The organism is Lysinibacillus sp. CNPSo 3705 (genome assembly GCF_028674935.1).
Taxonomy (GTDB): Bacteria; Bacillota; Bacilli; order Bacillales_A; family Planococcaceae; genus Lysinibacillus.
This window is the reverse complement of the sequence record NZ_JAQZSD010000009.1, coordinates 1-57671: the sequence shown is the minus strand read 5'-3', so window position 1 is coordinate 57671 and position 57671 is coordinate 1. Positions and strand designations below refer to the sequence as shown.

Annotated in this window: 52 protein-coding genes and 8 tRNA genes; 50 read left to right on the top strand and 10 right to left on the bottom strand. The window is 37.1% G+C overall.

Going from position 1 to position 57671, the window contains the following annotated elements; all coding sequences use genetic code 11:
- The first annotated feature begins 522 nt into the window (after nucleotides 1-522).
- On the top strand, nucleotides 523-1449 hold the full coding sequence (locus PVA17_RS05970) for a manganese-dependent inorganic pyrophosphatase (RefSeq protein ID WP_274067150.1): 927 nt from the start codon (nucleotides 523-525) through the stop codon (nucleotides 1447-1449).
- Between the two features lie 37 nt (nucleotides 1450-1486).
- Here the strand turns inward: PVA17_RS05970 and PVA17_RS05965 are convergent, their stop codons facing one another.
- The gene (locus tag PVA17_RS05965) at nucleotides 1487-2866 is read right to left on the bottom strand and encodes an FAD-dependent oxidoreductase (protein ID WP_274067149.1); all 1380 of its coding nucleotides are present in this window, start codon (nucleotides 2864-2866) and stop codon (nucleotides 1487-1489) included.
- Between the two features lie 126 nt (nucleotides 2867-2992).
- Between PVA17_RS05965 and PVA17_RS05960 the strand changes: the two genes are divergently transcribed.
- From PVA17_RS05960 to PVA17_RS05950, 3 genes are all read left to right on the top strand, one after another.
- A complete protein-coding gene (locus PVA17_RS05960; protein ID WP_132361558.1) occupies nucleotides 2993-3700 on the top strand; it encodes a DsbA family oxidoreductase in 708 nt (235 codons plus the stop codon).
- A gap of 544 nt (nucleotides 3701-4244) precedes the next feature.
- Complete coding sequence (locus PVA17_RS05955; protein WP_132361560.1) at nucleotides 4245-4868, top strand: FMN-dependent NADH-azoreductase; 624 nt, start codon at nucleotides 4245-4247, stop codon at nucleotides 4866-4868.
- A gap of 305 nt (nucleotides 4869-5173) precedes the next feature.
- Nucleotides 5174-7534 carry a bifunctional 2',3'-cyclic-nucleotide 2'-phosphodiesterase/3'-nucleotidase gene (locus PVA17_RS05950; RefSeq protein ID WP_132361562.1) on the top strand — a complete coding sequence of 787 codons (2361 nt, stop codon included), beginning with the start codon at nucleotides 5174-5176 and terminating at the stop codon, nucleotides 7532-7534.
- A gap of 29 nt (nucleotides 7535-7563) precedes the next feature.
- On the opposite strand, the gene PVA17_RS05945 is transcribed toward PVA17_RS05950, so the two are convergent.
- Entirely contained in the window at nucleotides 7564-7932 is a 369-nt protein-coding gene (locus tag PVA17_RS05945; RefSeq protein WP_274067148.1) for a DUF2500 domain-containing protein, read from the bottom strand.
- Between the two features lie 805 nt (nucleotides 7933-8737).
- Between PVA17_RS05945 and PVA17_RS05940 the strand changes: the two genes are divergently transcribed.
- From PVA17_RS05940 to PVA17_RS05885, 12 genes are all read left to right on the top strand, one after another.
- Nucleotides 8738-9043 (top strand): winged helix-turn-helix transcriptional regulator, encoded by a 306-nt coding sequence (locus PVA17_RS05940; RefSeq protein ID WP_142508525.1) that lies wholly within the window; start codon nucleotides 8738-8740, stop codon nucleotides 9041-9043.
- 212 nt (nucleotides 9044-9255) lie between these two features.
- On the top strand, nucleotides 9256-10170 hold the full coding sequence (gene murB / locus PVA17_RS05935; protein WP_132361568.1) for a UDP-N-acetylmuramate dehydrogenase: 915 nt from the start codon (nucleotides 9256-9258) through the stop codon (nucleotides 10168-10170).
- A gap of 56 nt (nucleotides 10171-10226) precedes the next feature.
- The gene (locus PVA17_RS05930) at nucleotides 10227-10982 is read left to right on the top strand and encodes an exodeoxyribonuclease III (RefSeq protein WP_132361570.1); all 756 of its coding nucleotides are present in this window, start codon (nucleotides 10227-10229) and stop codon (nucleotides 10980-10982) included.
- 151 nt (nucleotides 10983-11133) lie between these two features.
- Nucleotides 11134-13497 carry a penicillin acylase family protein gene (locus PVA17_RS05925; protein WP_274067147.1) on the top strand — a complete coding sequence of 788 codons (2364 nt, stop codon included), beginning with the start codon at nucleotides 11134-11136 and terminating at the stop codon, nucleotides 13495-13497.
- A gap of 256 nt (nucleotides 13498-13753) precedes the next feature.
- The gene (locus tag PVA17_RS05920) at nucleotides 13754-14125 is read left to right on the top strand and encodes an ArsR/SmtB family transcription factor (protein WP_132361574.1); all 372 of its coding nucleotides are present in this window, start codon (nucleotides 13754-13756) and stop codon (nucleotides 14123-14125) included.
- Nucleotides 14106-16232, top strand: coding sequence for a heavy metal translocating P-type ATPase (locus PVA17_RS05915; RefSeq protein WP_274067146.1), 2127 nt, complete (start codon nucleotides 14106-14108; stop codon nucleotides 16230-16232). Before PVA17_RS05920 ends, PVA17_RS05915 begins: the two co-directional genes overlap by 20 nt.
- Before the next feature lie 169 nt (nucleotides 16233-16401).
- Complete coding sequence (locus PVA17_RS05910) at nucleotides 16402-16701, top strand: late competence development ComFB family protein (protein ID WP_371873368.1); 300 nt, start codon at nucleotides 16402-16404, stop codon at nucleotides 16699-16701.
- 866 nt (nucleotides 16702-17567) lie between these two features.
- The gene (gene mntR, locus PVA17_RS05905; RefSeq protein ID WP_132361580.1) at nucleotides 17568-17987 is read left to right on the top strand and encodes a transcriptional regulator MntR; all 420 of its coding nucleotides are present in this window, start codon (nucleotides 17568-17570) and stop codon (nucleotides 17985-17987) included.
- A 41-nt stretch (nucleotides 17988-18028) separates the two neighbouring features.
- Nucleotides 18029-18886, top strand: a complete 858-nt coding sequence (locus PVA17_RS05900; RefSeq protein WP_132361582.1) for a CvfB family protein — start codon at nucleotides 18029-18031, stop codon at nucleotides 18884-18886.
- A 474-nt stretch (nucleotides 18887-19360) separates the two neighbouring features.
- The gene (locus PVA17_RS05895) at nucleotides 19361-20275 is read left to right on the top strand and encodes a DUF1002 domain-containing protein (protein WP_132361584.1); all 915 of its coding nucleotides are present in this window, start codon (nucleotides 19361-19363) and stop codon (nucleotides 20273-20275) included.
- Between the two features lie 133 nt (nucleotides 20276-20408).
- The gene (locus PVA17_RS05890; protein ID WP_132361586.1) at nucleotides 20409-20690 is read left to right on the top strand and encodes a GNAT family N-acetyltransferase; all 282 of its coding nucleotides are present in this window, start codon (nucleotides 20409-20411) and stop codon (nucleotides 20688-20690) included.
- A 768-nt stretch (nucleotides 20691-21458) separates the two neighbouring features.
- A complete protein-coding gene (locus PVA17_RS05885; RefSeq protein ID WP_132361588.1) occupies nucleotides 21459-21764 on the top strand; it encodes a hypothetical protein in 306 nt (101 codons plus the stop codon).
- Nucleotides 21765-21778: 14 nt separating this feature from the next.
- Here PVA17_RS05885 and PVA17_RS05880 read toward each other — a convergent pair whose 3' ends face one another.
- From PVA17_RS05880 to PVA17_RS05870, 3 genes are all read right to left on the bottom strand, one after another.
- Nucleotides 21779-22924: an MFS transporter gene (locus PVA17_RS05880; protein WP_132361590.1), complete on the bottom strand. Its 1146-nt coding sequence runs from the start codon at nucleotides 22922-22924 to the stop codon at nucleotides 21779-21781.
- Nucleotides 22925-23044: 120 nt separating this feature from the next.
- Nucleotides 23045-24565 carry a succinyl-CoA:acetate CoA-transferase ScpC gene (locus PVA17_RS05875; protein ID WP_132361592.1) on the bottom strand — a complete coding sequence of 507 codons (1521 nt, stop codon included), beginning with the start codon at nucleotides 24563-24565 and terminating at the stop codon, nucleotides 23045-23047.
- A gap of 437 nt (nucleotides 24566-25002) precedes the next feature.
- The gene (locus PVA17_RS05870) at nucleotides 25003-25653 is read right to left on the bottom strand and encodes a LytTR family DNA-binding domain-containing protein (protein ID WP_132361594.1); all 651 of its coding nucleotides are present in this window, start codon (nucleotides 25651-25653) and stop codon (nucleotides 25003-25005) included.
- Between the two features lie 503 nt (nucleotides 25654-26156).
- Between PVA17_RS05870 and PVA17_RS05865 the strand changes: the two genes are divergently transcribed.
- The 4 genes from PVA17_RS05865 (at nucleotide 26157) to PVA17_RS05850 (ending at nucleotide 29249) form a co-directional block, all read left to right on the top strand.
- Nucleotides 26157-26951: a helix-turn-helix transcriptional regulator gene (locus PVA17_RS05865; RefSeq protein WP_132361596.1), complete on the top strand. Its 795-nt coding sequence runs from the start codon at nucleotides 26157-26159 to the stop codon at nucleotides 26949-26951.
- 176 nt (nucleotides 26952-27127) lie between these two features.
- Nucleotides 27128-27883, top strand: a complete 756-nt coding sequence (gene yidC, locus PVA17_RS05860; protein WP_132361598.1) for a membrane protein insertase YidC — start codon at nucleotides 27128-27130, stop codon at nucleotides 27881-27883.
- A 58-nt stretch (nucleotides 27884-27941) separates the two neighbouring features.
- Nucleotides 27942-28190: a hypothetical protein gene (locus PVA17_RS05855; protein ID WP_132361600.1), complete on the top strand. Its 249-nt coding sequence runs from the start codon at nucleotides 27942-27944 to the stop codon at nucleotides 28188-28190.
- 282 nt (nucleotides 28191-28472) lie between these two features.
- Nucleotides 28473-29249, top strand: coding sequence for a M15 family metallopeptidase (locus tag PVA17_RS05850; RefSeq protein WP_132361602.1), 777 nt, complete (start codon nucleotides 28473-28475; stop codon nucleotides 29247-29249).
- 56 nt (nucleotides 29250-29305) lie between these two features.
- Here the strand turns inward: PVA17_RS05850 and cls are convergent, their stop codons facing one another.
- The 3 genes from cls to PVA17_RS05835 all read right to left on the bottom strand — a co-directional run bounded on the left by cls (nucleotide 29306) and on the right by PVA17_RS05835 (nucleotide 33209).
- Nucleotides 29306-30763, bottom strand: coding sequence for a cardiolipin synthase (gene cls, locus PVA17_RS05845; RefSeq protein WP_132361604.1), 1458 nt, complete (start codon nucleotides 30761-30763; stop codon nucleotides 29306-29308).
- A gap of 187 nt (nucleotides 30764-30950) precedes the next feature.
- Nucleotides 30951-31742: a YwqG family protein gene (locus PVA17_RS05840; RefSeq protein ID WP_132361606.1), complete on the bottom strand. Its 792-nt coding sequence runs from the start codon at nucleotides 31740-31742 to the stop codon at nucleotides 30951-30953.
- 306 nt (nucleotides 31743-32048) lie between these two features.
- Nucleotides 32049-33209: an MFS transporter gene (locus PVA17_RS05835; RefSeq protein ID WP_274067145.1), complete on the bottom strand. Its 1161-nt coding sequence runs from the start codon at nucleotides 33207-33209 to the stop codon at nucleotides 32049-32051.
- Between the two features lie 619 nt (nucleotides 33210-33828).
- Here PVA17_RS05835 and PVA17_RS05830 point away from each other — a divergent pair.
- Entirely contained in the window at nucleotides 33829-33966 is a 138-nt protein-coding gene (locus PVA17_RS05830) for an Lmo0850 family protein (protein ID WP_166672133.1), read from the top strand.
- Between the two features lie 61 nt (nucleotides 33967-34027).
- Here the strand turns inward: PVA17_RS05830 and PVA17_RS05825 are convergent, their stop codons facing one another.
- On the bottom strand, nucleotides 34028-35215 hold the full coding sequence (locus tag PVA17_RS05825; RefSeq protein ID WP_132361610.1) for an FtsW/RodA/SpoVE family cell cycle protein: 1188 nt from the start codon (nucleotides 35213-35215) through the stop codon (nucleotides 34028-34030).
- 549 nt (nucleotides 35216-35764) lie between these two features.
- Between PVA17_RS05825 and PVA17_RS05820 the strand changes: the two genes are divergently transcribed.
- From PVA17_RS05820 to PVA17_RS05780, 9 genes are all read left to right on the top strand, one after another.
- Nucleotides 35765-36517, top strand: coding sequence for a hypothetical protein (locus PVA17_RS05820; protein ID WP_274067144.1), 753 nt, complete (start codon nucleotides 35765-35767; stop codon nucleotides 36515-36517).
- 579 nt (nucleotides 36518-37096) lie between these two features.
- Nucleotides 37097-38176, top strand: coding sequence for a D-alanine--D-alanine ligase (locus PVA17_RS05815; protein WP_274067143.1), 1080 nt, complete (start codon nucleotides 37097-37099; stop codon nucleotides 38174-38176).
- Nucleotides 38177-38187: 11 nt separating this feature from the next.
- Nucleotides 38188-39555 (top strand): UDP-N-acetylmuramoyl-tripeptide--D-alanyl-D-alanine ligase, encoded by a 1368-nt coding sequence (locus tag PVA17_RS05810; protein ID WP_132361616.1) that lies wholly within the window; start codon nucleotides 38188-38190, stop codon nucleotides 39553-39555.
- A gap of 85 nt (nucleotides 39556-39640) precedes the next feature.
- Nucleotides 39641-40333 carry an alpha/beta hydrolase gene (locus PVA17_RS05805; protein WP_132361618.1) on the top strand — a complete coding sequence of 231 codons (693 nt, stop codon included), beginning with the start codon at nucleotides 39641-39643 and terminating at the stop codon, nucleotides 40331-40333.
- Nucleotides 40334-40684: 351 nt separating this feature from the next.
- Nucleotides 40685-42205 (top strand): degradosome RNA helicase CshA, encoded by a 1521-nt coding sequence (cshA, locus tag PVA17_RS05800; RefSeq protein ID WP_274067142.1) that lies wholly within the window; start codon nucleotides 40685-40687, stop codon nucleotides 42203-42205.
- A gap of 212 nt (nucleotides 42206-42417) precedes the next feature.
- On the top strand, nucleotides 42418-42897 hold the full coding sequence (locus PVA17_RS05795) for a PH domain-containing protein (RefSeq protein ID WP_132361622.1): 480 nt from the start codon (nucleotides 42418-42420) through the stop codon (nucleotides 42895-42897).
- The gene (locus PVA17_RS05790) at nucleotides 42890-44356 is read left to right on the top strand and encodes a PH domain-containing protein (protein WP_274067188.1); all 1467 of its coding nucleotides are present in this window, start codon (nucleotides 42890-42892) and stop codon (nucleotides 44354-44356) included. Before PVA17_RS05795 ends, PVA17_RS05790 begins: the two co-directional genes overlap by 8 nt.
- Before the next feature lie 246 nt (nucleotides 44357-44602).
- Complete coding sequence (locus PVA17_RS05785) at nucleotides 44603-44740, top strand: hypothetical protein (protein WP_274067141.1); 138 nt, start codon at nucleotides 44603-44605, stop codon at nucleotides 44738-44740.
- A gap of 70 nt (nucleotides 44741-44810) precedes the next feature.
- On the top strand, nucleotides 44811-45386 hold the full coding sequence (locus PVA17_RS05780; RefSeq protein WP_132361624.1) for a GNAT family N-acetyltransferase: 576 nt from the start codon (nucleotides 44811-44813) through the stop codon (nucleotides 45384-45386).
- Between the two features lie 96 nt (nucleotides 45387-45482).
- Here PVA17_RS05780 and PVA17_RS05775 read toward each other — a convergent pair whose 3' ends face one another.
- The gene (locus PVA17_RS05775; protein ID WP_132361626.1) at nucleotides 45483-46103 is read right to left on the bottom strand and encodes a rhomboid family intramembrane serine protease; all 621 of its coding nucleotides are present in this window, start codon (nucleotides 46101-46103) and stop codon (nucleotides 45483-45485) included.
- A 64-nt stretch (nucleotides 46104-46167) separates the two neighbouring features.
- Here PVA17_RS05775 and acpS point away from each other — a divergent pair, with 64 nt between their 5' ends.
- The 20 genes from acpS (at nucleotide 46168) to PVA17_RS05675 (ending at nucleotide 57497) form a co-directional block, all read left to right on the top strand.
- A complete protein-coding gene (gene acpS / locus PVA17_RS05770) occupies nucleotides 46168-46521 on the top strand; it encodes a holo-ACP synthase (protein ID WP_132361628.1) in 354 nt (117 codons plus the stop codon).
- Between the two features lie 216 nt (nucleotides 46522-46737).
- Nucleotides 46738-47838 (top strand): LolA family protein, encoded by a 1101-nt coding sequence (locus tag PVA17_RS05765; RefSeq protein ID WP_274067140.1) that lies wholly within the window; start codon nucleotides 46738-46740, stop codon nucleotides 47836-47838.
- Between the two features lie 219 nt (nucleotides 47839-48057).
- On the top strand, nucleotides 48058-49179 hold the full coding sequence (gene alr / locus PVA17_RS05760) for an alanine racemase (RefSeq protein WP_274067139.1): 1122 nt from the start codon (nucleotides 48058-48060) through the stop codon (nucleotides 49177-49179).
- Nucleotides 49180-49491: 312 nt separating this feature from the next.
- The gene (locus tag PVA17_RS05755; RefSeq protein WP_049663444.1) at nucleotides 49492-49755 is read left to right on the top strand and encodes a hypothetical protein; all 264 of its coding nucleotides are present in this window, start codon (nucleotides 49492-49494) and stop codon (nucleotides 49753-49755) included.
- A gap of 4 nt (nucleotides 49756-49759) precedes the next feature.
- On the top strand, nucleotides 49760-50110 hold the full coding sequence (locus PVA17_RS05750; RefSeq protein ID WP_049663446.1) for a type II toxin-antitoxin system PemK/MazF family toxin: 351 nt from the start codon (nucleotides 49760-49762) through the stop codon (nucleotides 50108-50110).
- 567 nt (nucleotides 50111-50677) lie between these two features.
- The gene (locus tag PVA17_RS05745) at nucleotides 50678-51079 is read left to right on the top strand and encodes an anti-sigma regulatory factor (protein ID WP_132361634.1); all 402 of its coding nucleotides are present in this window, start codon (nucleotides 50678-50680) and stop codon (nucleotides 51077-51079) included.
- A gap of 12 nt (nucleotides 51080-51091) precedes the next feature.
- Complete coding sequence (locus PVA17_RS05740; protein WP_132361636.1) at nucleotides 51092-52087, top strand: PP2C family protein-serine/threonine phosphatase; 996 nt, start codon at nucleotides 51092-51094, stop codon at nucleotides 52085-52087.
- Between the two features lie 59 nt (nucleotides 52088-52146).
- Nucleotides 52147-52482, top strand: a complete 336-nt coding sequence (locus PVA17_RS05735) for an STAS domain-containing protein (RefSeq protein WP_274067138.1) — start codon at nucleotides 52147-52149, stop codon at nucleotides 52480-52482.
- The gene (gene rsbW / locus PVA17_RS05730; protein WP_132361640.1) at nucleotides 52479-52949 is read left to right on the top strand and encodes an anti-sigma B factor RsbW; all 471 of its coding nucleotides are present in this window, start codon (nucleotides 52479-52481) and stop codon (nucleotides 52947-52949) included. Before PVA17_RS05735 ends, rsbW begins: the two co-directional genes overlap by 4 nt.
- On the top strand, nucleotides 52927-53712 hold the full coding sequence (sigB, locus tag PVA17_RS05725; RefSeq protein ID WP_274067137.1) for an RNA polymerase sigma factor SigB: 786 nt from the start codon (nucleotides 52927-52929) through the stop codon (nucleotides 53710-53712). Before rsbW ends, sigB begins: the two co-directional genes overlap by 23 nt.
- 147 nt (nucleotides 53713-53859) lie before the next feature.
- The gene (locus tag PVA17_RS05720) at nucleotides 53860-56028 is read left to right on the top strand and encodes a Tex family protein (protein WP_274067136.1); all 2169 of its coding nucleotides are present in this window, start codon (nucleotides 53860-53862) and stop codon (nucleotides 56026-56028) included.
- Nucleotides 56029-56163: 135 nt separating this feature from the next.
- Complete coding sequence (locus PVA17_RS05715) at nucleotides 56164-56625, top strand: SprT family protein (protein WP_132361646.1); 462 nt, start codon at nucleotides 56164-56166, stop codon at nucleotides 56623-56625.
- 89 nt (nucleotides 56626-56714) lie between these two features.
- Nucleotides 56715-56791, top strand: a tRNA-Asn gene (locus tag PVA17_RS05710).
- Between the two features lies 1 nt (nucleotide 56792).
- A tRNA-Glu gene (locus tag PVA17_RS05705) sits at nucleotides 56793-56864 on the top strand.
- 36 nt (nucleotides 56865-56900) lie between these two features.
- Nucleotides 56901-56976, top strand: a tRNA-Asp gene (locus tag PVA17_RS05700).
- A 5-nt stretch (nucleotides 56977-56981) separates the two neighbouring features.
- Nucleotides 56982-57056 (top strand) — tRNA-Gln (locus PVA17_RS05695).
- Between the two features lie 15 nt (nucleotides 57057-57071).
- Nucleotides 57072-57144, top strand: a tRNA-Lys gene (locus PVA17_RS05690).
- A 66-nt stretch (nucleotides 57145-57210) separates the two neighbouring features.
- Nucleotides 57211-57296, top strand: a tRNA-Leu gene (locus PVA17_RS05685).
- 26 nt (nucleotides 57297-57322) lie between these two features.
- Nucleotides 57323-57399 (top strand) — tRNA-Arg (locus PVA17_RS05680).
- A 24-nt stretch (nucleotides 57400-57423) separates the two neighbouring features.
- Nucleotides 57424-57497: transfer RNA gene (locus PVA17_RS05675), tRNA-Gly, on the top strand.
- The last annotated feature ends 174 nt before the right edge of the window (nucleotides 57498-57671 follow it).

Genomic DNA, 57671 nt, shown 5'->3' with positions numbered 1-57671 from the left:
TTATTATCATTAAGTGTTATAAATAGGATGTTATTAACAGATAAATATATTAAATTCAATAATATACCATAGTTGGTTTTAATGGGTGATTTTTGTGGATTCCCCACCGTGAAGTGAGGTTGATTTCCGTTCATGCTGTGCGCTTTCCTCTGGGCGTCCATTCTTCACCTAAATCTACTAATTCACATGACATAGATTTCTACACAAGTAGTCTCTTTGTAGCTTCTTTTATGGTAGGGAAGGTAAGCAAGAGATCAACTATTTTATAATAGTAAATTTTAACTTCTTTCAGCGGTTGTCCAAAACATCCGCTACTGCTGCTACACTTTCGCACAATAAACATTTGTTGACCTAAAGGCTCTAACGGTTGTCACTCCTTGCTGGTTCCGAACGCAATTATGCCGAGGCTTAATATTGGTAGTAGATCCTTTATAGATAAACTTTCACTTTATATCATGTTTGCTCATAAGGTATGGTAAAATAAAATATAAATGTTATTGCCATTTAGGAGGAATAATTTCAATGAGTAAAGTTTTAGTTTTTGGTCATAAAAATCCAGATACAGACACAATTACATCTGCAATTGTATATGCATATTTAAAACAGCAAATTGGCGTTGATGCTGAAGCGGTACGCCTTGGAGAAGTAAATAACGAAACTCAATTTGCTTTAGATAAATTCGGCTTTGAGGCACCTCGTTTAATTTCATCAGTAGTTGGAGAAGCAGAAAAAGTAATCCTTGTAGACCACAATGAATTCCAGCAATCTGCTGATGGCATTGAAGAGGTACAAATTACGGAGGTTATTGATCATCACCGTATTGCCAACTTCCAAACGGCTGATCCACTATACTACCGTGCAGCACCTGTGGGCTGTACTGCAACGATTTTAAATAAAATCTTCAAAGAGCATGGCGTAGCAATTCCTGCAAACATTGCTGGATTAATGCTTTCTGCTATCGTTTCTGATACATTATTATTCAAATCACCAACTTGCACTGAGCAAGATGTAAAAGCTGGTGAGGAGCTAGCGAAAATTGCAGGTGTTGATGCCGCTGAATACGGTTTAGCAATGCTTAAAGCAGGCGCTGACCTTTCAGATAAATCATTAGAAGATCTTTTATCATTAGATGCAAAAGAATTCCAATTCGGTGAATATAAATCTGTAGTAGCTCAAGTAAACGCTGTCGATATTAACGATGTACTTGGTCGCCAAGAGGAATTAGAAATTTTATTAAATAAAAATGTTGCGGAAAATGGTTTAGATTTATTTTTCTTTGTTGTAACAGATATTTTAAACAATGATTCAACAGCAGTTGCAGTTGGACAAGTAGCAGAGGCTGCAGCAAAAGGATTTGGCGCGGAGCTTGTGAATAATCGCGTTCTTTTACCAGGTGTTGTATCTCGTAAAAAACAAATCGTTCCAGTTTTAACGGATGCATTGAAATAATGAGGAAAGGTTGCCTTGAAAAAGGCAACCTCTTTTTTTAATCTAGTTTTAATGAGTGTACAGCAGGACCTTCAAGAACTTCTCCTTTGGCATTATAACGAGAGCCGTGACACGGGCAATCCCATGTTTCGTCGGCTTCATTCCATTTTGTTTTACAACCTAAATGCGTGCAAGTTGGTGAATTTGCGTGTTTTACATAACCCGCTACGAACTCCTTTGCTACAAAGCCTCCTACCTTTAGCATTTGCATAAACTGAGCTCCAAATTTTGTGCGTGCTGGAGAATAAAGAGGTATGGCACCATCTTCATTCCTTGCTCCTGTTATTAGGGATGATAAAATATCCCCCGCTACAAAAGAATTGGAAATTCCCCATTTTCGATAGCCAGTTGCAATGAAAACATTAGGCAATGATGGTGTAATTTTGCCAACATAAGGGACCATATCAGGTGTTTCAATGTCCTGTGCGGACCAGCGATAGATTGCCTCTTGATCGAAATGTGCCTTCATTTCATTTTGAATGGCCTCATAATAGGGTTCCGTATTAGTCGTTTCACCTGCAATATGATTAGCGCCGCCTAACACTAGATAGTGCTCGTCGTTAATAGTAGCTGTCCGAATAGAGCGAGTTGGATTATCTACGCATAAATATTGACCTTGTAGTGTATCGGTAATTTTACTAGCAACCATATAGGAACGACTATTAGAAAGTTTAAAAAGGTGAAGTCCTCTAAAGGCTTCGATTGGATAGTGTGTGCACAAAATAAGCTTGTTGTATTGAACCGACATATTGTTTGCGGTATGTAAGCTATTCTGAGGTATATTTAATTGCTGAACACGGGTATTTGTGTAGATTTTTGCGCCCATTGATAATGCTTCTTTTACAAGGAAATTACAAGCTTCTACAGGGTGTATTTGAGCCTGCTGGGACATACTAAGTGCTTTTGTAACTGGGAAGGGAAGCTCTGTATCAGAAGTGATTTTTGCCTTAATATTTAATACTTTATAGGCATTCCATTCTTTTAATAATTGGGCATAGCCTTCTTTTGTTTGGCAATAAAGCAAGGAATCTACTTGTTGAATACTTTCTTTAGGGAGTAATTGTAATGCATTCTCTACAGCTATTTGGTTGAGCTGATAATAGAGTCGTGCCTCATCTACAGAAAGTTTTTCAATAAGGTTAGCATAAACTAAGCTATGCTGTGCAGTTAATTTTCCTGTTGAATTACCAGTTGTACCATGGCCGATATGGGAATTTGCTTCAAGTAAGACCACATCTACTCCTGATTTTGCTAAGACATATGCTGTATATAGTCCAGTCAATCCTCCACCGATTATACATACATCACAAGTTGTTGATGCAGGCAGTGATGGTAGCGAAATGGGATTAATTGTTCCGAGCCAAAGAGATTGTGTCATACATAACCCTCACATTGTTTTTACGTACAGTATGTAGATTGATTTGAAAATTTATGCAATGAAGCTTAAAAATTGCCTTGCTATATTTACTATCGCTACAATGTAGTAAAGGGAGCGTGACTACTTATGAAAATTGAAATTTGGTCAGATTATGTATGTCCATTTTGTTATATCGGTAAAAAGCAACTAGAGCAGGCGATTCAGGATACGGGTTATGCGGGGCAGGTAGAGCTCGTTTATAAAAGCTATCAACTTGACCCAACAACACCCGTGGATACGAATGTGTCTACGTATGAGGCATTGGCGAAAAAGTATGGAATGTCGCTAGAAAAAGCGAAGGAAATGACGCAAGGTGTTGCTGCTCGCGCTAAAGAAGTTGGTCTAGATTTTAACTTTGATAATTCAATGGAGGAAAATACATTAAAAGCGCATCGTCTAGTAAAATGGGCACAACAACAAGGCGATATTACAGCACTTGTCGAAGCACTATTATCCAGTTATTTTATTGAAGCAAAGCGCATTGGTCAAGATGATGTATTAATCGATATTGCTGAGCAAGTAGGTCTGAACCGTGAAGAAGTTGCAAAGGTTCTATCTAACGATGATTTTAAAATAGACGTAGAGACTGATATACAAGAAGGGCTACAACTTGGCGTAAGGGGGGTACCGTTCTTTGTGTTAAATCGTAAGTATGGTATTTCTGGGGCACAACCTCAAGAAGTATTTGAAGAAACTTTACGTAAAGTGGCTGAGGAAGAGGGCTTACTACCAGGATTAAAGATGGCAGGCTCAGAAGATGGAGGAGTTTGTACTGATGATAGTTGTAAATTTTAATTCTGAAGGTAAGTTTTAATAGAATCTGGTCACTTTGAGAATGAAGGCGATCTGACTATAACAACATTTAGGTTAGGACCTCGAAAATGTTGGGTTACCTTAAAAGAATATTCTCGAAACACGGTACGCATATCGTGTGGCAAAGATGATTGGAATGGAGATTGGGCGACTCCTTGGGGTGATAAGAGCCTAAAGCGGCTCATCGGACGCCCCCGGGAAGCTTTGCTCTGTGCGAAAGCGAATTGACAGCAATAAATGTTTTTATCTGTGCGAAAGCGAAGCGACAGCAACAAATGTTTTTATCTGTGCGAAAGCGAAGCGACAGCAACAAATGTTTTTATCTGTGCGAAAGCGAAGCGACAGCAACAAAGCGTTCAGTTGGAATGGAAAACAACCTTACGTTATGGTGTAAATATTAAATCAACTATATTTCGGTCAAAAGTCTGAGTCTACTAACGTTGACTTTTTTCGTAAATTTTTTTAATATACTTATATATCTTGAATTCGAGATATTAAACTTTGGTTTTAAGGGAGAATTTATATAATGAATGTATTAGTAGTAAAAGCTAACAACCGACCAGATGGTATTTCAACAAAAATGTATGACACATTTATGGAAAATGTACAAGGTGTAGATGTAACGACTTTTGACGTATTTGCAGAAGATATGCCTTATTTCGGTCAAGATCTTTTCAATGCTTTTGGTAAAGTTCAAAGCGGCGAAGCGTTAACTGACATTGAATCACGTCTTTTAGCAGCAAAACAAAAAGCTATGGATGCTTTAACTGCAGCTGATGTTGTTGTATTTGCTTTCCCGCTTTGGAACTTAACAATCCCAGCGAAATTACAAACTTTCATTGACTATGTATTCCAAGCTGGTTATACATTTAAATATAATGAAAACGGTCAATTAGAAGGCTTAATGACTGACAAAAAAGTAGTTATTTTAAATGCTCGTGGTGGCTACTATTCTGCACCTGAAGCACAACCAATGGAAATGTCAGTTAACTACATTAAAAATGTTGTTGGCATGTTCGGTATGGAAATTATCGAAGAGGTTATCATTGAAGGTCATAACGCGTCACAAGATAAAGCACAAGAAATTATTGCAAATGGCCTAGAAGCGGTTAAAAAAGTAGCTCAATCTTTACAAACTGTAAATGCATAATAAAGTATTTTTTAATAAAAGTTCTCTCTAATCTGAGAGAACTTTTTTTATGGCTTTCTTAGAGGTATGGTAATGATGAAGAGGTCTAAAATATTGATATTATGGGCTTATTGTTAATTTACATTTAATAACATCACATTGTGTGAATAACTATGAAATGATATTAATCTATCGTTTTTGAGTAAAGTGTTTTGTTATTTGGTTAAAAATACATACAATTAGGACTATTCGTTCAGTTAATAAAGCGATTAGTATAATATAATAGGAATCGTAGGAAAATATTAGAGTTTTAAGGAGGGTATTTCATGAACAAGAAATTAATGACTAAATTCTTGGCTATGTTACTTGTTCTATTCACGGTCTTACCATTTGGACTATCCGCCAATGCTGCATCAAACGATGTAACACGCGGGGACTATGTGAAAGAATTAGTAGAAAGCTTGAATGTAGAGCTAGGTGATGGTTCCAAAATTGCCTTTACTGACGTCTCAAAGGATTTAGCCCCGTATGTAGAAAAAGCAGTAGAATTGAAGCTTATTAAAGGTAAAACTGCGACATTGTTTGACCCAAATGATAAATTGACACGTCAACAAGCATTTGTTATTTCTGCTCGTGGATTAGTCAATGAAAACGCTCCGCTTTCTGTATTAGATCAGTTTAAAGATGCAGCTCAAATTGCAACAACACATAAGCAAGATATAGCAAATGCTGTTGCTGCAAACATATTACAAGGCTTTGAAGATAACACAATTCGTCCTGATGATTATGTAACAACTGAGCAAATGCAAAGTATTATTGAACGCTTTGTAGCCGAATACAAATTACCTACAACTACAACTAAAGTAGATCTTCAAATTTTAGGAACAACAGATATTCATACAAACCTTGCAAATTATAATTATTTCTTAGATACTGAATCAGCTGATTTAGGTTTAGCAAACACAGCAACATTAATTGAACAAGCCCGTGCTGAGAATCCAAACACATTATTATTTGATAATGGTGATTTAATTCAAGGAACGCCACTTGGATCTTATAAAGCGTTGGAGAGCGTTTTAAAGCCAGGTGAAGTTCATCCAGCGATTGCAGCACTAAATGCGCTGAAATATGATGGTGGAACTTTAGGGAACCATGAGTTCAACTATGGTTTAGAGTTTTTAGATGAAGTATTAAATGATGCAAAATATCCAGTCGTAAATGCAAACACCTACGACGCTAAAACAAAAGAGCGTATGTATACACCTTATGTAATTCTTGATAAAGAGGTTGTCGACAATAAAGGTAAAAAGCACACACTTAAAGTTGGCGTTACAGGTATCGTACCTACGAAAATTGTTGAATGGGATGCTATTCATTTAGCAGGCAAAGTAGAAATGCAAGAACCAGTTGAAGCGGTGAAAGAGGTTGTACCAGAAATGCAAAAAGCAGGTGCAGACGTAATTGTGGTACTTTCACACTCAGGTATTGGTGAGGATACTTACGTAAAAGGTAACGAGAACGTAGGATACCAAATTTCTGAGATTGAAGGGGTAGACGCTTTAATTACAGGTCACTCTCATTTAACATTCCCTGGTGACTATAAAAATCTTAAAAATGTTGATCAAGAAAAAGGGACAATAAACGGAGTACCTACTGTAATGGCAGGAAGCTATGGTAGCTATCTTGGAGTCATTGATTTAAAGCTAGAACAACAAGGCTCTAAATGGGTTGTAGTGAATGGGCAAGGCTCTATCCGTTCTATTAAACAAGAAGGCTTACAACCATCTAAAACTGTTTTAAATGTAATTAAAGAAGCGCATGAAGGTACGCTAAAGTATATACGTCAGCCTGTTGGTGAGACAACGGCACCAATTCAAAGCTACTTCTCGATGGTTCAAGATGATCCTTCTATTCAAATTGTGACACAAGCTCAAAAATGGTTTATTGAAAAAGAGTTAAAAGGTACTGCTGATGAAAACACACCAATACTTTCTGCCGGTGCTCCTTTCAAGGCAGGCTCCCGCAATAACCCTACAGATTACACAAACATTCCTGTAGGTCCGCTTGCGATTAAAAATATGGCAGACATCTATTATTACGATAATACTGTTGCAACGATTAAAGTAACAGGTGCACAAGCAGTTGAATGGTTAGAAATGGCTGCTGGTATTTTTGCAACAATTGATCCAAATAAAACGGAAGAACAAAATATTATTGACCCAGAAGCACGTTCTTATAATTTTGATGTATTAGATGGTTTAACATATCAAATCGATGTAACATCTCCGGCGAAATATGATAGTCGAGGTATTCTGAAAGATAAAAAAGCAAATCGTATTAAAAACGTACAATACAACGGTAAACCAATCGATTTAAATCAGGAATTTATCATCATTACGAATAATTACCGCGTGGGTGGTTCTTATGGTACCACATTTAAAAATACAGATGGCTCTAACATAACAAACTATGCTTATGAAAATCGCCAAGCTGTCATTGATTACGTTATGGAAAATAAAACAATTAATCCTGCTGCGGATAACAACTGGTCATTTGTACCGTTCCCAGCCAATACAAAAATAATTTACAACTCTGCTAAGGATGCACAAAAGGCCATTCCTGTAGGTAGTAATATCGAATATTTAGGAGATACTGAAGGCGGCTTTGCTAAATATTTAATTAAGTAATAATGAAATGTTAAAAGGAGAGTGCGTTGTTAAACGCTACTCTCCTTTTTGTGTCGCTCAAATGCATGATAACGTGTGCCTTGAAATGACAATAGGCCAAAATCATCTTCTGCAAGCTGTCCATAATTTCGACCATTCATTTTTAATTCTAGACGATCGCCACTTTGTACTTCGAACGTTACATAGTACGATGTATGGGCACTAGAGTTACCAGAACCTCCACTAGTATTCGAACGTTTTGTTACGACTTTAGCGGGTACTGTTAATAATGGTTCATTGTTGTTTTTCGCCCATTGTAAGATATTTTTAATAATAGTAAATGCTATAATACCGAACACGATAATAAACATTATTGAAATAAAACTAGGTACAAAAGAGAATTCATCAAACCCAACCATAAAATGGCCTCCAATCTAAGAAATATTGTGCCTAAAGTCGTTATAAAGGCGGATGTTACAGAATTCAGAAGTTGTTTATCGGTAGCGACAGCTACAATTATGCCGAGGCATAAGTGATTAGTTAAATCTCTATATATAGCAAACTTCTTATCTACTAGTTTTTCAATATATGTAGACGTAAATATAGTTTTTGGATTAATGTCAGTGATCAGGGAGATACAGATTCATCACGAACAAAGTCTTTTGGCGAAACCCTAGCAACAGCGACCATTGTTTAATGTTTGAAAATATCCTCATATGTCGTACAGAAAAACCAATAGTTGAATGACTGAAATCATCATTGGAAAAGAACCAATATCTTACAAGAATAATAAAATAAACAATTCAGATATTCAATGAGTTTTTAGAAAAAATGAGAGAATATTACATTGAAAAAAGTTCATTTTGTGAATGTTTAAAATGAAACCTTAAACCGTAAGACAGTTTTGTTAAGATACACAATGGAAGGAGTCATAATAATAAAATCATGCGCATCTATATAGAAGTAAGTTGCCATTTTCATTGCAGATATTAAATGACCCTTACTCACCTCTCATCGAACGGCCACGGCTAATCTCTATGGCATAAGGACAAAGTTAGATAAGGTACTTTAACGTTGAATCTAAATTAAATCCAAAAATGTCCATAGGTTACAATTAGTAATTAAATTAATAAAAGTAAACAAATTATCGTTAGTAAATAAGTTACTTCAAATTTACTTTTTTAAAAATAATCGTTACAATAGAGTACATAAGAGGTGAAAAAAATGAATGAGTCAAATTTATGTCCTCGTTTAGCTAAAGCAATGGATTTAATTGGGAAACGCTGGACAGGGCTAATTTTATATCAATTATTAGATGGACCACAGCGCTTCAATGAAATAGAATCTTCATTACCTGTAAGCGGTCGTTTATTATCCGAACGTTTAAAAGAGCTAGAAAAAGAAGGGCTTGTTGAACGAAAAGTATATTCAGAGGTACCGGTACGTGTTGAGTATTCTTTGACGGATAAAGGTTGGGCACTAGAAGGAGCAATTCGTAATATCGAATCATGGGCATCGAGTTGGCTTTAATTTTGTGAAGGCTATCTCGAAATTTCTGATGGATAGATAAACATTGCACATATGTAATACTAATGACTATGAATTTCCTATTCATCATCTCTGCTGGGACTCTCGCTACCCGTTAAGGCAAGAAAAAAGAACCTTCATTTTACTTGTCAAATTGGGGTTCTAAATCCATACTAGTGTAGAGTAAGAAGGACGTTAGAAAGGAATTAGCTCTTATGACAAAAGAACAATGGGCAGCGGATTTAGCGCAGAGCGTTAATCCGGCCAATATTAAGTTAAATGAATCATTACAGCAATATACTATGACAAAATTAGGCGGTAAAGCGGATGTTTTCGTTCTCGTTGAAACTGAGGAAGAGGCAGCAACAGTTATTCGCTATGCCCATAAGAATAATATACCTTTATTAATGTTAGGTAATGGATCTAATATGGTCGTTCGTGATGGCGGTCATCGAGGGATCGTTGTTACATTTTCATTTTTAGATGAGATTCGCATTAATGGTGACCATGTTTACGCGCAAAGTGGTGCGCTTATTAAGGATGTATCAAAACTGGCTGCGGCAGCATCTTTAACAGGTTTTGAATTTGCATGTGGTATCCCTGGTTCAGTTGGGGGAGCTATGGCAATGAATGCAGGTGCTTATGGCGGTGAAATTAAGGATATTATTATTTCTTCGAAAGTATTAACAAAAGAAGGCGAAATTTTAATATTATCGAAAGATGAACTTGAACTTAGTTATCGTCATAGTATCATTGCGAAGAAGGGGTATTATGTATTATCATCCGAGTTTCAATTAGCAAAAGGTGTACAGGAAGAAATTGATGCAAAAATTGCTGATTTAACGTTTCAGCGAGAATCTAAGCAACCGTTAGAATACCCATCTGCAGGAAGTGTTTTTAAGCGCCCACCAGGTCACTTTGCTGGCAAGCTTATTCAAGATAGCGGCTTACAAGGAAAAGGCGTAGGTGATGCAGAAGTATCAACGAAGCATGCAGGCTTTATTGTTAATAAAGGTAATGCAACGGCTACTGACTATATTGCAACAATCCAAATGGTACAACGAGTAGTGAAAGAAAAGTTTGGCATCGACTTAGAAACAGAAGTAAAAATCGTTGGAGACGACCTATAGGATACTACGCCCTTCGTTAATAGTGAAGGGCGTTTTTTTGAGGAGTGAAACAGAAAATGAAGTTTATATCATGGAATGTTAATGGAATTAGAGCCTGCCTAGGTAAAGGGTTTTTAGATTTCTTCAATCATGTAGATGCAGATTTTTTCTGTATACAAGAAACAAAGTGTCAGGCTAATCAAGTGGAGATTTCTCTTGAGGGATATGAGCAATATTGGAATTATGCAGAGAAGAAAGGTTATTCAGGTACAGCGATCTTTACAAAACATACTCCACTTGCAGTACGTTATGGTGTTGGTGATGATGAATCGCAGGGAGAGGGCAGAATTATTACACTAGAGTATGAAGATTTTTACTTAGTGAATGTTTATACCCCGAATTCACAGCGTGATTTAGCTAGACTACCTCTTCGTTTAGAGTGGGAGGATCGATTAGCGTTATATTTAAAAGAGTTAGATTGTAAGAAGCCTATTGTCTACTGCGGTGATTTAAACGTTGCACATATGGACATTGATTTAAAAAATGCGAAGTCTAATGTTGGTAATTCAGGTTTTACATATGAAGAACGTGAAAAAATGACGGAGCTATTGGCAAGTGGTTTTGTAGATTCATTCCGCTACATGTATCCAGATACAACAGATCACTATACATGGTGGTCTTATATGAATAAAGTACGCGAGCGTAATATCGGATGGCGTATTGACTACTTTATTGTTTCTGAGAGACTAAAGAACAACATAAATGAGGCTAGCATTCATTCACATATTATGGGCAGTGATCATTGTCCGATTGAATTACAGCTAAATAACTAGTTTTTAAGAATCGTATTTTCTAAAAGGAGATACGATTTTTTTTATACTGCAACGCAATTAATGACACCCGCTATAAAGAAGTTAAATTTCAAAACTTTTTAAAGGATTTGAAAGCGGGTAAAAGAATATATTGCAAAAAGGGGGGCGGGATATGAGAAAGTTTACGTGGAAAAAGTGGCTACTGGCTATAGCGGGATTTTTAGCTGTAGTAGCTATTGTCGCATTTATTGGATTTACATGGTTTATGAATAAATCAAAGCCAGAAATTGATGGAGAGCTTTCGTTGAACGTGCTAGATGAAGATGTAACTGTCACAAGGGATGACAAGGGAATCCCTCATATTTTTGCAAAAACAGATGCAGATTTATATCGTGCGCAAGGCTATGTTCAAGCGCAAGATCGACTGTTTCAAATGGATTTAGCGCGAAGACAAGCTAGTGGTCGTTTGTCGGAAATAATCGGTGAGGCAACTATTGATACGGACAAACATTTCCGAACGTTTAGCTTGCGTGAGGCAGCTGAAAAGTCATTATCTATCTATGATACAGAAAGTAGACAGGTACTTGAGTGGTTTGCAGATGGCGTCAATGCTTTTATTACACAGGCTAAGGAAAATAATACATTAAGCTATGAATTTGCATTACTAGGCTACGAACCGGAGGAATGGTCCGTTGTAGATTCTCTTACTATTGGTAAATATATGGCCTATGATTTAGGGGGTAATTGGAATACGCTGGCGTTCCGTCATTGGGCTTTGCAAAACTTTGGTGAAGAAAAAGCTAAAGAATTATTTATAAAGTATCCTGAAAACGCCTCATCTATTATTAAGGCAAATAAAGACAATCCCGTAGCAGTGGCAGGGCATTTTAAGACAGAGCTGTTGCCAAATGAATTTAACGGCAGTAATAACTGGGTTGTATCGGGGAAGAAAACAAAAAACGGAACGCCAATTTTAGCAGATGATCCACATTTAGGGCTGAGTACACCATCTATTTGGTATCAAATGCATCTGCAATCTCCTGAGCAAAATGTGAGTGGCGTAATTTTTGCGGGTGTCCCGGGCATTATTTTAGGTCACAACGATAACATTGCATGGGGTGTAACAAATGTTGGACCTGATGTACAGGATTTATATATTGAAATACCTAATCCGAATAATCCGACACAGTTCCGCTATGATGGTAAGTGGGAGCAAGCAGAGGTGCGTAATGAACCGATAAAGGTAAAGGACGGAGAAACGGTAGATTTTAATGTCGTTGTCACACGTCACGGCCCAATCATGACAGATTTAGCTTTTAAAGATACGGAGCCTACAGCACAGTTTTCGATGCAGTGGACGGCACTACAACCAACGACAGAACTTCGTGCGGTGTTAGGCTTTAATAAGTCAAAATCCTGGGGTGAATTTGAAAAAGCATTAGAGGATTTTAAGGCACCAGCTCAAAATTTCGTTTTTGCATCAAAGGATGGCACAATTGCGTATAAAGCGAATGGTCAAATTCCGATTCGAAAACAAGGGGACGGGCAATTGCCGGTACCAGGTGATTCTAGTGACTATGGGTGGAAGGGCTTTATCCCGTGGGATGAGCTTCCGACTGTAGTAAACCCAGATGAAGGCTTTATTGCAACAGCGAATAATGAAGTTATTGGGGAAGAATATCCTTATCATATAACAGATTTCTGGGCACAGCCTTATCGTTTTGAACGGATTAAGGAAGTTTTAGCGGCGAATGACTCTTTAACGGTGGAAGACATAAAGAAATTACAAATGGATCAGCATAACTTATATGCTCGTGAGTTTTTACCCTATTTATTAACATCAATAAAAGCACAAGATCAGAATGGGAAATATAAAGATGTAATTAAATTATTAGAGAATTGGGACATGGTAGATGCAAAGGATTCAGGGGCGCCATTAGTGTTCCATACATTAATGGAAAAGTTACAGGAAGTGTTATTTAAGGATCAGATGCCAGAAGATATGTATGAATTAATGTATGGGAAATTTAATATTACAGACCAGCTTTTACGTACAGCTTATGCTGGTAAGAATAGCATATGGATTGAGGAGCAAGGTGGAGTGGATGCAACAGTTTACAAGGCGTTAGAGCTCACTGTCGCACAAATAGAAGATCAATTCGGCAAAAACGTATCGAAATGGAAATGGGGTAACTTCCATCAGCTTACCTTTGACCATACATTAGGTAAAGCTTCACCGATTCTTGCAGCATATTTTAATGCTAAAAAGGTTCCTATTGGTGGTTCAAAGGTTACTGTTCAAGCTGCTGATAATGACTTAGCTGGAAATGTTAATCATGGCGCATCATGGCGCTTTGTTGTTGATGTTGGAGATTTAAGTTCAGCCTATCATATTGTTGGTCCTGGACAGAGTGGACATGTAAAATCAGCATGGTATCAAGATCAAGTAATGGATTGGGCTAATGGAGATTATCATCAAACGTTTGTGAGAAAAGAAGATATTAAAGGTAAGACGTTGCGTTTAAAAGCCAAATAGGATGAAAGGCTATAAGAATTAAATGCGTTTTTATATTATGACAATAAAAAATTCCTTTCTATTTTCGAGTAGAAAGGATTTTTTTTGTATTTGAAACAATTTATTTTACACATTTCTAGATTTTTTACTTGTATATAAAGATATTTTTTAAAGCGGTGATATAAATCATTTACATTCAAATATTCATTTGAATATGATGGAATATTATGTTATATTGAAAACAATCAAACAAACATTTGAATGAGGTGATGAAAAAATGTCAAAAGAAGTATGTGAAATAACACATGTTGATGAAGAAGCTGTCATCAAGGTACAACAGCAAATGCCAGATCTATCAAGAGTAGCAAAATTTTTAAAGGCATTATCTGATGAAACAAGACTTAAAATTGCGTATGCCTTAACGGTCAAAGCTGAATTATGTGTTTGCGATGTTGCTTCCATTATCGGCTCTTCAGTAGCAACAGCATCGCATCATTTACGATATTTGAAAGATAATAATTTAGCGAAATCATATCGGAAAGGAAAGCAAGTGTACTACTCTTTAGCTGATGAGCATGTGTATCAAATTGTAACGATTGCCTATGAACATGTGAAAGAGGGGATTGTAAATGACAGCGACACCAACTAAACAAGAATACAGGCTACAAAACTTATCCTGCGCAAGCTGTGCAGCCAAATTCGAAAAAAATGTGAAGGCTATTCCCGAAGTCCAGGATGCTCAAGTGAATTTTGGTGCTTCTAAAATAATGGTTATTGGTAATATTGAGGTTGATCAGCTTGAAGAAGCAGGTGCCTTCGATGGCATAAAAGTTTCCCAATCAACAGTAAGAACAATTGAAAAATCAACACCTTTTTATCGAAAAACAGAAAATATATTAGCTGGAATCTCCTTGCTATTCATAGTGCTTGGATATGTGTTTGGAGCAATGCGAAGTGAAACTGAGCCACTCACTATTGGGATGTTTATTATCGCAATTCTAGTTGGGGGAATTGGCATTTTCAAAACAGGTTTCCGCAATCTAGCGCGCTTTGAATTTGATATGAAGACGCTGATGACCATTGCGGTAATCGGTGCAGCCATTATAGGAGAATGGGAAGAAGCCGCTGTAGTTGTCTTTTTATTTGCTGTAAGTGAAGCACTTGAAGCGTATTCAATGGATAAGGCGCGTCAATCAATTCGTCAGCTAATGGATATAGCTCCACCAACAGCAACGATTAAGCGAGCACATGGCGAACATTTCCATGAGATGGAGTTACCAACGGAGGAGATTGAGATTGGTGACATTTTAATCGTTAAACCTGGTCAGAAGATTGCTATGGACGGAATTGTAGTTAGTGGATTGTCAGCAGTGAATCAGGCAGCGATTACAGGTGAATCTATTCCGGTCAGTAAAACAGTCGATGACGAAGTATTTGCAGGAACATTAAATGAAGAAGGTGCCCTAGAGGTTCGTGTGACAAAGCGAGTAGAGGACACAACAATTGCCAAAATCATTCATCTTGTTGAAGAAGCCCAGGCAGAAAAAGCACCTTCGCAGCAATTCGTTGATCGCTTTGCGAAATACTACACGCCTGCAATTATGATTGTAGCTTTACTTGTAGCGGTTATCCCTCCTTTATTTATAGGTGATTGGCAACATTGGATTTACCAAGGATTAGCTGTCCTTGTTGTAGGCTGTCCATGTGCATTAGTCGTTTCTACACCAGTTGCTATTGTTACGGCAATCGGGAATGCAGCTAGACAAGGTGTTCTTATTAAAGGCGGAATTCATTTAGAGCAACTTGGTCATATAGAAGCAATAGCATTTGATAAGACAGGAACACTTACAAAAGGTCAACCTGCTGTAACGGATATTTTTACATCGCAAAATATGTCTAAGGATTATGTTTTACAGCTAGTAGCGGCCGTTGAAAAGCAATCACAGCATCCATTAGCTAAAGCAATTTTACAGGCATTGCATGAGGAAAATTTAACAGAGCTTAAACCAACAGACTTTCAATCCGTAACAGGAAAGGGTGCCTACGCAACAGTAGACGGTCAAATAATCTATGTAGGAAGCTTAAAATGGATTGCTACATTAACGACTGTTGATGAAATGATAAAAGAACAGGTTGAAAAACTTCAACAACAGGGGAAAACAGTTGTAGCAGCTGTTAGTAATAATCAGTTTATAGGAATGATTGGTATTGCTGATCAATTACGACAAGAAAGTAAAGAAGTGTTGAATAAATTAAATGGTTTAAAAGTGAAACATAAAGTTATGCTAACAGGTGATGCAAAGCCAACAGCACAGGCAATTGCAACTTCCTTAAATATGACAGATGTGCGAGCGAGTTTATTACCAGCAGAAAAATTAATGGCCATTAAAGATTTACGTGCCCAGTATGGTGCAGTAGCGATGGTAGGAGATGGTGTTAATGATGCACCTGCACTTGCCTCAGCCGATGTCGGTATTGCAATGGGAGGTGCTGGTACTGATGCAGCACTAGAAACTGCGGATATCGCATTAATGGGTGATGATTTAACGAAGCTACCTTATACGATTGGCTTAAGTAGGAAAACATTACGCATCATAAAAGAGAACATTATATTTGCCTTAGCCCTAAAATTAGTTGCTTTGTTACTCGTTATCCCGGGATGGCTAACATTATGGATTGCGATCTTTGCAGATATGGGTGCTACGTTACTAGTTGTGTTTAACTCATTGCGATTAATCAAAACAAAGAAATGGTGAATAAGATATAACCTGAAGGAAGGGTGTAGGAAATAAAATCATTCTAAGGAGCTAGTAATTTGTTTTGATATAGATGCTACTAGCGATTCTTGAAAAAAAGCTTCGTTAACGTTATTATGGTTTCAGGAATAATGTAACAATTAAATAAAAATGAGGCGAAGGTTTGAATATGTCAGATCCTATTTTAGTAAATGTTACAGAGGAAATTGTACGTGGTTTAGTAAGTTTTCTACTACGAGGACCGGAATATCAAACATTTTGTAAATGTGAAATCTGTGAACTTGACACAGTGGCACTTACACTAAATGCATTGCCTAGCAAGTATGTTACATCTATGGAAACCCGAGATGAAGCATTTAGAATGATGAATACTCCTGAAAATATTGAACGAATCAATAAAGAGATTATTCATGCATTACATGTGGTAAATAAGCATCCTCGACATAAGGAAGAGCCAACTTCTATATGAAGTTGGCTCTTCATGTTTTTTGAAAAACTATTGGGTCAATAGAGTATGCTTATCGGCAAAGCGAGGGTTGATTGCCGTTCCACGCTATTTGCTTTCCATTGGGAAAGTGACTGACCGGTTCCTCCGCTATTATTGCCGCTGCCACTTCATTCACACTCCGCTTTCGCGCAAATAACTAAATTGTTGCTGTCACTGCACTTTCGCGCATATAAAATCCAATTGTAGCAGTCGCTGCGCTTTTGCACAGATAAAACCAATTGCTAATGTTTTATTTTATCTCAATAAATTAGAGTAAAATGCCAGAAAATAAACGCTATGAGAATAGTTGATTGTAGTGGAGACTGGGCGCTTTGTTGCTGCCGCTGCGCTTTCGCACAGAAAACATTTGTAGCTGCCGCTTCGCTTTTGCGCAGAGCAGAGCTTCCAGGGGGCGTCCGATGAGCCGCTTTACTCGCGATTTTCGAAAATGATGAGTAGCCAAAGTGTTCACTTTTGAAATGCAAAAAATTTATAATAGCGCTACACTATTGTTGGTTGGAGTGGAAGGCTACTCGACTCCCGTGGGAAAGCGAGACAGGCGAGACCCTGCACGGAGCGCAGCGGAGGAAGCGGCTCGACGCTCGCCCACAGGAAAGCGAGTAGCCTGGAACGGAAATCACCCCCTTGCTTTGCATAAAGCATATTTTAAAACGATACCTTAATATTCATCGCCACAAATTTTCCAACTAAACGGAAGCCAACATATGAAGTTGGTTCTTTTTAGGTTGCACAAGTATTGTTTTTCTGGCATATGTATTTTCAGTTAACTTTTAAGGCAAGCTTGTAGTAAACTAGAGAGTAAGAAAAGGAAAGAGAGGGAAAAGGATATGCCAACACCTAGTATGGAGGACCATATCGAACAAATATACTTATTAATCACAAATAAAGGGTATGCTCGTGTGTCTGACATTGCTGAAGCATTATCTGTTCTTCCTTCTTCTGTTACAAAAATGGTTCAAAAATTAGATAAAGATGGTTATTTAGTTTATGAAAAATACCGTGGCCTTACATTGACGCCTAAAGGAGAAAAGCTTGGAAAACGTCTTGTACTGCGCCATGAGCTTCTAGAGCAATTTTTGCGAATCATTGGTGTGGATGAAGAGCGAATTTACGATGATGTTGAAGGAATTGAACATCATTTAAGTTGGAATTCAATCGATCGAATTGCGGATCTTGTGCAAGTAATGGAAGAAAATCCGGACATCGTTAAAAAACTAGAGGCATCTAGAACACATCATAATTTCTAAAGGTTTTGTGAAAATGATGGTAAGAGGGAAAGGAAGACAATATGAACGAATTAAAATCAGGTGAAGTTGTTACGTTAACTGTTTTAGAACAACAAGCATCGAAATGGATCTTAACAAATGGAGTTGACGAACTACCCTTAAATGCTTCAGAGGTAACAGAGCCACTTGCAATAGGTGACCGCCTTGAAGTATTTTTATTTGCGGATCGTCGTGGCGATTTAGCAGCTACAACAGCTATTCCGGCTTTCGTACAAGGGGAATATGGCTGGGCTCGAGTGCTAAAAGTAGTCGAGCGCGAAGGGGCCTTTGTAGATATCGGTACTTCACGCGAGGTGCTAGTAAAAGCTGAAGATTTACCTGCAATAAAAGAGCTTTGGCCAGCACCAGGCGACCATTTATTTATGACCTTACGCACAGATCGCAATGGTGATTTATTTGGACGTTTAGCAACTGAAGAAAAAATTTCGGAATTATATGAAGGTGCATTTGAAGAAATGCACAATAAAAACATTAAGGCGCGTCCATATCGTTTATTACCAGTGGGCTCATTTTTATTAGGTGTGGAGATCCCGTACCGTATTTTTGTTCATGAGTCAGAGCGTAATGCAGAACCTCGTCTAGGACAAGACGTAGAAGTTCGTATTATTGATGTGAAAGATGATGGTTCAATGAATGGATCACTTTTACCACGTAAACATGAGCGTCTGTCAGATGATGCACAAAGAATTTTAAATTATCTACAAGAGGTAGGGGGCAAAATGCCATTTGGCGATAAATCCTCACCTGATGAAGTGCAAGAAATGTTTAAAATGAGCAAAGGTGCATTTAAACGAGCGTTAGGTACGCTTATGAAAGCTGGTAAGGTAAAACAGCAGGACGGTTGGACAGAGGAAATTTAATTTCTTTCAGCAATTATTATGTAGCGAAAGCAAAGCGTCAACTATAGTTGTTTTATGTAACGGCAGTTACAAATGTTTTTGTTACAAGATAAAATTAAAGAAAATGACGAGAGCTGCTGAAACCTTCTCGTCTTTTTTTCGTACTAATTATTGCCTACCTTCTTTTAGTGGGAGATCAACCATCTGCTCCAAAGAAGGTCAAGCCTCTGGCAGATGTCGCGAAATCGGAAAGAAATTCTTTTTGCAGGCATAAAGCTGAATCCGGACGCATTGTTTATCTGTAGCGACAGCGGCAAATGTTTACTGCGCGAAAGCGAAGCGACAGCAGCAAATGTTTACTGCGCGAAAGCGAAGCGACAGCAGCAAATGTTTACTGCGCGAAAGCGAAGCGACAGCAGCAAGGATGCCGAGGCAGAATTGATTGGCAAATAATATACAGGCCAATGAGTTTTCTAACGAAAGGGGTCACACAATTTGAAAAACACGTGGATAAAAATACTAACGGCAACTATGTTAGTATTTGGCGTGATGGCGCCATCAACAAGTTTTGCAGCTGATAATACGCCACCTAAAGCAATTGATGAAAAACTAGGAGCACCAATCGTCGTATACGGTGCAAACTTATCAGAGACTGAAAAAGAGTCTGTTAAAAAGTCATTAAAAGTCAATGAAGAGCCTGAAGTTGAAGAAATAACAGTTTCAGGTCAAGACTTAGCCAAATATATTAAAGATAGTAATTCTAGCTCTCGTATGTATTCTTCTGCCAAAATTACGCGCAAAAATGCAGGAGAAGGCTTAGTTATTGAAATTGTTACACCGTCAAATATTACACAGGTTACTTCTGAAATGTATGCAAATGCCATGCTAACTGCAGGTATTGAAGATGCAACAGTACAGGTTGCTGCGCCTAAGGCAGTAACAGGCCATTCAGCGCTAGTGGGAATATATAAAGCTTACGAAGTAACAACAGGTGAAAAGCTAGATACTGATCGTACAGATGTTGCAAATGATGAACTATCAGTAGCAACTACTCTTACGCAATCGGCAGGCGTGGATGATGCTAAGGTTGCGGAATTACTAACGGAAATCAAAAAAGAAATTGCAGAATCGAAGCCAGCAAGTAAAGAAGAAGTTGAAAAGATTGTGCAAGAGCAATTAAACAAGCTTGAAATTAATTTAAGTGACAAGGACCGTCAATTACTAGTTGATTTGATGAATAAAATTAGTAAACTAGACATTGATTTTGGTAAATGGTCTAAACAATTAGATGATATTAGCAATACAATTAAAGATAAATTTGGATCACTGATGGAAGATAAAGGATTCTGGGAAAGTGTGAAAAATTTCTTTGCTAATTTAAAAGATACAATTGCGTCATGGTTTAATTAATTCAGAAAAGAATCTGTAACACTTTCCCTTGATTACTAGGGAAAGGTAACAGATTCTTTTATTTTTCATAGGTAGCTTTTTAATGTTACGTGTAAAGAGGGTATGTTACTATGATAAAAAGGAGTGATGGGAAATGGAATTTCAATTACAACAACTAGCAGAAAATAAGCTTGCTTTTGTCTATGAGCAAGAAGGGGAAAGATTAGCGGAAATTACATGGCAACAAAAGGGTCAAATAATGATAATGGATCACACATATGTATCCGATAAGCTCCGTGGCCAAGGTGTGGCAAAAAAATTGTTGGATCATGCTGCAGCATATGCACGTGAGAAAGGCTATAAAATGGAAGCTGTTTGCTCGTATGTAGTTGCTGCATTTGAAAAATCTAATGATTATCATGATGTAAAACGATAAAGTGAAACGCTAATCAGTGGGGATTTTTTTATCCCCCATTGGCAATCGAGCGCATCTATTTGCAAAATGGTATGGTGAAACTTACTGCCCGTTAATGCGGGATAAAAAATAAGGCAATTTGCTTGTTAAATAAAGCAGATTGCCTTTTTAGCTCGTAAATGTTTTTAAAACATTCGCTGAAAGCAGTTAAAGCTTCCGGCGGCATTATGTTTATCTGCAAGCGCAAAGCGCCAGCTATACATGTTTTTTGCAACGGAGATTGCGCCGAGTCATAATTGATTTTTTAAATCATCTATGCTATTCCTTACAGTAAAATACTATAAATTAGTGCAGTTAAGATGCCTGCCCCACCTACTAATGAAGCCATGTCTACCCAATCATATACTGAGTCCAAATCTTTCATAATAATCACTCTCCAATTATTAGTGTTAATAATACATTATTGCCCTTTAACTGCCCTTCGTAATCATTGATATTTACTATAATATGGGGTTTAATTTAGTTTCAATTGGGTACTTTAAATAGCATTCCTTATTTTTAGGTGATAAACAAGAAATACCTGTAACGGAATTTAGTAGGAGGTTAATTTGCGATGTCTGAGAACATAAGACTTACTATGAATTTTGTTTATATGCTGGGACGAAGGATTATAGATGATCTCTCTTTTTATATATGCTGTAACGTAAATAAAAATTATGTTTAGTCCTCAAATAATAGGGAAAAGATATAATATAGAGCCAGTTTCTATATTTTTGGGAGGGATTTATAATGGCAAAAGGAAAAAGAACAGGTGTTTTAATTGCAGGGTTAGCTGTAGCAGCATCTTATTTAAGTAAAAAAGAAAATCGTGATAAAGCATTAAGTATGCTCAATAGTACAAAATCTAAATTAGCATCTTATTTGAGTACAACAAATATGGAGATGCACCAAGACGTATCAGAGCGTATATCGACTGAAGTAGCGACAGAAGCTGGAACGTCCCCAACAAAAATAGCTTCAAACGAAATGGTTGCTGAAGGTGGGGGACATACAGGTATCCATTACTACAATGGAGAAATTCAAGAAGATAAATAATAACTAAAACCTTCTCATTTCACGTGAGAAGGTCTTTTTTGTGTACATATAATAATCGTTGCAAATGCTAATAATACAATTCCAGTAAATATAAAGCCGCTGACAATACCTAGTGAGAGCCACCCAAGTAATGAGGAACCTAGGACAACTCCTAGTGAAAAGAAGGCATAAAAATAACCATATGCTTTTCCGCGGATTTCAGCAGTCGTAGAGTCGATTAAAAGTGAATTTACTGATGGGAATAGGAAGCCAAAACCGATACCATAGCAGGCCATTGCAATATAAAGTAACGTACTTGAATCCGCCTGACTAATTAATAATTGACTGATCCCCATTAAACTTATACCAAGTGATAATGTTTTAATTGGTGCCACTCTATCGAAAATACGGTTAATCGGTAAAATAAATACGAGTACAGCAATAATTCCGAATGTACTCATCAAAGTCCCGCTTAAACGTGAATCAAAGCCTAAAGATTGTACTTTTAGAGGAAGGAGATAGGCAATAACCCCTTGAGAAAACATTAAAAAGAATGCACTAGAGAAGGCTTTTAATGTACCTGTATTAGTAAAAAGTACATGAATAGGAATGCTTGTAATCGGTGCAGATTTTTCTTTTTTAACATGCTTTGATTTTAGTAAAAAGAAGGCAAATACACTCAGCAAGAGCATAAAGCTTGCCGTAATATTAAAAACGAATGGTACGCTAGTACGACTCGCTAAAATGCCACTAAAGGCAGGGCCGATTATTGCGGCGATGCCAACAAAAGCTCCGGAGATAGCACTACCCTTACCTCTTTTCTCTTGTTCAGTTGCATTTGCTAAAAAGGTGAATGCAGCAGGAACAATGAAGCCCGCAACTAATCCATGTACAAAGCGCACTACTAATAGAACAATAGGATCTTCTACTAAATTATAAAGTGTAAGTGAAAGACCTGTTGTTAGTAGACCTAGGATTAAAATAATGAATGGTCCCTTACGATCCGTTAAAAAACCAGAGATAATATTACCAAATGTATTGGAAAGAGAATACATACCTACAGCCAGGCCAGTAAAGAAGGCTGATGCCCCTAAAGATTCAGCATATGTACTTATGATAGGAAGCTGGGTAAATAGGTCGAAAAATGACAAGAATATAATCAAATAGATAAGTTTCTTCATAGCTCCTCCGATGAAAAGTTATGTTATTTAAAGATAGTCCAACACTGATTATACCATTCTCGTCAAAAAAGAACGCCTCATAAGTTTTTCAACTTATGAGGCGTTTCTGAATGATGAAAATTAAGCTTTAGCAACTTCTTTTTTCATCGTTTTATTTTTAGCAAGATTTACGTGCCAAGAAAGTGCTTCCTCTAAAATATGAGGTGTTTGATGGCCGCCCGTTGCTTCTAGAGCACGGTTATAGTAATCCCAAAGTTGTTCTTTGTAATCTGGGTGTGCACAGTTTTCAATAATTAAAGGTACACGCTCTTGCGGTGCAAGACCACGTAAGTCAGCAATACCTTGCTCAGTTACGATGACATCAACATCATGCTCAGTGTGGTCTACGTGAGAAACCATTGGCACGATTGAAGAGATAGCGCCGCCTTTTGCGTATGATTTAGTAACGAAAATACCTAGACGTGCGTTACGTGCAAAGTCGCCTGAACCACCGATACCGTTCATCATACGAGTACCAGATACGTGTGTTGAGTTTACGTTGCCATAGATATCTAATTCAAGAGCAGTGTTGATTGAGATTAGACCCAAACGACGGATAAGCTCTGGGTGGTTAGAAATTTCTTGTGGACGTAAGCAAATTTTATCAGCGTATTTCTCTAGGTTGCCATATACTTTTTTCTGTAATTCTTCAGTCAGTGTAATTGAAGTAGCTGCCGCAAATTTAACTTTACCAGCATCAATTAAGTTGAATACAGCATCTTGAAGTACTTCAGAAGCAACAACTAAATCTTCAAATTCTGAATTTGCGAAGCCGTCAAGTACAGCGTTTGCAACAGAACCTACACCAGATTGTAATGGCATTAATTGTTTTGTTAAGCGACCAGCTTTAATTTCATCGCGGAAGAAGTCTAATAAAATGTTCGCCATTGTTTGTGTTTCTTCATCTGGAGGAACGATTAATGAAGGAGCATCTGGCTCTTCAGAAATAACAATCGCTTTAATTTTAGCTGGATCTACTTTAATACCGATGTCACCAATGCGTTGCATAGCATCAGTCATTGGGATTGCTTCACGTTGACCTTGCTCACCTGGAACATAGATATCGTGGATACCTATTAAAGCTTCTGGATGAGAGATATTTAATTCGACAATAATATTTTCAGCGTAATCAGCGAAGATCGGTGAGTTACCTACAGAGTTTGTTGGGATAATAAGTCCATCTTCTGTAATCGCAACAGCTTCAAGAATTAAATATTTAATTGGTCCAATAATTCCTTGACGAACTAATTCAGCGTTATGTGAAAGATGAGCGTCAACATATAGGACGTCACCAGTATTAATTAAATTACGGATAGTTGCGTCTCCTTGGAATGGTCCACGTTTGCGGATAACACCAGCATCAGCTAAGTATTTATCTACTTCAGGTCCTAAAGAAGCTCCTGTATATACATCAATTTTGAATTTTTCGTTTTTAGCGCGCTCTACTAAAGCCATAGGAACAACTTTTGCGTCACCCGCACGAGTGAATCCACTCATACCAACTACATCACCATCTGAAATCAGTGCTGCAGCTTCTTCAGCAGTAACAATTTTACTTTCAAGTTCTTTTAAGCCTAGGCGTTTTTGAACATTTGCATCCATAAAAAAATCCTCCCCTAAAATGTTTGATGGAAACCGATTACAAAACTAGAAAAAACGTGTAAGAATTTTCTGTTTATTCAGTTGTAGTATGACTCCAACCATTTGAATAATACTATCACCAAATTGTCACAAAAACTTTAGAAATAGCATTAAATTGAGTAAAAAGAGGAAAAATGAGCATAAAAACGAATTTTCGACAGAGAAAACGGTTTAATGTAGAGTTGCTTTATTTTTGGAGAGTTTATAACAACAATAGGAAGGAAGTGATTTCCGTTCCGGCTAGGCCTTTATTGTTGTGCTGCCGCTTCGCTTTCGTACAGAGCAAAGCTTTCTGGGGCGTCCGTTGAGCTTGAACCAATGTCATTTCAAGCTATTGTGCTGAGGAACTTAAAAAAAGTACAGCGAACAATCAAAATGGCTCGCTGTACTTTACAAAATTAGAAACCTAAAGAACGTCGGAAGTAACTTGCATAGCGTTGGCTAACAGGAATTCGTGTACCGTCTTTCATGATTAATAAAAACGTTGAATGTGAGTCTGGTTGGATTTCATCAATGTAGTCAATGTTAACGATATAAGAGCGGTGACAACGTATAAATGAGTCAGGGGCTAAAAATAGCTCAAGATCACTTAGGTTTAAGCGGTGATATCCTTCACGACTCATTGTTTTAACAAATGTTTTTCGGAGCTGTGTTTCAAGATAAATGACCTGATCATGCTTGATTGGGTACCAACAATCGTCAATTTTGATTGTAATGTAATTCGTTAAAAATGCTGACGGCTTTTGTGGGAAGATCGCAGTGATAGCACCCTTTGTTTCTCCTTCTTCCATTAAAGGAATACTCATGCCGTAATAGGCTACCCCAAATACATCAGGTTCAATATAAGAGCTAATCTTTTGCCCATAGTTTAACGCTTTATGAGCAGCAGAACCTTCTTTAATCGGATCGCCAGGTTTAATTTTTAAATCAACTTTTTTACTCGGTTGGTAGTACAAGTATTCGTTTGTATCGGAAATTGCAATGGAAGTATTCTCAGGGAAGAATTCCTTAATAATCTCCATAATTTCTTCTATTTGTTTTGGTTCCAATTTTAACACCTCGTCTAAACTTTTAAAAATAGTATTATCATCTATTTTACTACATATTCGTATAAATTATATAGAGAAGATTTCGGAATAAAAAAGAGAAATGTCGATTGATGAAATATAAAGTTGTAAAATTCATTACATAATTTGTAACATATTTTAAATAATTACTAATTCATTTTGGTATGAATATGGTAAAATCTAAATATAGGTAAATAAGTTTACGATGTTTCTACTATGTGTATATGATAAATTAGAACTAGTACTAGAGACAAAATGTGGTTGAAAGGAAATCGCAGAATATGGTAAAATTCACTTTATAGTCTATTTTTTTTGTAAACTAGTGGTTTAGTTGGGTTATTTTTAAGTTATATTCAATTATATAATTGTGAAATATGACTCAATTCATACAATTATTAAGGAAATACTATTTTCTTATATGAAATAGATAGGTGTCAAAAAATGTAAAAGCAATTCGTGCAATCTGAAGAAAGATGGGGAAGATTATGCAACTACATCAACATTCTATGTCAGAAACGATATCCAAAAGATACTTTCAAGAAATCGATAGTATTAATCAATACATCGGTATAGAAGAATTTTTTAATATTGAGTCGAAATTAATATTTGAAATTTACCATTTAGAATCGGCAAAAGCTAAAAAATCTTTGCATGAATTAATTGATATTCTTTCAATACGTTTTGGCAAACAAGTCATTAAAATTGTTCGAAGTTATTTTTCTGTTTTGTCGTCAATTGTTGCTCGTAAATTGCTAGACAATCAAGTTCCTTCGAAGAAAGCATTTGCTTTTAACATTGCTTGTAATGATATGATCGAAAATCAAATGAAAGACGCAGAATTTTTACAATTTGCTGATGATTTAATCGATTTCTTTGTCTATTTTATTGCGGATCGCAAGCAACCGACTTTCCGTCACCAAACAGTTAATAAGGTAATTATGTATATAAATGATGAATTAGAAAATGACTTAACAGTGGAAAGCATCGCAAATAACTTCCATATTAGTACTAGTCACTTATCGCGTATTTTTAGAGAACATGTTGGTATTACACTAGTTGAATATTTAAATGTTCGTCGAGTAGAAGAGTCACAGTACTATTTAAGGCACACAAATAAAAGTATTACTTCTATTTCAGATCAATTCCATTTCTGTAACCAAAGTTATTTTACCCGCATCTTTAAAAAATATACTGGGGTAACACCTAAACATTTCCGAGATGAACTACATCACGAGTTTTATCGTTTTGAGATGGCGGAATCAGAGCTTCAAAACGTCTAAAGTCCGAAATATAAATGGATAATAAATAAGATTAATAAAAAGGATGCGGACGCATTAGCGATGCTAAAGCGCGCATCTTTTTTTATACGATGGAATAAGTGGCACTTGCTATTTGATAAAGATAGGCCAGATAATGTATACTTCATTTTAGTTGATAAATAATAGTAGGTGGAAAAATGAAAAATTTGAAGCTATTTTCAATGCTTGGACTCGCCGTTTTTGTTCTTAGTGGCTGTCAAGCTGTGCAAAACAAAGAAGGTTTTTTCTATAGTGTCTTTGTAAAACCAATGGAATTTTTATTAGAATTTTTCGGTAACACGTTTTCAGGCAGCTATGGCTTAGCAATCATTGCTATTACGGTCCTTATTCGTTTAATCTTAATGCCGATTATGTTAAAAAATTACCGTTCCCAGCAAAAGATGAAATTGAAAATGGATGCGTTTAAGCCTGAAATGGAAGCTGTTCAGAAAAAGATGAAGGAAGCAAAGACAAAAGAAGAGCAAACGCAGTATCAACAAGAAATGATGGCATTATATCAAAAACATGGTATCAATCCACTCAACATGGGCTGTTTACCAATGTTAATTCAAATGCCAATTATTATGGGTCTTTATTTCTCCATTTTATATTCTACAGACGTGAAGGCACACGAATTTTTATGGTTTAGCTTAGGTTCACCTGATATCGCTATGACAATTGTCGCGGGTCTTGTTTATTTAGTTCAAGCACGTGTATCATTATGGACAGTACCAGAGCAACAAAAAGCACAAATGAAAATGTTTATTTATATTTCACCAATTATGATTGTCTTTATCTCGATGACATCTATGGCAGCCCTACCACTTTACTGGTCAGTCAGCGGTGCGTTGTTGATTATTCAAACATATATCGGTCGAAAATTTTATTCGGAGCATCCGGAAAAAGTAGACTAATAAAATAATTTTTGTCGAGGCACCTATGTAGCCTCGATTTTTTTAGGAGGACAGCAAGATGAACATAAAGTTGCTATCATCTATTCTAGTCGCGATTTTTAGTATTGCGGCTATCGTATTTATTATCATGGGTAATTTTAATTTTGCAGTATTGGCAATGACTATTATGTTTGCCGTATCGAATGGCTTTAGGGCAAAAAGTTTTAAAGAGCAAGGCTATGTAAAAGAGGCAAAATGGATGAAGTACATGGCAATCTTTTTCTCAATTGCTTCTATAGTAGTGTTGATTATTATTCTCACAGACTAACAGAGTAACATCAATTTGCCTTGGCATCGGAGGCTTAAACTTCTTTCTGTAATTATTTTTTGTAGCGACAGGTACAAGTGTTTGATTGCGTAAAGAAGTTTAAAAATAATTGGTGAAAACCTCACTCTAAATTGTGAACAGTGGTAAAATGAGACTATATCAATATAGTAAAAACTAGTATCGGTACTTACTGAAGGACTGCTCTTTCTACAATAGATTTGATTCTTTAAAAGAAAATCCTTACTATGTAGTACTGGATAACTTTAAAAGGGGTAAAAAATAGTGAAAAAGAAACGTTTACCACTCATCCTTGGTGCTGTAATCTCAGTGGCGCTTATTGTCTCTATTTTTGTAGTGTATAACTATAAAAATAAACAAGTAAGTAATGCATCAGATGAAGAAAAACAACAAACAGCAGAACCATCTAAAAAAGATTCAGTTGCAAAAGAAGAGCCGAAAAAAACAGCAGATAATCCTGTGAAGCCAGAGCAGAAGACAGATAAAAATGGCTATGTACCAAATCAGACATTACCAACTGAGCCGACATATATTAACGGTATTTTATTAGCGAATAAAATATATCCGCTACCATCTACCTTTGCGCCTGAAGAAAATCCTGAGGCACGTCAAGCTCTAAACAAAATGTTTGCGGCAGCAAAACAACAAGGTTTTGATTTAGTGGCATTTAGCGGCTATCGATCTTTTGAATATCAAACAACATTATATAATAACTATGCTAAACGTGATGGGCAAGCGGCTGCTGATCGCTATAGTGCTCGACCAGGTTATTCAGAACATCAAACAGGTTTGGCCTTTGATATAGGGGAAAACGGCAAAAATAGTTTATGGCTAACTGAAGAATTTGGTGAGACGCCAGCTGGACAATGGTTATTTACGCATGCTCAGGACTACGGCTTTATTTTACGATTCCCCAAAAATAAAGAAGATATAACAGGTTATATGTATGAGTCATGGCACTATCGTTATGTTGGTGTAGACATAGCAAAAGACATTAAAAAACAAAATATTACCCTAGAAGAATATTTAGGTGTGAAATAAAAAAGGGAAGAGAGTTGTTCATTTTTAATGAACTAGCTCTCTTCCTTTTCTACATTCTACAAGATAGGTGTTAATAAACGTGAAATTGATTCTTTAAATTTAATCAGTGTAGAACGGTTTTTGTACATTTCCCAAGTTAATTCAGTGCAATCAAAAATATCCTTTTCAAACAGCTCAGCAAGCTGATGTGAAATCGTTGAGTCATAGATAAATGCATTAACTTCAAAATTCAAACTGAAACTTCGTACGTCAAGGTTTGCAGTTCCGACTGTAGATGCTTCATCATCAATAATAATTGCTTTAGCATGAATAAAGCCCTTCTCGTAAATATAAACTTTTGCACCTGCACGCAATAATTGTCCTACGTATGAGTATGTAGCCCAATAAACAAACATATGATCAGGCTTATTCGGAATCATGATCCTTACATCTATACCTGAAAGCGTCGCAATTTTAATAGCTTCTAAAAAACTAACATCGGGTATAAAATATGGCGTTTGGATATATATATATTTTTTCGCCATATTAATAAGCTTTAAATAACCAATTTTAATTTGTTCCCATTCAGAGTCAGGTCCACTAGACACGATTTGTAAGCCCACATTACCTTTTTTCGGAATAGCGGGGAAGTAACGGTCCGAATAACCCATTTTATGTTGTGCGCAAGCTTGATTCCAATCAAGTAAAAAGCGTGTTTGTAATGGATGTACGGCACTACCCTCAATACGTAAATGTGTATCTCGCCAATAGCCAAATTTCTTTTGTAGACCAAGATACTCATCCCCGACATTAAAGCCCCCGATGTAACCAATACGGCCATCAATCACAACAATTTTCCGGTGATTTCTAAAATTTAAACGGGGGTTTATAAGTGGAAAAATAGATGGGAAAAATACTTCGATTTCACCGCCCGCATTAAGCAATTCTTTGAAATGGCGTTTTTTAACGTTGCGTGAGCCCATTTCATCATATAAGATTCTTACCTTAACCCCTTGTTTTGCTTTTTTTATAAGTTTATCGATAATGCTTGTACCTAAGTTATCTAGACGAAAAATATAATATTGAACGTGAATATGATCTTTTGCTACCTCAATATCTTTCAGAAGTTGCTCAAATTTATTTGCACCATCATCAAAAATATCAATGTGGTTGTCCTGTGTTAATACTGCATTATTTGTTTTAAGATGCATATAAATCATTTCTTTATAATTTTCCGCATTTTCTATACGAAACTCGAACGTATCATCTCGGATCGCTTCTGTCTGATAGCTAATGAGGTTATCGATACCAATATCCTTGCGTCCTTCCCAACGGAATAAATGCTTTCTCCGTAATTGTCGTCCGAATAGCAAGTATAAAATAAACCCACCTAAAGGAATGAAAAATAGTACGAGAATCCATGCCCATGTAGAAGTGGCATCTTTACGCTCTAAAAAAATTATGACCATTGCTGCTAAAATATTGATAAACATGATCAAAGATACTAGAAATCCAAAGTCAGTAAAAATACTCATTTCTACACCTGCCTTTACTATATTTTCGCAATATATCTAGTATAGCTTACTTTATATGCGGAAAGAAGATACGAAATTTGTTAGTAAGCATGGAAAAGGATTACCTCCGAAACTAGCGAGGTAATCCACAATCAATTTCGCCTTTTCGTAATTGTTGTAAGCTGCCGCTACATTTTTCAAATGAGGATCAATAATGCTCCCATTGAAATAAAATATCAGAAAAATCCCTTTGAAGAAGCTTCTCTCGGTTAATAAAAAACTTCCCAACGCCGCTATCTGCCCACATAATACCGATTTCATCATTAGAGTCAATTTGGAGTAACAATACATCATACCGTTTAAGGAGCTGCGATCCGTGACGGATATCTTCCTCTAAAAAATAGGCATAACCACCGATTTTAGCTCCAGCCCCTAAGAAATATTGAAGATAAATCTCTCGTAAATCAACATCTTGTGATGAAGGAATTAAGTTTGGTAAACAATGTATCGCGCGATAATCTAAAGCAGAAACAGGTTCTTGGATCGCTTGAAATTGTAATGCTAACTCCTGGCGAATAGGGAACCTGTCATCTGCTGTTTGTGCTAAAAACTCCTGTCTAGGGATGGTCGCTTCAAAATTTACAGTTGGATAAAAACGTATTTTATAAAATTGCTGAAAAATATCTTCATGATAATGATCAGCATTCACAAAAATATTAGATGAAATAAAAAATTGCAAAATACCTTGAGATGGGAAATCCTTTAGTGGTGGCATTTCTGCAAAGTTAATTTGAGCTAATAGCCGCATAGGCTCACCTGTAATATCTTTTGGATATGTTTGATAATAGGGTATATAAGGTTCCCCAGCAAATTTACTTTCCGTTAACGTAGTTGAACGTTTATATGGCGTGATAATCATCGCGGAAAGTAGTGTATCTTCAATTTCAAAACGAAACGATTCTAGCTCTTTTGGAAGTAAAAGATTTGTTATTTTGTTCATGCAGAGCCCCCCGATATTCACTTCTTTTAGCAGGATGTCTTTTAACCGAAAGCGTAGCGGCAGGTACAGAAGTCTTCCACCTCTATAGGTGGTAAATGAATGCGGTTAGCAGGAAACCATCCGCTGAAATAGAGGAACTCAGTCTCCGCCAGTCCGGTGGCAACGACTGAGTGACCAACATCTTGCTGTTACTACCGCTTCGCATAAAGCCGATTTTAGACGCAAATTATGCTAAAGCATAATTAAATGGGTCCAATATTTATTGTGTTACGAATTACTATTAAGTTACGGCTTTTTATCAATAAATTATTCAAGTCGTAAAGATTTATTTGATGCTTTAAAAATAAATATTAAAGTTATTGAAATGAATGCTACTGCTGCTGCAGTATAATAGCCTAGACTAGATTGCATCGTAAATAGCCAAGTGAAGAATAGTGGACCTAGTATGCGTCCTAGGTTATCCATTGAATAAGAAAGACCTGCAGCAGTCCCGTATTGACCACCAGATTCTTTGGTCGAAAGAGATACGACACATGTTCTTGCAAGCGCATTTCCTGCTGTGAAAACACAAAGGGCAAAACCCGCCATAATTAAATTAGCTGTTAAAGTGAATAAAAGCATACCCGCAGCTGTGACAATTTGTGCACCTATTAACCAAGTTGTCTCGCTGCCATTTTTAATACGTCTAACAACACCGCCTTGAATAGCTGCATCTACAAAGCCACTAAACATAAACAAATAACCGATTTGTAACGGTGTGATTTGAATTCGGTCAATTTGGAATAACTGGAACGTTGCTTCTACTCCGGCCAGCATAAAAGTTACTAAAAACGAGAACATAAATAAATATCGCACACGGTACTGCAGCATTTTGGCCGCACCCTTTGGCACGATGGCACGTTTATTTGTATCTTTTCGTTTTGTAGGTTCTTTTAAAATAAAACTTGCATAAATAAATAATAGTGCAATTAGTGTTGCAGAAGCGAAAAATGGTAGTTGCAGACTATAGTGTCCGAGCATACCACCAATTGCAGGACCAAAAATAAAACCGAGCCCGATGGACATGCCCATGAAACCCATATATTTATTGCGATCCTCCTCACTCGACATATCTCCTACAAAGCCTGTCACAGATGTGTATAGTGCGCCTGAGAATAAACCACCCACAACACGTGAGAAGTACAACATTGCTAAATTATCAATAAATAAAGAGAAAATAACAAAGCTTAAGCTAAAACCAGCTAGGCCTATTAATATAAGTTGTTTACGACCTACCTTATCGGACAGCATACCCCAAAATGGTGCAGTGAAAAAACTTGCAAGCGAGTACACTGTAAGTAGGCCACCTACGTGTAAATCATCCCAATTTTGCTGAACTACAACCTCAGGTAAGACCGGTATTATAATCCCGAATCCTAGGTAGACGAGGAATTGGACAGACATTAATAATAAAATTGCCTTTTTCATACAGTACCCTGCTTTCATACGATATTTTAGTATGTATATTCTACCTCTCTTGTTATTGTTATTACAAGAAAACGGAAGACAAAACAGTTTAAGTACCTATTGGAAAGTAGGGGATGACATTTGCTAAGCTGCATACTTTGTAAAGTGATTAGGACAATGTAATAGAGAAACGTGGCTAAACCAATGTATAAAAAACGGCAGACTGTTAACAATGTAACTATATTGATATTAAAAATGAATAACGAGCTTTAAAGTAACTAAATGGATTCATTCCATTTTTAATTTTTTGTATCGATTGACGCATAGTGTATTAAATTATCTCTGGGGTATACTACTAGAGGGTATATAGCTATTTAAATTTTTATGTTTAATTTTCGCCAGTTAGTGGTAAATTAGTTTGTAGGGAATTACGTTTATGAACACGATATAGTTAATGATGAGATGGTAAATAGTAAGTTAAGGAAAAATTTACATTGTAACAGAAATGAAAAATTTTAAAGCAGAGTTAAATGGTATGATAGAAAGAGATTAACTCGTCAGACATCATACACTTGCAAAAATGAAACTTTTTTGGAAATAAAACGTTATATAAATTCGAGGAAAGATTGAGGTGGAATGTATGAAAAAAGAAGTAGATTTGAAAAAGATCGTTTCGAATTTATCTAAGTTGGGTGTAACAGCCACTGTAACAAAGTCTCGACTTGAACTTTTAAAAGTGCTCACACCACCAACGCAAACTCCGCAAGTTCAAGCTTAACTCGTTCAAATTAAAAATGGGTAGTCTCGTAATTGAGACTACCCATTTTTTATATACATCATTAATCATCGTCATCGTGAGTAGTAAACATGTAAGTACGATAGTGGAAACGCATACTGAAAACAAGACCGATGGCTAACGAGTTCCCCATTAATGAACTTCCCCCATAACTGATAAACGGTAGGGGAATACCGGTAATAGGTAAAAGTTGAATTGTCATACCGATATTTTCAAGCACGTGGAATGTAATCATTGCAATAATACCGGCACATACATATGTTGAGAATGGATCTTTCAATAATAGTGTAGTTTTTGTTAAATGATAGATTAATAAAAAGAACATACAAATAACGATACTAGCACCAATAAAACCCCATTCTTCTCCGATAACCGTAAAAATAAAATCGGTATGATTTTCGGCAACATAAACCTCGCGACCACGGAAACCTTTTCCGAAAACTTCACCTGAACCAATAGCGTTTAAGGACGTAATTAAATGGTATCCCTCACTAGAAGAAAATGAATATGGATCTAACCAAGAATAGATTCGCGCAAACTGATACGGTTTAAAGCCGAATGTTTTCTCTAAAAAACTCTGCATATAGAGCGCCATCCATAAAAGAGAACCACCTACTAAAGCGCCACCTATAAAAGTCGGTAAAATAATTTTCCATGATATACCTGCTACGATAACAACAGCAGCTGTAATGGCAAAGAATACTAATGCTGAACCAAGGTCAGGCTGCTTCATGATAAGAGCTAAAGGTAGTAACAGTGTAGCAGCAATTTTACCTAGCAATATGAAGTCTGTTTTTACTGATCTAAAAGAATAAACCTCGTTGTGCTTACTAATAAGTCGAGCAAGCGCTAGAATGTAAAAGGTTTTCATAAACTCAGAGGGTTGAATATTCCCTAGAGGTGTATGATACCAGCTTTTTGCACTATTAATACGTTCACCGATTTGTCCAGGTCCTTCTGGCATGAAGATAAGCAGTACTAAAAGGGCGATGCCTGCACCGTACATATACCAAGACATTTTTTTATATTGATCAGGTTCAAAAAACATAACTACTCCAATAATTACGGAGCAAATGACGTACCATCGCAATTGTAAAGGAACATAGTTAATGCCATACTGACCTGATGTTTGCGCCGACGCAATGGCTAACAAACTTATGACTAGGAAGGTTAAAAGTATAAAAGCGAGCGTCCAGTCAAAACGATTCGCGAAATTTCGTTTATTTTCCATACAAGCCACCTAAATTAATATAGTATTTCTTCATGAGTAAATTTGATTTAAATAAATTCCAATTCAATATGCTACCAAATATATTTAACTTCTTTCAACAAAAGTCTCCCACTTCTTTCGGTGGTGAAATGCATGCGACTTTAAGCTACTTTTCAAATACCCGCAATAGAAGTCGAATCTGAAATGAGCACTTTGTGCAAGCATAAAGCTGATTCCGAACGTAATTATGCCAAGGCCAAATTGATAAGGAGTTATTCACCTTAGGTCAAGAGGTAAATATGGATGCCGAAGAAAGTTTGTTAACAATGAGGTTCAATGCTTGCCTTTAGCTTATAATCCTCGCAGTTATTTGTAAGAATGAATAGAATTATATTCTTAAAAATTTGTTCATTCAGAGTGGTTAAAAACAGATTTACAACAGCATCTTTAACATTCATATTATACCTTAAAAAACATTTTTACGCCTATGAATATTGTTATGACGATTATTAGCATAAAATGTTTCAAAAAATTCATGTTTAGTTTTATAATGTAGTGAAGAATGGGGTGATGGTTGTGGCTAAAAAATTGAAGTCAGCTGACGATTTTATGTATCATGTTTATGTTCATATGAATGATGTTGATAAATTTGTTATTTTTAGCGGGCTTAAATTCTCGCAATTTGTGGCTGCACTTGAACCATTGCATCACTTACTGTTATTGAAACATTCCTATGAAGATGGTTCCTTTAATATGCATACACAGTTTGATTATGTACCGGAGGAGGAAGTACCTCAGTTTGTAAAGAAAGCTACTGAATCCAAAGAATTATGTTGGATAGACTTTATGGATGAAAAGAGGCTAGACCAACTAACACCGATGGAACAAGGAGAATTGCTTTACATAAGTCATAAAAAGGAACCGATAACTTCACCATTTTTTAATAAATTGCAAAATCAATTTGTCTACTATTCTTCAGATTTAGAGAAAATGACTAAAATTTATTTTCGCCATTTAAGTGATTTCGATTTACTCATTGCGAATGTTTTGAACAGTTTGATTCGTGAAAAGGAGCGTAGCACTGGTTTTTGGCGACGGAAAGTGAAATCGAGTATTCCTTCTATTTCACCTGAATTTTTGCGTGCTTATCGTTCTTTTACTAAAGACGGAGCACTGTTATCATTGTATCGAATTGAAAAACCTAAAGTAGCTTACGGTATCGAAATTCGCAATCTGTCAGAAAACTCCTTTCCTGATGAGGTATGGGATGATTTAAATACAATTTTGAAAAATGAGCACGATGAATTGATTTATATTATTTAACTTCTTTCAGCGGGTATCCTTGAAATAGAGGAACTCTAAGAAGCCACATCCTGTGGTAACGACTGAGTGACCAACATCAGCCGTTGACTCCTTCGCTTTCGCGCAAAAAACATCTGCCCGGCGGATTTCACGAAATGAGATGGGCGTTCACAGAGGGGATGTTAGCCTAAAATCATCGCATCCATGCGATAACGGTTAACTGACGAGGCCTAAGCACAAAGCTGATACCTAATGCAATTATGCCCAGGCAATTGATCTATTCATTTTACGTAGAATGAATATACACTAAATCTCACCGTCAAAATACGGTGAGATTTTTATCTTCAGTCAGTTTTTTTTGTAGCGAAAGCAAAGCGTCAGCTACACAAAACACTACCTTTCCCTGGTGGCGAGATGAATGAGGATGTGGTACCTTTTCAAAGGGTATCCAAACACCTAGTAAAATAGAGGATGTTAGGCTAAAAACTTCACATCCTCACAAAATTTGGATGTAATTACACCAAGGTGAAATTGATGTCATTTGTCAAGACGTTTCATGATAAACTAATAGTACTCAAGAAGTATGCGGAGGGCACAAAAATGAAAAAAAGAATCGGTTTATTATACGGTGGAAAGTCGGCGGAGCATGAGGTGTCATTATCGACAGCACGTGCAGTCACTGGAGCTTTGAATTTCGAGGAGTATGAAGTATATCCGATTTTCATTACACTTGAAGGAGAGTGGCGCCGCGGCGAGCGTCTAAATAAACCTGCAAGTACAATTGAAGAATTACAATTTGGTGATGATGCCACTATTTTAGAAAATAATATTACAACTTTTTTAATGGATAAAGATGGTAAAACTGTACAATTCGATGTAATTTTCCCATTACTTCATGGTACTAATGGTGAAGATGGAACTGTTCAAGGTTTACTTGAGGTTCTAAATTTGCCGTATGTAGGAAATGGTGTATTAGCATCAGCAACTGGCATGGATAAAGTAATCATGAAGCAATTATTTGAAATTGCCGGCTTACCACAAGTACCGTATACGTACTTCATTCGTAGCGAATGGGCTAATGAACAGGAGGCAATCCTGGATCGTTGTGAAGAAAAGTTGAAGTGGCCGATGTTTGTGAAACCTGCAAACTTGGGATCAAGTGTCGGAATTAACAAGGCAACAAACCGCGATGAATTAGTGAAGGCAATCGAAATCGCTTTACAGTATGATCGAAAAATTGTAATTGAGCAAGGTATTGTCGCTCGTGAAATTGAACTAGCTGTGCTAGGAAATGACTTCCCGGAAGTTTCTGTACCTGGTGAAATTAAACCTGTTACTGAATTTTATGATTATGACTCTAAATATAAAGATGGCTCAACAGCCCTTATTATTCCAGCAGAGGTTCCTGAAGATACTGTATCAAGCTTACAGGAGCTAGCAAAACGTGCGTTCAAAGCTATTGATGGAAGCGGTTTAGTTCGTGCGGACTTTTTTGTGACGGCCGATAACAGCATTTATATTAACGAAGTGAATACAATGCCAGGTTTTACACCTGTTAGCATGTATCCTCTTCTATGGCAGCATACAAATGTAAGCTACCCAGAGCTGATTAATCGTCTGATTACATTAGCAATTGAACGTTTTGAAGAAAAACAACAGCTTCACTATAAAAAAGACTGAGTGGGATTATTGTGAAAAAAACATTAAAACAGTTAGCTACATGGTTAAATGAAGATGTGCCAGCTTTTGGTGATACGGTAGTATCAGGAATTTCCATTGATACACGTACAATTCAACAAGGGGACCTGTTTGTACCATTTCGTGGAGAGACGGCCAATGGGCATAAATTTGTTCTGCAGGCCTTTGAAAAAGGAGCGGGTGCTTCTCTTTGGCAGAAAGATGAACCAAATCCACCACAAGGTGTACCATTACTCTTTGTAGATGATCCAGAAATAGCGCTTCAGCAAATGGCTCGTGCCTATCGTAGTGAGCATAAAGCGAAATTTATTGGCATTACTGGTTCAAACGGTAAAACATCAACGAAAGATATTTTAGCGGGAACGCTAACACCATTTTTTAAAGTACAAAAGACCATTGGGAATTTTAATAATGAACTAGGTTTACCTATTACAGTTTTACAGCTAGATGAAGATACTGATGTTGCTGTGCTTGAAATGGGTATGAGTGGTTTTGGTGAAATAGAATTTTTAACGAAGCTTGCTCGTCCACATATGACGGTTATTACAAACATTGGCGAGGCTCATATGCAAGATTTAGGCTCACGTGCCGGAATCGCTAAAGCCAAGTTTGAAATAATTCAAGGAATGCAACCGGATGGAGTGCTATTTTATGATGGAGATGAACCGCTACTTCAAGAACTAGTTGCGAAAGAGCAGCAGTTAAATGCAGTGGCATTTGGCTTAGAGCACAGCAATCTACTGTATGCAGACAATATTGAAGCGACTTCTGATGGTAGTGGCTTCTCTACACATGGTGTAATAGAAGGAGATTTCTTTATTTCCGTTCTCGGGAAGCACCAGGTGAAAAATACATTAGTCGCTATGTTAATTTCTCAAAAGTTAGGTTTAAACGATGACCAAATTCGTGCATCCTTAAAACAAGTAGCTCTAACGGATATGCGCATGCAACAAGTGAATGGATCAAATGGGGCATTGTTTATTAATGATGCATACAATGCTGCACCAACCTCTATGAAGGCGGCTATTCAATTTGTAGCATCGACAACGATTCGTCCAGAAAAATGGCTTGTGTTAGGTGATATGCTGGAGCTTGGCCCAAATGAAAAGCATTTCCATGAAGATTTATCGAAGGATATTCATGCAGAAGAAATCGCTTATGTATGTTTATTTGGCCCGCGAATGGCTTATTTGAATGAAGTCTTAAAAGAGCGTTTTGATGAGGGACATTTGCTATATGTTGAGGATGATTATACGCCAATTATCGAAAAACTACAGCAAGCTAATGAGAAGTCTATCGTTTTACTAAAAGGCTCTCGGGGTATGAAATTAGAAACAATCTTACGTGCATTCACGTCATAAAATGAAATAGGAATCGGTGGGATACGCTCTCACCGATTCTTTAAATTTTTGATTTAAATGAGTTACACATTTAGAGGTGAAAATAATGTCGGTAGGTGTGTTATGTATACATGGATTTTCAGGAGGACCGTATGAAGTAGAACCTTTTACTACCTATTTACGTACGCATACAAATTGGCTGATTGAAGAACCTACTTTGTCAGGACATGGAGAGGAATTACAAATGCGTGGTTTCACAGCCAAGCATTGGCTAATGGATGCCGAGCTCGCTTTTCGTGATCTTGCTAAAAAAGTAGATGAAGTAATAGTAGTTGGGTTTTCGATGGGTGGCATTATAGCGCTCTATTTAGCTAAACGTTATAAAGTGAAAAAGCTTGTATTACTAAGCGCAGCTGCCAAGTATGTCAGTCCAAAGCAACTAGTCAAAGATTTTAAAATGCTTGCCACGGAGGCATATCATCGTAATCTGTCTAGTAATGAATTGTACTTACGGTACCGGCATAAGTTTAATCATGTGCCACTTTCGTCAACGATAGAATTCATGAAGCTTGTTCGAATGGTGGAGCCGTATTATAAAGATATTAAAATTCCAGTGTATATTGTACAAGGGAAATTAGACGGAATAGTACCATATCACACGGCTCAATTTTTATATGATCAAGTAACCTCAAACGATAAAACTTTGTATATTTCTGATAATGGGAAGCATCATATATGTTATGGTGAAGATTGTTCTGAATGGTTTTCTTGCGTTTTGTCGTTTTTAAAGGGTGTGTGAAGTAGTCAGATAATTACGACTCATGCGTTATCGTTGCATACGTTTTAATCCCATGTTAGACTAGTGTAAGCAATGGATACATTTTGTGCGAAGACTCTTCATATTTGATTGAAGAGTACTTTTTTTTGAACACAACGGTTTTATTCTAAAGTGAATAATTACGACAGAATCAAACCGCTCGGTAAAGACCGGGCTTTCCTTTTCATATAAGAGAGCTCTATGTGACCATCATATAGAGAAAAATTTTAAGTAACGGAAACGTTCCAAAACACAGGCTCGAATTTGCCGACAACTTCATCTGAAAATGTAACCATTTGTCAACTTAAAAGCAAAAAAAGGAGATTGAGAAGTTTGACAAATTTTTCAGAATTAAATATTAGCGAATCTACATTACGCTCAGTAAAGCGTATGGGATTTGAAGAAGCAACACCAATCCAAGAAGGTACTATACGTTTTGCAATTGAAGGCCGTGATGTATTAGGTCAAGCGCAAACAGGTACAGGTAAAACTGCCGCTTTCGGGATTCCACTTATCGAAAAAATTGACCCAAAAAACCCTAATATCCAAGCATTAGTAATTGCTCCAACTCGTGAATTAGCGATTCAAGTTTCAGAAGAGCTATATAAAATTGGTTATGATAAACGTGTAAAATTGTTATCGGTTTACGGTGGTCAAGAAATCGGCCGTCAAATCCGTGCACTAAAAAATAAACCTCAAATTATTGTAGGTACACCTGGTCGTATAATTGACCATATTAATCGTCGTACTTTAAAATTAGAAGATGTTCAAACATTGGTACTTGATGAAGCTGATGAAATGTTAAACATGGGCTTTATCGATGATATTAATTCAATCTTAGAAAATGTGCCTTCTGAACGTCAAACATTATTGTTCTCAGCAACAATGCCACCAGCAATCCGTAAAATTGCTGAGACATTTATGCGTGATCCAGAGATCGTAAAAATTAAAGCAAAAGAACTAACAGTAGATAACATCGATCAATATTTTGTGAAGTCTGCTGAGCGTGAAAAATTCGACATTTTATCTCGTTTATTAAACGTTCACCAACCAGAACTTGCTATCATCTTTGGACGTACAAAACGTCGCGTGGATGAGCTTGCACAAGCATTATCAATTCGTGGTTATCTTGCTGAAGGAATCCATGGTGACTTAAGCCAAGCGAAACGTATTTCTGTATTACGTCAATTTAAAGAAAATAAAATTGATATCCTTGTGGCAACAGATGTAGCTGCTCGTGGACTTGATATTTCTGGTGTAACACATGTTTATAACTTCGATATTCCTCAAGATCCTGAATCTTATGTTCACCGTATTGGTCGTACTGGTCGTGCAGGTAAATCAGGTCTTGCAGTAACGTTTGTAACACCACGTGAAATGGGTTACCTACGTATTGTAGAAGAAACAACGAAAAAACGTATGACACCACTTCGTCCACCAACAACTGACGAAGCGCTAGTAGGTCAACAACGTCTAGCTTTGGAAACATTAGAAGGTCTTATTGCGAACAATAACTTAGGTGATTATCGTACACTTGCGACAGAATTACTTGAAAACCATGATGCAATCGATGTTGTAGCTGCTGCAATTCGTTCATTAACAAAAGAGCCGGATGACACGCCAGTAACAATTACTGAAGAACGTCCATTACCAATGCGTCGTGAGCGTTCTAGCAACCGTGGCGGTGATCGTGGACGCGGCGGTAACCGTAGCTTTAACGGACGTCGTGATGGCGGACGTGGCGGAGATCGTCGTGGAGGAAATGGAAATCGTCGAGATGGCGGACGCCGTGATGGAGGTCGCCGTGAAGGTGGACAAGGTCGTTCACGTGCACCACGTCGTCACGAAGACTAATTTTATCTTCATCAAAATGTTTAAACCTTACAGTCAAATGGCTGTAAGGTTTTTTACGTGCGCCCGCTGAAATAGAAGAACTCATTCTAACAACTAAGTAGCAATTTATCTGCGCGACAGCGGTAATTACGCTAAGACGAAAATTACTATAATTTTGAAACAAAATGATAACTGATTACGTATACGTAATTAAAGAAAGAGAGGGAATGACTTTGAGAACAGAACCAATGCATATGATTTCTAGGAAAGGGTTAACAGTTTGGCGTTTATATGGTGTATTACAAACGATATTACTTTTGATTGTAGCGGCGTTTGCATGCTACGGCACTTATTATTATGAATGGCCATCATATATTTATTTCATTGCAGTTGCTGTAGTCATTCTTAGTGCTGTCCTATCCACTTATTTATTTCCAAAGATAAGATGGGAACGCTGGCGCTATGAGGTGCGTGACAATGAGATTGAGGTGCAACACGGTTTATTTGTTGTTAAACGTACACTTATTCCAATGGTGCGCGTACAGCATGTTGATACAACACAAGGACCAATATTAAAAAAATATGGTCTAGGTAATATTTCAATATCTACAGCTGCAACTGTACATACAATCCCTGCACTTGTAATGGACGAAGCTGATAGACTTCGTGCACGTATTTCGGAATTAGCAAGGGTGGCGGAAGATGATGTCTAAGGAAATTAATCGTTTACATCCGATATCGGCTATTATTACAAGTGCAAAAGCATTAAAGAGTATGATTTTCCCGTTAATTATTATTATTGCAACTAATGGATTTCACTTCTCTTTGAATTTTCATAGTGATAATTTTTGGCGGACGTTTTTCTTATTCGGTATATGGGGAGTAGGGGCAATACTTACACTTGTTAGTGGGATTGTAAAGTGGCGTACCTTTGTATATTGGTTTGAAGATGGAGAATTGCGTATAAAGTACGGTTTGTTCGTTAAAAAGAAACGTTATATCCCATTTGAACGTATTCAGAGTTTAAATTACAATGAGGGTATTTTTCATAGAATATTTGGCTTAGTAAAAGTTCAGGTTGAAACTGCGGGGAGTAAGGACAGAAAACCTGAGGTAGAGTTAACGGCTATACGTAAGGCAGCTGCAGATCTTATAGAGCTAGAAATGCGTCGTGCTAAAAATCAAGTTAATGAACAGATGAATGATGAACAGTCGCTAATAGAGGAAGTGTCAGTTCCAACTATTTATCATATGTCGATACGTGATTTGCTTATATTGGCCATAACTTCAGGTGGAATTGGGGTCGTTCTGTCTGGGGTAGCAGCAATCATCTCTCAGTTATCGGATATAATTCCGTATGAGGAAATCTTTAGCGAGTTAGCTGATTTTGCGAAAATTGGTGCATTTTTAGTTGCACTAACAGTGATAGTCAGCCTAATTGTGGCATGGTTTGTGTCATTTGTAATTACACTGATCAATTATTACGAATATACAGTCCGAATTGAAGATGAAAAGCTTATTATTACAAAAGGGCTTATTGAGAAAAAACGTATTACTTTACCGTTAAATAGAATTCAGGCGATTCGTATTGTAGAGAATCCAGTACGTCAATTATTTGGCTATGCAACAGTTGTTGTTGAGAGTGCTGGAGGAAATGGTGGAGAGGGAAATGATAAAAAAATTACACTGTTCCCACTTATTCAGAAGCAAGATTGTTTGGGAACGCTAGAGCAACTTTTCCCACAGATAAATTGGCGTCCAGAATTCATTTATTCACCAGAACGAGCTCGTCCATTTTTTTATCGAATTGATTTTGTTTGGCTCATACCTATAATTGGTGCATGTAGTTATTTCTTTTATCCGTATGGGTTGCTTTCACTATTATTAATACCATTAACAATATTAATTGGTATTTGGCAACATAAATCAGCTGGTTATATAATCGATGGAAAGCAACTAACTATGCAATATCGTGTGTTCAGTCGTACTACATTTTTTATGGAGAAAAAACGCATACAATCTATTGAGACTACTCAAACCTATTTCCAAAAAAGAAAGGGTGTTACGTCTGTAAAAGCAACGGTCATGTCGGGCATGACTGGTATGGCAGGGAATGTACGAAACTTAGAGCAGCAAGATGCTGAAACAATATTATCTTGGTATGAACATTGAAAGTAAAAATGTGGCTAATTCTCATAATTAATAGGAGGATTAGCCTTTTTTTGGTTCATCACCAAAAGTTGTGGATGACTTTTGTTAAAACCTCTACTATGTAATAGTTGATTGGAGTGGAGACTGGGCGACTCCTCGGGGATCAGCAATAGAGGAACGAAGGCTAAAAGCATCACATCCTGTGATAACGCCTTCGTGACCAACATCGTGTTGGCCCGAGACCCTGCAGCGCAGCGGATGTTTTCTGTGCGAAAGCGTAGTGTTAACGTAGCGGCAGCAACAAAAGCGGCTCATCGGACGCCCCCAGGAAGCTCTGCTCTGCGCGAAAGCGAAGCGTCAGCGGCAAAGCGCCCAGTCGGAACGGAAATCAACCACACGTTTTAGTGATGATCCCTTTTTTGCTATAATTATGTAAAAATTCTGTTTATAATAGAGAACAAAAGGGGTGGTAATTTTGTTTAAGTATGATATTAACAAGAACACGTATTTGAAATTGCTGGATTTAAGTGACGTAGATGAATTATTCGCGTTGACGGATCGTTCGAGAGATACGTTGCGTGAATGGCTACCTTTTGTAGATGATGTAAAAACAGTAGAGGATACAGAGCGATTCGTAAGAGGTGCGATGCAACAATATGCAGATAATAATGGCCTACAAGCGGGGATATATTATGAGGGGAAGCTTGCGGGAGTGATTGGCTATCATCAAGTGAATTGGCAGCATAAATGGACAAGTATTGGATATTGGTTAGGAAACGAATTTGTTGGTAAGGGCTTAGTGACAAATTCTATGAAAGCATTTATTGATTATGCCTTTAGCTATTTAACATTAAATCGCATTGAAGTGCGAGTAGCGGTAGGTAATATTCGAAGTCGTACGATTCCAAAAGTGTTAGGTTTTCATGAAGAGGGACGTTTAAGAGATGCAGAGTGGCTTTATGATCATCACGTAGACCAAGTTGTCTATGGCTTAACAGCAGTTGAATGGAAAAAAATAAAGGCAGCGAAAGAGGATACGGTCGCACTTTGAAATAAAATTGACGAATGGCCTATCATTCTAGTATAAAAATAAGAGGAGCAATCCGTGATGATAGCTGATCACAGAGAAGAGCTCCTCTTATACGTATTACTTACCCGCCATCTTTTGTTTACGCCAGCTTATAATTCTTTTTGGATGTAAGTAAACGAGTCCAAGAAGGAATCCTGCTACTAAGCCGCCTAAGTGAATATAGACATACACCTTTGACTGGAAGAAAGTCATGATAACACTGATCACAATGATAGGCAAAATAAGTTTACGCAGCATTGGCATTGTACGACGTGTATAGTAAACAAGCGCTCCGAAAGCACCGAATATTCCGAAAACAGCTCCACTTGCACCAAGACTTCCATAGCTACTATCATTAAGTAAATAGGTTGCCGTGTTGCCGACAATACCAGACATTAAATAAATTGTAATAAAACGTACCTTACCAGCAATTTTTTCAAGCTCTGGCCCGAATAAATACAGTAAAAACATATTAAAGAAAACGTCCAGAAAGCCAGCATGTAAAAACATTGCAGTAAAAACACGCCACCATTCACCAGAGCGTATAAGGAAGTTCGCTTGAACTCCGTAATTCAATACATTTTCGCCTACTCCAGGTAAAATAGTTAGTACATAAACAAATAAATTAACCGCTATTAATGTTGAAACAATCGGATAATACTTTGTATATTGCTTAAAATTTTCTGTTCTACTAAACATAACTCCACCTCAATTTATAATTATTATACATGGCTTTTTAGAAATAGGAAAAGGAGAAGTTCTAATGATTAAAGGAATTGGTCTCGACATTGTAGAAATGGACCGTATTGCAAAAGCAATGAAAAGAACAAATAAATTTAAAGATCGCATTTTAACTGAAAAGGAAAGAGTTTTGTTTGATGCACATTCAGAAACTCGTAAGATAGAATTTTTAGCTGGACGATTCGCTGCAAAAGAAGCATTTTCAAAGGCATTAGGAACTGGTATTGGTGAAGAATGTAAGCTTCATGATATGGAAGTTTTAAGAGGGGAAGCTGGAAATCCGGTTTTATATTTCAAAGGACAGCTTGTGAATGGATTTGTAAGTATAACACATTCTAAGCAATACGCTGCGGCACAAGTAATATTATTACAATAAATAATGATAAACAAAGCTTGCGCCATATAAAATATTAAAAAAGCTCTGACGTTGCTAATTTAGATAAGTTACTTGGCGTGAAGACTGGAAGTCCCCATTCGGAGCGGGAATCAAATAAGCTATTAAAAAGAATATTGCCCTTGTTCAAATGACATAACTGACAAATACGGTTCATATATTGTCGTAGTGGATTTGAAAGAAGGAAAGGGTGAAAGCGTGGGCAACCGAATAGTTAAATGGCTCGTCTTATTTTGTACGATATTACTTTTATCGGCATGTGGTACAGACTCACAGGAAAAAGTGTTGAAGAAAGTTAATGGGAAATGGGCAGAATCAAATGGTTATGAGTTGAATGCTACGATGGAAATTAAATCTGGTGGAGATCCAAAAAAATATGATGTGAAAGTTTGGCATACGAAACCTGATTTCTATCGTGTAGAAGTAGTAGAAAGTGGGAAAGATGTTTCGCAAATGATAGTGCGAAATGCAGATGGAGTTTTTGTTGTTACCCCTACATTAAACAAAATGTATAAATTCCAAAGTGATTGGCCAAAGAAAAATAGTCAGGCTTATTTAATAGGTGCACTAGCAGAAGATTTAGCTCAAGATAAAAATTTAGTCATGAAAGAGGAGGACAAAGCATATATATTTGAAGCGGCTACTAGAAATAGCTATAAAAATAGTATGCCTCATCAAGTGATAACGGTTGATAAGAAAACAATGCTTCCAACTTCCGTAGTAATCATGAATGATGTAAAAGAAGAACAAATCCGTATCACATTTAAAAATATTAAATTAGGTGTTCAACACGCGGCTAAAGATTATGCAGTTGAGCAATTTACGGAATCGGATGAAACAAAAGGTGAACAAGCTACACCACCAGAGAAAGATAAGAAAGACAACAAAGACGGTAAGGAGAGCAACAATAACCCGAGTGGAAATGAAGAGAAAAAGGCTGTAAGTGCAGAAGCCGAAAATAAAGAGTTCCAAACACACTACCCTGTTGTAAATTTAGAAAATACGAAGATGGTGGAAGAGAAAGTTATGCGAGAGGGTGGAATAGATCGTGTTATCTTAACCTTCGACGGTGATAAGCCATTTACAGTCATGCAACAGCCAGTTACGAAAGAGGCTGCTATGTTGCCAGTATCATCTCCTGGTGATCCGGTAGATTTAGGCTTTACGATTGGTGCAATTACCGATACCTCTATTAGCTGGGAAAAGGATGGCGTTGAATTCTTTGTAGCCTCTAGTAAATTGACTCGTGAAGAAATGGTGCAAGTAGCCACTTCTATGACAAAAGGTAGTATGAAATAATTTTTCTAGCTACAGCTTTCTAGATGGAAAGCTGTAGCTAGTTAAGTAAAATAGTACAGTTTTGAAGAAAATTAACACTGTTTAGAAGTTGTTAAGTCATATATGATAAAAGTTATGAAGAAAATTAGTTTAAAATAGAATGATATATGTAAAAAAAGTGTATAAAAGGAAATTTATTCAATACATAATGTTTTAATAAAAAATAAAGAGGGTATTCTAATGGAGACACAGCAATATTTTAGACCGACTAAAGCAGTAGTAGACTTACAAGCAATTCAACAAAATGTAAAAAATTTAAAAAAGCTACTTCGACCAAATGTTCAAATTATAGCTGTCGTAAAGGCAAATGCATACGGTCACGGAGATGTGGCCGTTGCAAAAGCAGCACTTGAGGCAGGTGCAACAATGCTTGCAGTGGCAACACCCGACGAAGCATTACATATTCGAGCACATTTTGAAGAGCCAGACATACTAATATTAGGTGCCTCTCCAATTTCATTTGCACCATATGCCGCCCAGCAGCGCATGATTCTTACGGCATTTGCAAGTGAATGGGTACAGCAAGCGGCTCCTTTCATAGCTAATGAAGCAAAACCTTTACGACTACATATTAAAGTAGATAGCGGAATGGGCAGAATTGGCGTTCGTTCAGAGCAAGAATTAATGGATCTATATCAAACAATACAGAATACAGTGAATGTAGAGCTTGATGGGATATTTACACATTTTGCGACTGCGGATGAGGAGGATACCTCATACTTCGATAGACAAGTACAATTTTTTGAGAAATGTGTAACTGCATTGCCTGAAAAACCTAGACTTGTGCATGCATCAAACACGGCTACATCTTTAGTAAAAGATGCGCATTTACAATTTGATGCTGTTAGATATGGAATATCGATGTATGGATTATCACCATCTTCTTATGTAGAAGGTATGTTACCATTTCCGTTACAGCCAGCGTTTTCGCTTGAGAGTGAGCTTGTTCATGTGAAACAGTTACAAGAAGGTGATTCGGTAGGCTATGGAGCTACTTTTGAGGCTCGTTCGGATATGTGGTTAGGAACAATACCAGTAGGCTATGCTGATGGAGTAATTCGTAAATTAGGTGGACAGGAAGTACTAATTGATGGACAAAGAATGCCGATTGTTGGACGAATTTGTATGGATCAATGTATGGTTGCCTTGCCTAAAGCATATGCTATAGGTGAGAAAGTAACACTCATTGGTCATCAAGGACATGATGCTATTTCAATGAATGAATGGGCAGCAAAGCTTGAAACCATTAATTATGAAGTACCATGCATTATTACAGCGAGAGTTCCTAGGGTATACATTTAATCTGTAGATTCAATCTAAAAAGTACTTAAGGTTTTTGTTATAAGTGGGTCTTAATAGTTTTGACATTTAAATTAGGATAAATGAATATTAAAAACATTAAACAAGAAGATTTACTTAAAAGCTGAGTCATTCATATTTTGTGATGAATTGCAAGGTGAATTAATCGGCATATACCTTCGACAACCTACATATTTTTACAACTTGGACTTTAAATTGTCAGATATTTTGTCATTTCGTGTCTTTTCAACAATATCTTTCAATGGTAGAATGGGTAGTAATGAAAAGTGGATGGTTCCGTTGGAGGTGCTTGCTGTGTACGAGAAAAAGTTAAGAGAAGCTACAATTGCTGTTCAGGATAGACTGTTTCTACAAACAAAGGAAGTAATTGAGAGTGAATCTTTTGCGCGTATTTTGTCGCGCAAAGTTTTAATGCAGGAGCAACCAAATCAAATACGGGAAGCTATGATGAAAGGATATGTTGAAATGTCTCATATAAATCTGAGTATTGCAAGTGAATGCTTGCATGCAGAATATGAAGCACAACATACGGTGGAGCGTCTCGTTAGCGGGGGATGACACTTTGAATGTAAAACGTGGTGACGTTTTTTTTGCAGATTTATCGCCGGTAGTTGGGTCCGAGCAAGGGGGCACAAGGCCGGTGCTGATTATTCAAAATGATATTGGCAATCGATTTAGTCCGACTGTCATCATCGCAGCTATTACTGCACAGATTCAAAAAGCAAAATTACCGACGCACGTTGAAATTAATGCTGAAAAGTATGGTTTTGAACGTGATTCGGTTATTCTGCTTGAGCAGGTGCGGACGATTGATAAGTCAAGATTGACAGATCGTATTACGCAACTTGACCATGCGTTGATGGAAAAAGTTGATGGTGCATTGATGATTAGTTTAGGGCTTGTTAAATTTTGATATACATATGTGTATAGTGGCATCGAGATGGATTTTCATCTCGATGCTTTTTCGTTTTTATTCAGTAATGTTTTTTGTGCGAAAGCGAAGCGACAGCAACAAATGTTTTCTGTGCGAAAGCGAAGCGACAGCAACAAATGTTTTCTGTGCGAAAGCGAAGCGACAGCAACAATTACGCCAAGGCGAAATCGGTACTGTACGCTGAAATACTTTATTACCATAAATTGAAATCGTTATTCAAAAATGGTATTAATAGATTTAAGATATACTCAAGATCTATATTTTGAATAGATTTTTGAAAAAATATCGAGAAATTTAAGAAAATATAAGTAGAATTTTATCTTCGTTCAGCAACAGGTGTTTGTTTGTGCGAAAGCGTAGTGTTAACGTAGCGACAGCAACAGGTGTTTGTTTGTGCGAAAGCGTAATGTTAACGGAGCAACAGCAACAACAACAATAAATGTTTTTGTAGCAACAGTGTAATTACGCCGTGGTAAAAAATTGATAAGCTAATTTGAATAATTAAAGTGAAAGAGTATAACTCCGAAAGGAATTGGGGGGGCAACAGTGACAATTAAGTCTTCGGTTGAAATTATTACTGAGTGGGACATAGTAGCAGCAAGACAACTGGGGCGTGACGAAGCGAAGGCGCTTGGATTTGACACTGTTGATCAGGCACGAATCACCACAGCTATAAGTGAACTAGCCCGAAATATATATTTATATGCAAGGATAGGTGTCATTGAAATTGAAAAAGTTGAAACAGATACTGAGAAGAAAATAATTGTTATTGCAACTGATCAGGGCCCAGGAATAGAAGATGTTCGAAAAGTGATGGAGGATGGCTACTCCACTTCTGGAGGGCTCGGAGCAGGTTTACCAGGCGTTAATCGATTGATGGACAATATGGTTATTCAATCGGTTATGGGAGAAGGAACAACGATAAGAGCTGAAAAATGGTTGCGTTAGGATGTGGAATTTTTGGAACAATTAGAATCTCAATATAAAAAGATTTTGGCAGATTATATGACCGATCAAACTGAAAAGAATTTGTATATTGCTCAAAATTTCACTCGCCAGTTAATCCAAAAGAATATATCTCCAGAGGATGTTGTAAGTGTTCATAAAAACGCAGTTGAGAAACTATTTCCACGTAGAATGAGTGAAGAACAGCTCGCATATGATTTTCTTATCGAAGTTATGGTGCACTATGGAATGGCTCATAGGGAGCACCAAAGTTTATTGCAAAAACAAGCCGAGTATGAAATGGAAATGAATATCGCTACAAATATTCAGAAAACATTACTTAAAACAGACGTACCACAACTTGCAAGTATTGATATAGGAATGATATCTATCCCCAACCGGAAGATGAATGGAGATTATGTACATTTTTTATACAATCGAGAGGATTATTTGAGTGTAGCTGTGACAGATGTGGTAGGTAAAGGGGTTCCCGCTGCATTATGTATGTCTATGGTGAAATACGGTCTTGAAACATTAGAATACGCATATAAAGATCCTTCATATGTATTAGAGGTTATTAATCGAGTAATTGAAAAGAGTGTAGACGACAGTATGTTCGTTTCTATGTTTTTCGGTTGCTTGGATTTGCGAAAGCGTATTTTTTCTTATGCTTCTGCAGGTCACGAGCCAGCTCTCCATTATTGCGCAAAACATAATCAATTTGTTCCTTTGGAATCGACAGGATTATTACTTGGGGTGTTACCAGAAACGAAATATTCGTACAAAGAAATTGTTTTAGAAGAAAATGATATCGTAATAATGATGACGGATGGTGTTACGGAATTCAGAATGCATGATGAAATGAATTCACGAAAGGTCATTACATCACTAATATTGGAAAATAAACACTTGTCAGCTCAACAATTATGTAATCTCCTTTATAAACAAATTGAAGAAATACAGGATTTTAAACTATTTGATGATTTTACAGTTGTGATTATAAAAAAATAGGGTTTAAACCTTTGTAATTACGGGAATAGAGTTAATCAAATATGGTGGAGGTGTGCTGTATGGATATGTCGATACACTTTAAAGAACTAGATAATAAATTATACGGATTTATTGAGGGCGAAATAGATACTTATACTGCTTCACGTCTTAGGGAGGAATTAGAGGCAGTGAAAATTACTGAAGGATTAGAAATAGTCCTTAATTTATCCCAAGTCAATTATATGGATAGTACAGGGTTAGGTATTTTTGTTGCCTTTTATAAAAGAACGTTACGTGAATATGGCAAAGTTAAACTTGTAGGTTTGTCGAATAGATTACAAAGGTTGTTTGAAATTACTGGTTTAAGCGATTTAATGGATATTGAAACTGATAAAAAGGTGGAATTACGAAAATGAAGGAATTTGATTATATTGAGATAAGGGTTCCTGCAAAACCGCAATTTGTCAGTGTGATTCGATTAACGGTTTCTGGCTTAGCTAGTCGGGTTGGGTTTAATTATGATGATATAGAGGATTTAAAAATTGCAGCGAGTGAAGCGGTAACGAATGTTGTACACCATGCATATAAGGACGAAGAAGAAGGAGAAATCGTCATTGGTTGCGCTTTGTATGAAAATAAATTAGAAATGATGATTGCAGATTACGGCAATAGTTTTAATTTTGAAGAAATAAAGTCGAAAGTTGGTCCATATCATCCTGAAGAGGGTATTGCGGGTTTACGAGAAGGTGGGTTAGGGCTTTATTTGATGGAAACTTTAATGGATGAGGTGATGATAAATAACGATGGTGGCGTAACTGTTTTCATGACAAAGTATGTTGCTAGAGAGCAGGTGGAAAAAAATGTCGAAAGAATCACCACATAATACTACGTCCGGGGAAGATATATTAAAGTGGATTGCGTTGTATCAATCAACAGAGGATAATGAAGCACAAACAAATTTAGTGATGCATTATCAATATTTAGTTGAGTCCATTGCACGCAAATATTCTAACGGTAAATCCCATTATGATGATATTGCTCAAGTAGGTATGCTGGGGTTGCTAGGTGCAATTAGACGTTTTAATCCTAATGTTGGCCGGAACTTTGAAGCATTTGCTGTACCAACGATTGTTGGGGAAATTAAGCGCTTTTTACGTGATAAAACTTGGGATGTTCATGTACCAAGGCGAATAAAAGAACTAGGACCGCGCATTAAAACAACAGTGGAAACGTTGACAATTGAGTTGCAGCGTTCTCCATCTATTAAGGAGATCGCGGATCGATTAGAAGTGGAAGAAGAAGAGGTTTTAGAGGCTATGGAGATGAGCCGTAGTTATCATGCTCTTTCTATGGATCACTCAGTAGAGTCAGATTCTGACGATAGCACAGTAACGTTATTAGATATGATGGGTAAAGAAGATGATGGCTTTGAATTGGCTAATAAAAGAATGATTGTCTCTGACGCTATGAGTATTTTAGATGAGAGAGAAAGGGAGATAATTCAGCTTACATATTTAGAACAACTCACTCAACATGAGGTTGGGGAACGATTAGGGATTTCTCAAATGCATGTATCGAGAATACAAAGGAAGGCAATAAAAAAGTTACAGGAATTTATCTTAGTAAGTGATGGTGTTTCGCTCTGAAATTTTTTGGGCCGAGGTGGCTGTTCCAGACACAAATTTGCCAAAGTATAATTGATTGAATAGTTTACTCTTCTTTTAGAGTAGACTATTTTTTTGCAGTTTTAGTAAAGTGTAATGGTAAAATGAAAAGAAAAAGGTAGTGATGATGTGGAACAAAAGCAAATGTTACAGCTAATTGCAAAGGATGTAGCTATTAAGCCAGGTCAAGCTGATGCTGTTATTAAATTATTAGAAGAAGGAAATACCGTGCCATTTATTGCACGTTATCGAAAAGAAGCTACTGGATCCCTTGATGAAGTACAGATTAAAGCTGTGGAGGATCGTTATCACTACATACAGCAACTTGAACAACGCAAAGAAGAGGTTATACGATTAATCCAGGAGCAAAATAAACTAACGCCTGAATTAGAACAGGCTATTCAAGCAGCAACTGTTTTACAGCGTGTAGAAGATTTATATCGACCTTATAAACAAAAACGCCGAACAAAGGCAACTATAGCGAAAGAAAAAGGGTTAGAACCTCTAGCTGATCTTCTATTAGAGTATCGTAGTGATTCTTTAGAACAATTAGCAGTGGCTTTCGTAGATGAGGAGAAAGTTGCTAATGTAGAGGATGCTCTAGCTGGGGCTCGAGATATTTTAGCAGAACGCTTTGCTGATGAAGCGGCAATCCGTGAAAAAATTCGTTCGTATTCCTGGAAAGATGGCGTACTCGTAACAAGTGTTAAGAATGCAGAGGCAGACGACAAAAACGTTTTCGAAATGTATTACGAATACGAAGAACCAGTAAATCGTATTGTTCCACACCGTATTTTAGCTGTAAATCGTGGTGAGAAAGAAGAAATAATAAAAGTAGCAATTCATGTACCAATAGATCGAGTATTGATGATTATGTGGAAGGAATGGATTCCTGCTACAGGTTCTTCACCCGCAATTGCCGAGGTGAAGCTAGCGATTGAGGATTCATACAAGCGTTTAATTCAGCCTTCTATAGAACGAGAGTTACGAAATGAACTTACTGAAAAGGCAGAGACTCAGGCTATCCACATCTTCTCTGAAAATTTGCGTAATCTTTTATTACAGCCCCCAATGAAAGGGAAGTATGTATTGGGTGTTGATCCGGCATACCGTACAGGTTGTAAGTTAGCTGTTGTAGATGAAACCGGGAAAATGTTAGAGGTTACAGCCATTTATCCACATCCGCCAAAGCCAGATGTCGCAAAATCGAAAGCGGTCGTGAAAGAGATTTTAGCAAAATACCCAATAACGATAATTGCTATTGGTAATGGTACTGCCTCACGCGAAACAGAACAGTTTATAGCAGATGTATTGAATGAGCTTGAAACTGATACGGCTTACGTAATTGTCAATGAAGCAGGGGCATCTGTTTATTCAGCGTCTGAAATTGCCCGTGCAGAGTTTCCTGATTTACAGGTAGAACAGCGTAGTGCGATTTCTATTGCGCGTCGTTTGCAAGACCCGTTGTCGGAGTTAGTTAAAATTGAGCCTAAAGCAGTTGGAGTAGGTCAGTATCAGCATGATGTCTCTCAAAAGAAATTGACGGAGTCCTTAACATTTATAGTAGAGACAGCTGTAAACCAAGTCGGTGTTGATGTTAATACAGCCTCAGCTTCCCTACTACAATACGTTTCTGGATTATCTAAAACGGTTGCGGAGAATATTGTAAAGGTACGAGAGGAAACTGGACAATTTACTACACGTGCTCAACTAAAGAAAATTCCACGACTTGGTGCTAAAACATATGAACAAGCAATTGGTTTCTTACGTGTTCCAGGAGCAAAAAATGCATTTGACGCTACGGGCATTCACCCTGAAAGCTATAGTGTAGCCGAGCAGATTTTAAAGGTAGCACAAATTGATAAAAAAGAGCTTGGGATGCAGAAGGCAGAGGAAGCCATCGCAAAACTAGATGTAGAAAAATTAAGTGAAGTTTTAGATATTGGAGTTGTCACAATTCAGGATATCGTGGATACATTAATGAAACCAAGTCGCGATCCACGGGATGCATTCCCTCAGCCACTGCTGAAAACAGATGTATTAAAAATGGAAGATTTACAAGTTGGGATGGAATTGCAAGGTACAGTAAGAAACGTAGTTGATTTTGGAGCGTTTGTAGATATTGGCGTAAAGCAGGATGGGCTTGTGCATATTTCAAAGTTACAAAAAAGACGTATTAAACATCCATTAGAGGTTGTTGCTCTCGGTGACATTGTGACGGTTTGGGTAGAACAAATAGATGTCAAAAAAGGGCGCATTTCACTAACGATGCTACCTCCTAAAGATCAAACTATTTAATTTCGCATTGGCGTAATTGTAGCACACGCTTCGCTGTCGGTACTGATAAATTACTATCCGTTAATGCGGGATAAATAAATACCACACTGTCTATACTACGCAGTGTGGTATCTTATTGTTAGAGGTGATATAGCTATGAACAATGAGGAACTACAAAGTCTTGTTAGTCGAATATCATTAGAAAGTTTCCAGAAGCCATTCATGCATCGAGCATATTTTAATTCAAGGCTACGTTCAACAGGTGGACGTTATCTTTTGCAATCGCATAATATTGAAGTTAATCCAAAAGCTTATGAATTGTATGGTATTAGCGAAATAGAAGGTATAGTTCGACACGAATTATGTCATTATCATTTGCACTTGGAAGGCAAAGGGTATCAGCATCGAGACAAAGATTTTCGAGAGTTATTAGTAAAAGTGAACGCTCCCCGTTTTTGCTCAGTATTGCAAATCTCTAAAATATCTCAAAAAAAACAACGTCGCCTTTATACATATACATGTGTAAAATGCCAACAATTATATGTAAGAAAAATTAGAATGAATGTAGGGAAATACTGTTGTAGCAAGTGTCTAGGACGTTTAAAACTAGTGGAATGAAAAAAATAATAAAAAAGGGTTGACGTTTATTATAGATGTCTCTATAATAGTAAAAGTCGACAAGATAACGACGACAAAACATGAATTATTCCGAAGTAGCTCAGTTGGTAGTAGCACCTGACTGTTAATCAGGTTGTCGCAGGTTCGAGTCCTGCCTTCGGAGCCATGGCCCCTTGGTCAAGTGGTTAAGACACCGCCCTTTCACGGCGGTAACACGGGTTCGAATCCCGTAGGGGTCATTTAATTATTTTAATTCATAAAAATATAGTAATATTGGTCCCGTGGTGTAGCGGTTAACATGCCTGCCTGTCACGCAGGAGATCGCCGGTTCGATCCCGGTCGGGACCGCCACTTATTGGGGTATAGCCAAGCGGTAAGGCAACGGATTTTGATTCCGTCATGCCTAGGTTCGAATCCTAGTACCCCAGCCATTCATTTCTTAATTTGAGCCATTAGCTCAGTTGGTAGAGCATCTGACTTTTAATCAGAGGGTCGAAGGTTCGAGTCCTTCATGGCTCATCTTTTTAAGAAAAAAGGTTGACTTTTTGAATTGTCATAGTATAATGAAAAAGTTCCTAATTGAATGCGGTCGTGGCGGAACGGCAGACGCGCTAGGTTGAGGGCCTAGTGGGGGCAACCCCGTGGAGGTTCAAGTCCTCTCGGCCGCACCAAGTCAATTTATGAATTAATATACTATGCGCCCGTAGCTCAATTGGATAGAGCGTCTGACTACGGATCAGAAGGTTATGGGTTCGACTCCTGTCGGGCGCGCCATTTTAAATAAATACAATTTACCATGCGGGTGTAGTTTAATGGTAAAACCTCAGCCTTCCAAGCTGATGTCGTGAGTTCGATTCTCATCACCCGCTCCAAATATTTTTGAAAACTTGTTGACATACAAACCTTTATATCGTATGATATAAAAGCTGTCACTACAAGATAATGACATGAACCTTGAAAACTGAACAAGCAAAACGTAATCAATAAAGTTTTTACTAGCTAACCTCGAGTTAGTGAACGAAACAAAATTTTGGACATCAAACATG

Bases quoted from the DNA above. Each gene is read 5' to 3' on its own strand.
- PVA17_RS05970 (WP_274067150.1), top strand. From the start codon at position 523: ATGAGTAAAGTTTTAGTTTTTGGTCATAAAAATCCAGATACAGACACA.
- PVA17_RS05965 (WP_274067149.1), bottom strand. From the start codon at position 2,866: ATGACACAATCTCTTTGGCTCGGAACAATTAATCCCATTTCGCTACCA.
- PVA17_RS05960 (WP_132361558.1), top strand. From the start codon at position 2,993: ATGAAAATTGAAATTTGGTCAGATTATGTATGTCCATTTTGTTATATC.
- PVA17_RS05955 (WP_132361560.1), top strand. From the start codon at position 4,245: ATGAATGTATTAGTAGTAAAAGCTAACAACCGACCAGATGGTATTTCA.
- PVA17_RS05950 (WP_132361562.1), top strand. From the start codon at position 5,174: ATGAACAAGAAATTAATGACTAAATTCTTGGCTATGTTACTTGTTCTA.
- PVA17_RS05945 (WP_274067148.1), bottom strand. From the start codon at position 7,932: ATGGTTGGGTTTGATGAATTCTCTTTTGTACCTAGTTTTATTTCAATA.
- PVA17_RS05940 (WP_142508525.1), top strand. From the start codon at position 8,738: ATGAATGAGTCAAATTTATGTCCTCGTTTAGCTAAAGCAATGGATTTA.
- murB (WP_132361568.1), top strand. From the start codon at position 9,256: ATGACAAAAGAACAATGGGCAGCGGATTTAGCGCAGAGCGTTAATCCG.
- PVA17_RS05930 (WP_132361570.1), top strand. From the start codon at position 10,227: ATGAAGTTTATATCATGGAATGTTAATGGAATTAGAGCCTGCCTAGGT.
- PVA17_RS05925 (WP_274067147.1), top strand. From the start codon at position 11,134: ATGAGAAAGTTTACGTGGAAAAAGTGGCTACTGGCTATAGCGGGATTT.
- PVA17_RS05920 (WP_132361574.1), top strand. From the start codon at position 13,754: ATGTCAAAAGAAGTATGTGAAATAACACATGTTGATGAAGAAGCTGTC.
- PVA17_RS05915 (WP_274067146.1), top strand. From the start codon at position 14,106: ATGACAGCGACACCAACTAAACAAGAATACAGGCTACAAAACTTATCC.
- PVA17_RS05910 (WP_371873368.1), top strand. From the start codon at position 16,402: ATGTCAGATCCTATTTTAGTAAATGTTACAGAGGAAATTGTACGTGGT.
- mntR (WP_132361580.1), top strand. From the start codon at position 17,568: ATGCCAACACCTAGTATGGAGGACCATATCGAACAAATATACTTATTA.
- PVA17_RS05900 (WP_132361582.1), top strand. From the start codon at position 18,029: ATGAACGAATTAAAATCAGGTGAAGTTGTTACGTTAACTGTTTTAGAA.
- PVA17_RS05890 (WP_132361586.1), top strand. From the start codon at position 20,409: ATGGAATTTCAATTACAACAACTAGCAGAAAATAAGCTTGCTTTTGTC.
- PVA17_RS05885 (WP_132361588.1), top strand. From the start codon at position 21,459: ATGGCAAAAGGAAAAAGAACAGGTGTTTTAATTGCAGGGTTAGCTGTA.
- PVA17_RS05880 (WP_132361590.1), bottom strand. From the start codon at position 22,924: ATGAAGAAACTTATCTATTTGATTATATTCTTGTCATTTTTCGACCTA.
- PVA17_RS05875 (WP_132361592.1), bottom strand. From the start codon at position 24,565: ATGGATGCAAATGTTCAAAAACGCCTAGGCTTAAAAGAACTTGAAAGT.
- PVA17_RS05865 (WP_132361596.1), top strand. From the start codon at position 26,157: ATGCAACTACATCAACATTCTATGTCAGAAACGATATCCAAAAGATAC.
- yidC (WP_132361598.1), top strand. From the start codon at position 27,128: ATGAAAAATTTGAAGCTATTTTCAATGCTTGGACTCGCCGTTTTTGTT.
- PVA17_RS05855 (WP_132361600.1), top strand. From the start codon at position 27,942: ATGAACATAAAGTTGCTATCATCTATTCTAGTCGCGATTTTTAGTATT.
- cls (WP_132361604.1), bottom strand. From the start codon at position 30,763: ATGAGTATTTTTACTGACTTTGGATTTCTAGTATCTTTGATCATGTTT.
- PVA17_RS05840 (WP_132361606.1), bottom strand. From the start codon at position 31,742: ATGAACAAAATAACAAATCTTTTACTTCCAAAAGAGCTAGAATCGTTT.
- PVA17_RS05835 (WP_274067145.1), bottom strand. From the start codon at position 33,209: ATGAAAAAGGCAATTTTATTATTAATGTCTGTCCAATTCCTCGTCTAC.
- PVA17_RS05830 (WP_166672133.1), top strand. From the start codon at position 33,829: ATGAAAAAAGAAGTAGATTTGAAAAAGATCGTTTCGAATTTATCTAAG.
- PVA17_RS05825 (WP_132361610.1), bottom strand. From the start codon at position 35,215: ATGGAAAATAAACGAAATTTCGCGAATCGTTTTGACTGGACGCTCGCT.
- PVA17_RS05820 (WP_274067144.1), top strand. From the start codon at position 35,765: ATGGTTGTGGCTAAAAAATTGAAGTCAGCTGACGATTTTATGTATCAT.
- PVA17_RS05815 (WP_274067143.1), top strand. From the start codon at position 37,097: ATGAAAAAAAGAATCGGTTTATTATACGGTGGAAAGTCGGCGGAGCAT.
- PVA17_RS05805 (WP_132361618.1), top strand. From the start codon at position 39,641: ATGTCGGTAGGTGTGTTATGTATACATGGATTTTCAGGAGGACCGTAT.
- PVA17_RS05790 (WP_274067188.1), top strand. From the start codon at position 42,890: ATGTCTAAGGAAATTAATCGTTTACATCCGATATCGGCTATTATTACA.
- PVA17_RS05775 (WP_132361626.1), bottom strand. From the start codon at position 46,103: ATGTTTAGTAGAACAGAAAATTTTAAGCAATATACAAAGTATTATCCG.
- acpS (WP_132361628.1), top strand. From the start codon at position 46,168: ATGATTAAAGGAATTGGTCTCGACATTGTAGAAATGGACCGTATTGCA.
- alr (WP_274067139.1), top strand. From the start codon at position 48,058: ATGGAGACACAGCAATATTTTAGACCGACTAAAGCAGTAGTAGACTTA.
- PVA17_RS05735 (WP_274067138.1), top strand. From the start codon at position 52,147: ATGGATATGTCGATACACTTTAAAGAACTAGATAATAAATTATACGGA.
- rsbW (WP_132361640.1), top strand. From the start codon at position 52,479: ATGAAGGAATTTGATTATATTGAGATAAGGGTTCCTGCAAAACCGCAA.
- sigB (WP_274067137.1), top strand. From the start codon at position 52,927: ATGTCGAAAGAATCACCACATAATACTACGTCCGGGGAAGATATATTA.
- PVA17_RS05715 (WP_132361646.1), top strand. From the start codon at position 56,164: ATGAACAATGAGGAACTACAAAGTCTTGTTAGTCGAATATCATTAGAA.